At 67.0% G+C, this 54,720-nt stretch carries 59 protein-coding genes (2 of these 59 only partly in view); 38 read left to right on the top strand and 21 right to left on the bottom strand.

The window, feature by feature from the left end; translation table 11 throughout:
- The 13 genes from V9L20_RS07545 to fae (V9L20_RS07490) form a co-directional block, all read left to right on the top strand.
- On the top strand, positions 1-244 hold the end of the coding sequence (locus V9L20_RS07545) for a hypothetical protein (RefSeq protein ID WP_337296084.1). The gene continues 935 nt to the left of window position 1, outside the view; 244 of the gene's 1,179 nt are visible here — the last part of the coding sequence; the start codon falls outside the window, past its left edge; its stop codon occupies positions 242-244.
- The gene (locus tag V9L20_RS27310) at positions 211-426 is read left to right on the top strand and encodes a winged helix-turn-helix domain-containing protein (RefSeq protein WP_443098553.1); all 216 of its coding nucleotides are present in this window, start codon (positions 211-213) and stop codon (positions 424-426) included. The genes V9L20_RS07545 and V9L20_RS27310 overlap by 34 nt, the downstream gene beginning before the upstream one ends.
- A gap of 48 nt (positions 427-474) precedes the next feature.
- Positions 475-864, top strand: coding sequence for a hypothetical protein (locus V9L20_RS07540; RefSeq protein WP_258505711.1), 390 nt, complete (start codon positions 475-477; stop codon positions 862-864).
- Positions 861-1,211 carry a hypothetical protein gene (locus V9L20_RS07535; protein ID WP_258505712.1) on the top strand — a complete coding sequence of 117 codons (351 nt, stop codon included), beginning with the start codon at positions 861-863 and terminating at the stop codon, positions 1,209-1,211. Before V9L20_RS07540 ends, V9L20_RS07535 begins: the two co-directional genes overlap by 4 nt.
- Positions 1,208-1,414, top strand: coding sequence for a hypothetical protein (locus tag V9L20_RS07530; protein ID WP_258505713.1), 207 nt, complete (start codon positions 1,208-1,210; stop codon positions 1,412-1,414). Before V9L20_RS07535 ends, V9L20_RS07530 begins: the two co-directional genes overlap by 4 nt.
- Positions 1,415-1,532: 118 nt before the next feature.
- Positions 1,533-2,585, top strand: a complete 1,053-nt coding sequence (locus V9L20_RS07525; RefSeq protein WP_337296083.1) for a helix-turn-helix transcriptional regulator — start codon at positions 1,533-1,535, stop codon at positions 2,583-2,585.
- Between the two features lie 189 nt (positions 2,586-2,774).
- Positions 2,775-3,818: a beta-ribofuranosylaminobenzene 5'-phosphate synthase family protein gene (locus tag V9L20_RS07520; protein WP_337296082.1), complete on the top strand. Its 1,044-nt coding sequence runs from the start codon at positions 2,775-2,777 to the stop codon at positions 3,816-3,818.
- Between the two features lie 55 nt (positions 3,819-3,873).
- Positions 3,874-4,791: an NAD(P)-dependent methylenetetrahydromethanopterin dehydrogenase gene (locus V9L20_RS07515; protein WP_337296081.1), complete on the top strand. Its 918-nt coding sequence runs from the start codon at positions 3,874-3,876 to the stop codon at positions 4,789-4,791.
- On the top strand, positions 4,788-5,960 hold the full coding sequence (locus V9L20_RS07510; RefSeq protein WP_337296080.1) for an ATP-grasp domain-containing protein: 1,173 nt from the start codon (positions 4,788-4,790) through the stop codon (positions 5,958-5,960). Before V9L20_RS07515 ends, V9L20_RS07510 begins: the two co-directional genes overlap by 4 nt.
- Positions 5,957-6,964, top strand: coding sequence for a methenyltetrahydromethanopterin cyclohydrolase (gene mch, locus V9L20_RS07505; protein ID WP_337296079.1), 1,008 nt, complete (start codon positions 5,957-5,959; stop codon positions 6,962-6,964). Before V9L20_RS07510 ends, mch begins: the two co-directional genes overlap by 4 nt.
- 10 nt (positions 6,965-6,974) lie before the next feature.
- The gene (locus V9L20_RS07500; protein ID WP_337296078.1) at positions 6,975-7,931 is read left to right on the top strand and encodes an ATP-grasp domain-containing protein; all 957 of its coding nucleotides are present in this window, start codon (positions 6,975-6,977) and stop codon (positions 7,929-7,931) included.
- Complete coding sequence (locus V9L20_RS07495; RefSeq protein ID WP_337296077.1) at positions 7,931-8,869, top strand: triphosphoribosyl-dephospho-CoA synthase; 939 nt, start codon at positions 7,931-7,933, stop codon at positions 8,867-8,869. The genes V9L20_RS07500 and V9L20_RS07495 overlap by 1 nt, the downstream gene beginning before the upstream one ends.
- Positions 8,870-8,952: 83 nt before the next feature.
- Positions 8,953-9,465, top strand: coding sequence for a formaldehyde-activating enzyme (gene fae / locus V9L20_RS07490; protein WP_012748178.1), 513 nt, complete (start codon positions 8,953-8,955; stop codon positions 9,463-9,465).
- Between the two features lie 66 nt (positions 9,466-9,531).
- Here fae (V9L20_RS07490) and V9L20_RS07485 read toward each other — a convergent pair whose 3' ends face one another.
- Positions 9,532-9,963: a dihydroneopterin aldolase gene (locus V9L20_RS07485; RefSeq protein ID WP_258508358.1), complete on the bottom strand. Its 432-nt coding sequence runs from the start codon at positions 9,961-9,963 to the stop codon at positions 9,532-9,534.
- A gap of 299 nt (positions 9,964-10,262) precedes the next feature.
- Here V9L20_RS07485 and V9L20_RS07480 point away from each other — a divergent pair, with 299 nt between their 5' ends.
- From V9L20_RS07480 to V9L20_RS07460, 5 genes are all read left to right on the top strand, one after another.
- Entirely contained in the window at positions 10,263-12,308 is a 2,046-nt protein-coding gene (locus V9L20_RS07480) for a sigma-54-dependent Fis family transcriptional regulator (RefSeq protein ID WP_258505721.1), read from the top strand.
- Positions 12,309-12,386: 78 nt separating this feature from the next.
- Positions 12,387-12,980, top strand: coding sequence for a flavoprotein (locus tag V9L20_RS07475; protein WP_258508360.1), 594 nt, complete (start codon positions 12,387-12,389; stop codon positions 12,978-12,980).
- A complete protein-coding gene (locus V9L20_RS07470) occupies positions 12,959-14,434 on the top strand; it encodes a DUF6513 domain-containing protein (protein ID WP_337296075.1) in 1,476 nt (491 codons plus the stop codon). Before V9L20_RS07475 ends, V9L20_RS07470 begins: the two co-directional genes overlap by 22 nt.
- Positions 14,431-15,012 carry a DUF447 domain-containing protein gene (locus tag V9L20_RS07465; protein WP_337296074.1) on the top strand — a complete coding sequence of 194 codons (582 nt, stop codon included), beginning with the start codon at positions 14,431-14,433 and terminating at the stop codon, positions 15,010-15,012. Before V9L20_RS07470 ends, V9L20_RS07465 begins: the two co-directional genes overlap by 4 nt.
- 5 nt (positions 15,013-15,017) lie before the next feature.
- Entirely contained in the window at positions 15,018-15,710 is a 693-nt protein-coding gene (locus V9L20_RS07460; protein WP_337296133.1) for a (5-formylfuran-3-yl)methyl phosphate synthase, read from the top strand.
- A 36-nt stretch (positions 15,711-15,746) separates the two neighbouring features.
- On the opposite strand, the gene V9L20_RS07455 is transcribed toward V9L20_RS07460, so the two are convergent.
- The 3 genes from V9L20_RS07455 to V9L20_RS07445 are packed head-to-tail and all read right to left on the bottom strand — an operon-like array spanning position 15,747 to position 18,410.
- Positions 15,747-16,346 (bottom strand): amino acid kinase family protein, encoded by a 600-nt coding sequence (locus V9L20_RS07455; protein ID WP_157613421.1) that lies wholly within the window; start codon positions 16,344-16,346, stop codon positions 15,747-15,749.
- Positions 16,346-17,437 carry a hydantoinase/oxoprolinase family protein gene (locus V9L20_RS07450; RefSeq protein WP_337296073.1) on the bottom strand — a complete coding sequence of 364 codons (1,092 nt, stop codon included), beginning with the start codon at positions 17,435-17,437 and terminating at the stop codon, positions 16,346-16,348. Before V9L20_RS07450 ends, V9L20_RS07455 begins: the two co-directional genes overlap by 1 nt.
- Positions 17,424-18,410 (bottom strand): ATP-grasp domain-containing protein, encoded by a 987-nt coding sequence (locus V9L20_RS07445; protein ID WP_337296072.1) that lies wholly within the window; start codon positions 18,408-18,410, stop codon positions 17,424-17,426. Before V9L20_RS07445 ends, V9L20_RS07450 begins: the two co-directional genes overlap by 14 nt.
- A 41-nt stretch (positions 18,411-18,451) precedes the next feature.
- On the opposite strand from V9L20_RS07445, the gene V9L20_RS07440 reads away from it, so the two are divergent.
- From V9L20_RS07440 to V9L20_RS07405, 8 genes are all read left to right on the top strand, one after another.
- Positions 18,452-19,189 (top strand): HisA/HisF-related TIM barrel protein, encoded by a 738-nt coding sequence (locus tag V9L20_RS07440; protein WP_258505727.1) that lies wholly within the window; start codon positions 18,452-18,454, stop codon positions 19,187-19,189.
- Between the two features lie 254 nt (positions 19,190-19,443).
- Complete coding sequence (locus V9L20_RS07435; RefSeq protein WP_337296071.1) at positions 19,444-20,688, top strand: formylmethanofuran dehydrogenase; 1,245 nt, start codon at positions 19,444-19,446, stop codon at positions 20,686-20,688.
- Complete coding sequence (locus tag V9L20_RS07430; protein ID WP_337296070.1) at positions 20,685-22,367, top strand: formylmethanofuran dehydrogenase subunit A; 1,683 nt, start codon at positions 20,685-20,687, stop codon at positions 22,365-22,367. Before V9L20_RS07435 ends, V9L20_RS07430 begins: the two co-directional genes overlap by 4 nt.
- Before the next feature lie 16 nt (positions 22,368-22,383).
- Positions 22,384-23,346, top strand: a complete 963-nt coding sequence (gene fhcD / locus V9L20_RS07425; RefSeq protein WP_337296069.1) for a formylmethanofuran--tetrahydromethanopterin N-formyltransferase — start codon at positions 22,384-22,386, stop codon at positions 23,344-23,346.
- The gene (locus tag V9L20_RS07420) at positions 23,343-24,173 is read left to right on the top strand and encodes a formylmethanofuran dehydrogenase subunit C (RefSeq protein ID WP_337296068.1); all 831 of its coding nucleotides are present in this window, start codon (positions 23,343-23,345) and stop codon (positions 24,171-24,173) included. Before fhcD ends, V9L20_RS07420 begins: the two co-directional genes overlap by 4 nt.
- A gap of 51 nt (positions 24,174-24,224) precedes the next feature.
- Complete coding sequence (fae, locus tag V9L20_RS07415) at positions 24,225-24,758, top strand: formaldehyde-activating enzyme (protein WP_258505733.1); 534 nt, start codon at positions 24,225-24,227, stop codon at positions 24,756-24,758.
- Between the two features lie 2 nt (positions 24,759-24,760).
- Entirely contained in the window at positions 24,761-26,677 is a 1,917-nt protein-coding gene (gene pabB, locus V9L20_RS07410; RefSeq protein ID WP_337296067.1) for an aminodeoxychorismate synthase component I, read from the top strand.
- A gap of 32 nt (positions 26,678-26,709) precedes the next feature.
- Positions 26,710-27,366, top strand: coding sequence for an HAD family hydrolase (locus tag V9L20_RS07405; RefSeq protein ID WP_337296066.1), 657 nt, complete (start codon positions 26,710-26,712; stop codon positions 27,364-27,366).
- A 7-nt stretch (positions 27,367-27,373) separates the two neighbouring features.
- Here V9L20_RS07405 and V9L20_RS07400 read toward each other — a convergent pair whose 3' ends face one another.
- From V9L20_RS07400 to V9L20_RS07390, 3 genes are read right to left on the bottom strand one after another with little or no spacing between them, the layout of a single operon-like run.
- Positions 27,374-28,030 carry a response regulator gene (locus tag V9L20_RS07400; protein WP_258505736.1) on the bottom strand — a complete coding sequence of 219 codons (657 nt, stop codon included), beginning with the start codon at positions 28,028-28,030 and terminating at the stop codon, positions 27,374-27,376.
- Entirely contained in the window at positions 28,027-29,412 is a 1,386-nt protein-coding gene (locus tag V9L20_RS07395) for a histidine kinase (RefSeq protein ID WP_337296065.1), read from the bottom strand. Before V9L20_RS07395 ends, V9L20_RS07400 begins: the two co-directional genes overlap by 4 nt.
- Positions 29,409-30,410 (bottom strand): alpha/beta fold hydrolase, encoded by a 1,002-nt coding sequence (locus tag V9L20_RS07390; RefSeq protein WP_337296064.1) that lies wholly within the window; start codon positions 30,408-30,410, stop codon positions 29,409-29,411. The genes V9L20_RS07395 and V9L20_RS07390 overlap by 4 nt, the downstream gene beginning before the upstream one ends.
- A 162-nt stretch (positions 30,411-30,572) precedes the next feature.
- Here V9L20_RS07390 and pqqA point away from each other — a divergent pair, with 162 nt between their 5' ends.
- The 5 genes from pqqA (at position 30,573) to pqqE (ending at position 33,876) form a co-directional block, all read left to right on the top strand.
- Positions 30,573-30,647, top strand: coding sequence for a pyrroloquinoline quinone precursor peptide PqqA (pqqA, locus tag V9L20_RS07385; protein ID WP_010100094.1), 75 nt, complete (start codon positions 30,573-30,575; stop codon positions 30,645-30,647).
- Positions 30,648-30,720: 73 nt separating this feature from the next.
- Positions 30,721-31,641, top strand: a complete 921-nt coding sequence (gene pqqB / locus V9L20_RS07380; RefSeq protein WP_337296063.1) for a pyrroloquinoline quinone biosynthesis protein PqqB — start codon at positions 30,721-30,723, stop codon at positions 31,639-31,641.
- Between the two features lie 23 nt (positions 31,642-31,664).
- On the top strand, positions 31,665-32,429 hold the full coding sequence (gene pqqC, locus V9L20_RS07375; RefSeq protein ID WP_337296062.1) for a pyrroloquinoline-quinone synthase PqqC: 765 nt from the start codon (positions 31,665-31,667) through the stop codon (positions 32,427-32,429).
- The gene (gene pqqD / locus V9L20_RS07370) at positions 32,426-32,719 is read left to right on the top strand and encodes a pyrroloquinoline quinone biosynthesis peptide chaperone PqqD (protein WP_337296061.1); all 294 of its coding nucleotides are present in this window, start codon (positions 32,426-32,428) and stop codon (positions 32,717-32,719) included. The genes pqqC and pqqD overlap by 4 nt, the downstream gene beginning before the upstream one ends.
- Positions 32,716-33,876: a pyrroloquinoline quinone biosynthesis protein PqqE gene (pqqE, locus tag V9L20_RS07365; RefSeq protein WP_443098552.1), complete on the top strand. Its 1,161-nt coding sequence runs from the start codon at positions 32,716-32,718 to the stop codon at positions 33,874-33,876. The genes pqqD and pqqE overlap by 4 nt, the downstream gene beginning before the upstream one ends.
- Here pqqE and V9L20_RS07360 read toward each other — a convergent pair.
- The 13 genes from V9L20_RS07360 to V9L20_RS07300 all read right to left on the bottom strand — a co-directional run bounded on the left by V9L20_RS07360 (position 33,860) and on the right by V9L20_RS07300 (position 45,293).
- On the bottom strand, positions 33,860-34,858 hold the full coding sequence (locus tag V9L20_RS07360; protein ID WP_337296060.1) for an MxaL protein: 999 nt from the start codon (positions 34,856-34,858) through the stop codon (positions 33,860-33,862). The genes pqqE and V9L20_RS07360 overlap by 17 nt on opposite strands.
- Positions 34,855-35,406 carry an MxaK protein gene (locus V9L20_RS07355; protein WP_337296059.1) on the bottom strand — a complete coding sequence of 184 codons (552 nt, stop codon included), beginning with the start codon at positions 35,404-35,406 and terminating at the stop codon, positions 34,855-34,857. Before V9L20_RS07355 ends, V9L20_RS07360 begins: the two co-directional genes overlap by 4 nt.
- A complete protein-coding gene (locus V9L20_RS07350) occupies positions 35,403-36,404 on the bottom strand; it encodes a vWA domain-containing protein (RefSeq protein WP_337296058.1) in 1,002 nt (333 codons plus the stop codon). Before V9L20_RS07350 ends, V9L20_RS07355 begins: the two co-directional genes overlap by 4 nt.
- Before the next feature lie 13 nt (positions 36,405-36,417).
- Positions 36,418-37,287 carry a calcium incorporation protein MxaA gene (locus V9L20_RS07345; RefSeq protein ID WP_337296057.1) on the bottom strand — a complete coding sequence of 290 codons (870 nt, stop codon included), beginning with the start codon at positions 37,285-37,287 and terminating at the stop codon, positions 36,418-36,420.
- Complete coding sequence (locus V9L20_RS07340; protein WP_337296056.1) at positions 37,284-38,162, bottom strand: DUF58 domain-containing protein; 879 nt, start codon at positions 38,160-38,162, stop codon at positions 37,284-37,286. Before V9L20_RS07340 ends, V9L20_RS07345 begins: the two co-directional genes overlap by 4 nt.
- A 139-nt stretch (positions 38,163-38,301) precedes the next feature.
- Positions 38,302-39,321, bottom strand: coding sequence for an AAA family ATPase (locus V9L20_RS07335; RefSeq protein ID WP_337296055.1), 1,020 nt, complete (start codon positions 39,319-39,321; stop codon positions 38,302-38,304).
- Between the two features lie 26 nt (positions 39,322-39,347).
- Positions 39,348-39,893: an SRPBCC family protein gene (locus V9L20_RS07330; RefSeq protein ID WP_337296054.1), complete on the bottom strand. Its 546-nt coding sequence runs from the start codon at positions 39,891-39,893 to the stop codon at positions 39,348-39,350.
- A gap of 47 nt (positions 39,894-39,940) precedes the next feature.
- On the bottom strand, positions 39,941-40,924 hold the full coding sequence (locus V9L20_RS07325; protein ID WP_337296053.1) for a YncE family protein: 984 nt from the start codon (positions 40,922-40,924) through the stop codon (positions 39,941-39,943).
- A gap of 25 nt (positions 40,925-40,949) precedes the next feature.
- Positions 40,950-41,324: a hypothetical protein gene (locus V9L20_RS07320; protein WP_258505751.1), complete on the bottom strand. Its 375-nt coding sequence runs from the start codon at positions 41,322-41,324 to the stop codon at positions 40,950-40,952.
- A 31-nt stretch (positions 41,325-41,355) separates the two neighbouring features.
- Positions 41,356-42,051, bottom strand: a complete 696-nt coding sequence (locus V9L20_RS07315) for a hypothetical protein (protein WP_337296052.1) — start codon at positions 42,049-42,051, stop codon at positions 41,356-41,358.
- A gap of 11 nt (positions 42,052-42,062) precedes the next feature.
- The gene (locus V9L20_RS07310; RefSeq protein WP_337296051.1) at positions 42,063-42,959 is read right to left on the bottom strand and encodes a substrate-binding domain-containing protein; all 897 of its coding nucleotides are present in this window, start codon (positions 42,957-42,959) and stop codon (positions 42,063-42,065) included.
- Positions 42,956-43,360, bottom strand: a complete 405-nt coding sequence (locus tag V9L20_RS07305) for a c-type cytochrome (protein ID WP_258505755.1) — start codon at positions 43,358-43,360, stop codon at positions 42,956-42,958. The genes V9L20_RS07310 and V9L20_RS07305 overlap by 4 nt, the downstream gene beginning before the upstream one ends.
- A 103-nt stretch (positions 43,361-43,463) precedes the next feature.
- A complete protein-coding gene (locus V9L20_RS07300; RefSeq protein WP_258505756.1) occupies positions 43,464-45,293 on the bottom strand; it encodes a methanol/ethanol family PQQ-dependent dehydrogenase in 1,830 nt (609 codons plus the stop codon).
- Between the two features lie 515 nt (positions 45,294-45,808).
- Between V9L20_RS07300 and V9L20_RS07295 the strand changes: the two genes are divergently transcribed.
- The 6 genes from V9L20_RS07295 to V9L20_RS07270 are packed head-to-tail and all read left to right on the top strand — an operon-like array spanning position 45,809 to position 52,917.
- Positions 45,809-46,522: an ABC transporter ATP-binding protein gene (locus V9L20_RS07295; protein WP_337296050.1), complete on the top strand. Its 714-nt coding sequence runs from the start codon at positions 45,809-45,811 to the stop codon at positions 46,520-46,522.
- Positions 46,523-46,563: 41 nt separating this feature from the next.
- Positions 46,564-47,559 carry a PQQ-dependent catabolism-associated beta-propeller protein gene (locus V9L20_RS07290; protein WP_337296049.1) on the top strand — a complete coding sequence of 332 codons (996 nt, stop codon included), beginning with the start codon at positions 46,564-46,566 and terminating at the stop codon, positions 47,557-47,559.
- Positions 47,556-48,737, top strand: coding sequence for a branched-chain amino acid ABC transporter substrate-binding protein (locus tag V9L20_RS07285; RefSeq protein WP_443098551.1), 1,182 nt, complete (start codon positions 47,556-47,558; stop codon positions 48,735-48,737). The genes V9L20_RS07290 and V9L20_RS07285 overlap by 4 nt, the downstream gene beginning before the upstream one ends.
- Positions 48,719-49,606, top strand: coding sequence for an ABC transporter permease (locus V9L20_RS07280; protein WP_337296047.1), 888 nt, complete (start codon positions 48,719-48,721; stop codon positions 49,604-49,606). The genes V9L20_RS07285 and V9L20_RS07280 overlap by 19 nt, the downstream gene beginning before the upstream one ends.
- On the top strand, positions 49,603-50,598 hold the full coding sequence (locus V9L20_RS07275) for a tripartite tricarboxylate transporter substrate binding protein (RefSeq protein WP_337296046.1): 996 nt from the start codon (positions 49,603-49,605) through the stop codon (positions 50,596-50,598). The genes V9L20_RS07280 and V9L20_RS07275 overlap by 4 nt, the downstream gene beginning before the upstream one ends.
- Before the next feature lie 15 nt (positions 50,599-50,613).
- Positions 50,614-52,917, top strand: a complete 2,304-nt coding sequence (locus tag V9L20_RS07270; protein WP_337296045.1) for a TonB-dependent receptor — start codon at positions 50,614-50,616, stop codon at positions 52,915-52,917.
- An 18-nt stretch (positions 52,918-52,935) separates the two neighbouring features.
- Here V9L20_RS07270 and V9L20_RS07265 read toward each other — a convergent pair whose 3' ends face one another.
- Positions 52,936-53,913 carry a LysR family transcriptional regulator gene (locus V9L20_RS07265; protein ID WP_337296044.1) on the bottom strand — a complete coding sequence of 326 codons (978 nt, stop codon included), beginning with the start codon at positions 53,911-53,913 and terminating at the stop codon, positions 52,936-52,938.
- A 127-nt stretch (positions 53,914-54,040) separates the two neighbouring features.
- Here V9L20_RS07265 and V9L20_RS07260 point away from each other — a divergent pair, with 127 nt between their 5' ends.
- Positions 54,041-54,720: the beginning of a form I ribulose bisphosphate carboxylase large subunit gene (locus tag V9L20_RS07260; RefSeq protein WP_337296131.1), read on the top strand. It continues 778 nt past the right edge of the window; the window shows 680 of its 1,458 coding nt (coding positions 1-680); it begins with the start codon at positions 54,041-54,043; its stop codon lies beyond the right edge, outside the window.

Genomic DNA, 54,720 nt, shown 5'->3' with positions numbered 1-54,720 from the left:
AGCCGTCGACGGCGACAGCAATGCGGCCTTCGGCACCTCAGCGGGAAGTAAGGTGTTTGGCAATCGCAACATTGCCATCGGCAATGCAGCGGGGCAAAACGTCGGTACTGCCGCTGCGCCAGTCGACGATACCGCTTCGTCTTGCCCTTGGGCAAGGCGGATGTGGCGGGCGATGAGGTCAAGCTGCGACCGATCGAGTTCGACCTGGCGATGGAGCTTTTTCGCAATATCGACAGGCCGCTGACCCGCGAGTGGCTTTGGTCCACCGTGTGGGAGAGAGGGTTCGACCTGCAATCGAGATCGCTCGACACCAACATGTCGTGCCTTCGCAGAAAGCTCGGGTTGCACACGGGCAAGCATGGGTTGAGCTTGCAGTCGATCTGGGGCACGGGCTACCAGTTGAGCCAGGCGGCCAGGGCGCTCTAGCAGTCAGCCAAGCCGTTCGCGGCATGCATTGAAAGAGGGGAGGCAAATATGCTGAAAACTGAAGACGAGAAATTCAGCCGTCCGATGGATCTGCCGATCCTGATCGGCGAGGAATGCAAATATGTTCCGGTGATTGCCGCTTTTCGGTTCATGCCAAGCGACAACATCGACAACTGGCTCGTTTCCAACGGAAAGCCGCGCAGCGACCGCGACCTGGCGGCCGAGGTTCTGCTTGAAGTCCGGGGCTTGCCAAGTGCCGATGGACGCCTGCAAGGGCGCCACTACAGCGTGCTCCAGGTACTTGAATTCGAGCGTGCCGCGGCGCTGGTCGTTTCGATGTTCCTGTCGGAACTGCCGCGACCCGAAGGCCGGCCCAGGGCCGAACCCGAGCGGTTTCGCAGCCGTTCGAGCCGGCGCTACAGCACGGGTTTGCGGTGAACGCTGATGAAAGCGCGTCTGTAGCTGCCAGTGTGCGAAATGACCGATTTCCGGCTTCTTCCAATTCGTACGCGGTACGCGTTTTCGTTCGGGACAGCGTTGCTCTCCAGATCGAACGCCCATCCCAACGAAACGCCATGAAAAGTCTGGTCCACACTTCAAGAACCGCTCGCCGGCAAAAGCCTGCTGAAACCCGCTCGCTGTGGGCCAGCATCTCGCGCAGCCTTGCAAGGCTCAACGGAACGCGGCGCACGAACGAAGAGCGCGTGCTCGAACGAATGCAGCAATTGGAGCGGTTGGATCGGATGGATTTCGACCAGCGCGTGCGCGAAACGGGCGAGTGGTGAACCAGCTTTCGTCGCTTTGGCGCGGAAATATCGACGCGATTCCGTTCTTTCGCACCTGGCGAACAACCCTTGCGGGTGTGCTGATCGGCTTTCTGGCCGGCCAAGCCATAGCTCTGACGTGGCTCGCCAAGTCCCCGGCACCGCGAAATGCTGCGGCGCAATGCGTCAAGTTGGCTTCGCAAGAGGCGAAAAGCAACTGCTGAAGCCGCCAGACGGCTGGGAAGTCCCGCGCGGCTCTATAGATTAGATGCACGGGATCAGAAGATGCCCGGATTGCAAACTGTTAACAGTTGCCAAATAATCCCGCAGGCCCAAGCCACCATGGACGAAAAACCCTCCGCCATCTTGCGCATCGACACCGATGCGCTGTCGGTGCGCGACAAGTTTGCGTTCTGGGCCGAGGAGATGGGCACCAAGCGCGGCTTCACGAGCTACGACAGCCCCGAGCGCGACACCTTCCGGCAGGAACTGTCGGTCGTCAATTCGAATGGCGTGACTTTCATGCGGGCTCGTGGAAGCCCGCTCGACGTGTACCGCGGCGTGCCCAGCCGCATACAGGAAGCCGCCGAGTACCCTTTTCATCTTCTGGTGAAGCTGAACAACGGCTTCACCACCAGCGAGCAGCAGGGCCGCAGCGCCACCATCGGTGTCAACGACATGTTGATCATCGATTCGAACGAGCCCATGCGGCTGTGCTCGCATCACGGGACCGATGCCTGGATCATCGGCTTGTCGCAATCGCTTGTGGCGCGCTGGCTGCCCGATGCGAGCAACGCCGCGGCTGTTGCGCTCAAGGGCGACAAGGGGTGGACAAGCGTGCTGGCAGGTTACCTGCGCGCCATGAGCCTGGAGCATCTGAATGCCGCGGCCAGCGCGTTCGAGCGCGAGCTGGTCGGTGAGCATGTGCTGTCCATGCTGTCGATGGCGCTTTCGCAGAACAAGCTCGTGCACGACGCGGAAGCGGTGTCGGCGCGCGATCGTGCACTGCACGCCCGCATGCGCATGTGGATTCGCGATCACTATGCCGACCCGGAGGTCAGCGCGGCCAAGCTCGCGGCCGACTTCAACGTCTCGGTGCGCTACGTGCACAAGGCCTTCGCAAGCGCCGGACGCGGCATGACCTTTCTGGATGCGGTGCTGCACGAACGCATGGAGGCCGCCATGCGGATGCTGCGCACTTCCAGCATCTCTAACACCCAGATCTCGCAGGTGGCCTACAGCTGCGGCTTCACGGATCCTGCCTACTTCGGGCTGGTGTTTCGCAAGCACAGGGGCTGCTCGCCCGGTGCGTTCGCAAAGATGCACGGCCTGAGCTTCGAGCCGATTTCGCTGGCCGACGCTGCCACGCCGTCGGGCCTGGTGCTTCTCCGATAGCACCGTCGCCGCACTGCGGCAGCCATCCTCCTTGCCTTGGAAAAGGCGTGACACATTGTCACGCTCCTGGGACATCGCCCGCACTCACCGCACGCGAGCCCGCGTGCGCCGCCCTGTGGACGCGCAGACGGAACGGCCCTTGCTATGACATGCAAGTCCATGACTTCGTCCCGCCGCCCGAATCCACCCATGACCTCCGCCGACTTCGCCGTTGCTCCGCGACACGACCTGAGCTTTCGCACAGTGGGCGTGAGTGCTCCCGGGCGCCTGCACCTGGGCTTTCTCGACCCTTCTGGTTCACTGGGGCGCTCGTTCGGCAGCCTCGGGGTGGTCATCGACGGGTTCACCACCGAGGTCGAACTGACGGCATCCGACGCTGACCGCCTGACGGCCGACACGCCGGCCGCGGGGGCGGAGCTCGACCGGGCCGCAGCCCATCTCCAACGGCTGAAGCAGCGCAGCGGCTGCCACGCGCCGCTTTCGCTTCGATTGCGCCAGGTGTTGCCGGCACACGCGGGCTTTGGCTCGGGCACGCAGCTGGCGTCGGCCATCGGGCGAGCCTTTGCCAAGTGGCATGGTCTCGATCTGGGCACTGCCACATTGGCGCATTGGCTTGGCCGCGGGCTGCGCTCGGGCATCGGAATTGCGGGCTTCGACGCGGGCGGCCTGCTGCTCGACGGCGGCCCCGGTCCGGATGGCCTGCCCGCGCCGCTCTTGTCGCGCATTGCATTCCCGCCGGGATGGCGCATCGTCGTCGTGCAGGATCCCGCGCACCGCGGGCTTTCAGGCGGAGAAGAGAAAAAAGCCATCGCAGCCTTGCCGCCGTTGCCGCAAGCGGCCGCTGCAGAAATTTGCCACCAGGTCTTGATGCGCGTTCTGCCCGCCGCCGCCAGCGCGGAGTTCGCACCGTTTGCCGCCGGCATCAACCGCATGCAGCAGCTGCTTGGCGAGCACTTCGCGCCGGCGCAGGGCGGCATCTTCACCAGCCCGGCGGTCGCGCGGCTGATGCAATGGTTCGCGGACGCGAGCCGCTCGGGCGGCGCCGCCATCGGCCAAAGCTCCTGGGGGCCGACCGGCTTTGCCATCGTGCCCACGGAAGCACAGGCGCAACTGCTTGTGGATGCCGCGCGCGCATCTGAACGCGCCGCACCGCAGCTGGAACTGCACATTGTCTCGGGCCGCAACAGCGGCGCGGCGGTGCACGACCGCATCGTGCAGCCGCGCACCCGCTGAATTCATCGCTCTCGTCCCAACCCGACGCCACTTCTTCCACACCACGCAGGCCCTCATGGAACGTCCCCGCATTCTTCACATGTTCACCCCCGGTCCGCAGATGAGTCCTTTCGACATCAACATGGCGGCGGACGCGGGCTACCAGATCATCGTGCCTTACTGCGATGTGGCGATCGAGCGCATCACAGGGCTCACGCAAGACACCATCTTTTCGCGCGGTCCCAAGGGTGTTGCGCGAACGGGCATCTTCATTGGCGGGCGCGATGCCCAATTGGCCGCCGACATGCTCGAGCGCGCAAGAACCTCGATGGTCAAGCCCTTCGTCGTCTCAGTCATGGCCGACCCCAGCGGCGCCTACACAACCGCCGCGGCCATGGTGGCCTGCGTGGAGGCCGCCTTGAAGCGCCACCATGCCCAGGGCCTCGAGGGCCAGCGCGTGGTGATCCTTGGTGGTACCGGTCCGGTGGGGCGCGTGGCCGGCGTGATCGCGGCGCAGGCCGGCGCCGACGTTTACCTCTCCAGCCGCAACGGCATCGACGCGGCGCAAGAAGCGGCGGACGAAACCGGCCAGCGCTTCGGCGTGAAGCTGCACGGCCTCTCGGGCGGCGACCCCGATGCCGTGCGGCGCTCCATTGCAGATGCCGATGTGCTGCTGGCCTGCGCGGCCGCGGGCGTGCAGGTGGTGTCCAGCGAAGCGCTGGGCGCCGCCACGCGGCTCAAGGTTGCCGCCGATGTGAACGCCGTGCCGCCCGAAGGCATTGCGGGTGTCGGCGTGATGGACGACGCCAAGCCGATCGCGGGCACGCAGGCCGTCGGCATCGGCGCGCTGGCCGTGGGCAATGTCAAGTACCAGACGCAGCATCGGCTACTGGTGCAGATGTGCGAGGCCGAGAAGGCGCAGGTGCTGAGCTTTGCCGAAGCCTTTGCGGTGGCGCGCGCATTCCTGGTCGAGCAGGCCGCGAAGGCGTCTTGACAGCCACGCCTGCCCGCGAGATGCAGACCATTGCCGTTGCCGCCATCTCCGCGCGCGCCATGGCCGAGGCGGCGGCGAACGACGGCTTCAACGTCGTTGCGCTCGACCTTTTCGGCGACCTCGACACGCGCCGCACCGCATCGCGCTGGTTGCCGATCGGCACGCCCGGCAGTTTGCAGATCGATGCGGCGAGCACGCTGACCGCATTGCGCCAATTGGCCCAAGAAGGCGAGGGCGGCGACCCGGTGGTGGGTTGGATCGCAGGCAGCGGCTTCGAGGGCGAGCCTGGCTTGCTCGAACAGGGCGCGGCTGTGCTGCCCCTGATCGGTACCGCGCCCGATGCCGTGCGCCGCCTGCGAGACCCGGCCAGCTTCTTCGGATTTCTTCGCGCACGCGTGATGCCCTACCCGCAGGTGCTGCTGGACCCTCCCGAAGACCCCGCCGGATGGTTGATGAAAGACGCGCACGGCTGCGGCGGATGGCATGTTCGCCACGCGCCGTGGTCGGTGGAAGAGCCGCTGTCTTCGCATGACTACTTCCAGCGCGAGATGCCGGGCCAGCCGATGTCCGCCACCTTCATCGCCAATGGGCGCGAGGTCCATGTGCTCGGCTTCAATGAAATGACCGTGCGGCCCTTCGGCGCGCGGCCTTTCGTGTTCTGCGGTGCGGTCGGGCCGGTGCCTGTGCCGGAGAACATCGCAATGCGTGTGACCGAGATCGCACGCGCATTGGCCGCGGAGTTCGAACTGCGCGGCCTGTGCAGCATCGACTTCATGCGCGATGGCGACGCCATTGGCGTGCTCGAAGTGAACGCCAGGCCGCCGGCCAGCATGAGCCTTTACCGCTCGCCGGTCGGAACGCCTGGCCTCATGCACGCGCACCTGCGCGCCTGCCTGCATGGCGAGCTGCCAGCGATGTCTGCGCATGCGCAAGACATTGAAGGCATCGAAATCGTCTTCGCGCCGCGACCCATGCAACTCGATGAAGTCGCGGCGCGGCAACTCGCGGAATGGCCGGGCATCCGCGACATTCCCGGCGCAGGTCAGCGCTTCGATATCGACGCCCCCCTGTGCACCCTCACCGCATGCGGCACCAGCGCGGACGAGGTGCGCGCCCGCCTCACCGAAAGCCGCGAGCGGTTGTTCAAATCACTGGAGACATCGGCATGAGCAACACACCACCGCCCGCCTTTGCCGAGGGCCTGAGCGTCAACCGCATGGCACGGCCTTTGGTCGAACGCCTGCTGAACGATGCCGATGCGCTCGGGCTGCACGTGCGCCGCGACGAGAGCGGCGTGCACATCGTCGATGCCGGCATCGAGGCGCCGGGCAGCATCGAGGCCGGCCTGCGCGTCGGCGAAATCTGCATGGGTGGGCTGGGCCATGTGCACTTGCGCAGCGGCAACGATGCCGAGGGTTGGCCTACATGGCTCGACGTGCGCAGCTCGCAGCCCGTGCTTGCGTGCCTCGGCAGCCAGTACGCCGGCTGGAGCCTTTCGGCGACCAAGGAAGAAACCGGTGGCAAGAAGTTCTTCTCGCTCGGCTCCGGTCCCGCACGCGCACTGGCGGTCAAGGAAAAGCTCTTCGCCGAACTGGACTATCGCGATCACGCAGAGTGCGGCGTGCTGGTGCTGGAAGTCGATCGCGCACCGCCAAAGGTCGTGATCGACAAGCTGCTGCGCGATTGCAACCTGGCGGCCGACGCGCTCACGCTGATCCTCACGCCCACCACCAGCCTTGCAGGCACCACGCAGGTGGTGGCGCGCGTGCTCGAAGTGGCGCTGCACAAGTCGCACGAGCTTGGTTTCGCGCTCGCCAATATCGTCGATGGCGCAGGCACCGCACCGCTGCCTTCGCCCAGTGCCGATGGCGTCGAGGCGATGGGGCGCACCAACGATTCCATTCTCTACGGCGGCCGCGTGCACCTCACGGTTCGAGGCGACGATGAGGCAGCACGCGAACTGGCCCGTGCATTGCCGTCGCGCAATTCACGCGACCACGGCCGCTCGTTCGCCCACATCTTCAAGGAGGTCGAATACGACTTCTACAAGATCGACGGTGCGCTGTTTGCGCCCGCCGAAGTGTGGGTGAGCAACATCGACAGCGGCAACACATGGCATGGCGGCGCGCCCGACATGGCGCTGCTGCAGCGCCTGTGGCTGCAGCAAGCATGAGGGCCGCACGATGACCACGCGTATTGCCATCATGACGGATGAGATCGGCTGGCATACCCGCCAGTTGCAAGCCGCATTGCGCGCACGCGGCGCGGTGGGCCGCTGCGTCGACTTGGCCGACTGCAACATCGACACCACCGCAGCGTGGCACGGCCTGGTCATTCCCGGCTACGGCCGCGAACTGCCCGACGCGGTGCTGGTGCGCGGCATTGCCGGCGGAAGCTTCGAGCAGGTGACCAAGCGACTCGGCGTTCTGCATGCATTGCGCGAGCTCGGTGTGCCGGTCTATAACGATGCGCGCGCCATCGAGCGCTCGGTCGACAAGTCCATGACCAGCCTGCTGCTCCATGCCACGCGCATTCCCGCACCCGCCACATGGGGCACCGAGTCTGCCGCGCAGGCCAGGCGCATCGCCATGCGCGAAACGGCAGCGGGGCACGCGCTGGTGATCAAACCCTTGTTCGGCTCGCAAGGCAAAGACCTGCAGCTCGTGGGCGAGGTAGACGGCGTACATCACCCCATGCCCGACACCGACGCGCGCTATGCGGGCCTTGCCTACCTGCAGCGCTTTGTGCCGCCGATGGGCTCGCCCGGTTTCGACTGGCGCGTGCTCGTGGTCGGCGGGCGTGCCATTACTGCGATGCGGCGTGTCAGCACGCACTGGGTTCACAACGTGGCCCAGGGCGCGCGCTGCGAGCCCGCCCAGCTCGAACCGGCACTCGCGCAAATGGCCGAGGGCGCGGCCCATGCACTCGACATGGACTACGCGGGTGTAGACCTCATCGCCGCCGCCAGTGGCCCGAAGATCCAGGTACTGGAAGTCAACGGCGTGGCAGCCTGGCAGGGGCTGCAGCGCGTCACGGGCTTCAACATCGCACGCGCCATCGTCGACGACCTGCTCGACCGCAAGATGGCTCAGACCCGCAGCCGCGTGCAGGAGAGCCTGCCTCCGGAGCGCCGCGCCTGATGAACGCGCGGCAGGCGGCCACCGAACGGGCGCGTGCCTGCTTCCTGCGCGCCTGCTGGCTCGATGTTGCAGTGCGCAAACCGGGCAACGTCAGCCGCGATTCGCCTGGCCATCGCATGCAGGCGTCGATGTTCATCGAGAGCGCCAGAGCGGCGGCAGGCCCGCTGTTCGCGCCCGGGCTGCGTGTAGGGGAACGCATCGAAGCCGCTGTAGAGGCCACTTGGGCCGTCGCGGGCTGCAACACCAACCTTGGCATTCTCTTGCTGTGCGCACCCATTGCGCTGGCCGTGGAGCAGAACCCCGCCGCAGCAACCCCGGCTGCGTTGCGTGCCGCTGTGGAGTCCGTGCTGGCCACCCTCGACATCGACGATACCCGCGCAGCCTACCGGGCCATCGCGCGTGCGCACCCAGGTGGCCTTGGAAGCGCGCCGGAGGAAGACGTGCACGGCGCCCCAACGGTCGACCTGCGCGCAGCCATGGCGCTTGCGGCAGACCGCGATCTCATCGCGCGCCAGTACCGCGACGGCTTCGCGGACCTGTTCGCGCTGGGGTTCCAGGTGCCCGTGTATCAAGCGGGCCTCGGCAATGCGCCGACAGACGTGGAGGCACATCCCGATGCGGCCACTGTGGCTTCCGTCCAACGGCTTTACCTGGCTTGCCTGGGCGCCTTTCCCGATTCACACATTGTTCGAAAACACGGCGGGCGCGTGGCACAGACTGTCATGACGGCGGCGCAGGCCTGGCGCGAGCGCGCCGGCGACGGCGTGGTGCTCGATGCGGACCCCGAATTCGCGGCATGGGACGTTTCGCTCAAGGAGGCGGGCATCAACCCGGGAACCAGCGCCGATTTCACCGTGGCGGCGTTGCTGCTTTCGGGCTGGATCCGCTCGTGCGCGGCGCCCGCGCGCGGCCCCGCAGGCGGATGGCACGGATCGTGATAACCATGGCATTGCGCTGGTCGTTCTGACCGGTGTCGTAATGACCCTAACCACCTTGGACCTCTAAGAGGAGACCCGAAACCATGGCAAAAATAGATCGACTGATGGTGGGCGAATCGCTCGTCGGCGACGGCAACGAAGTAGCCCATATCGACCTGATCATCGGACCGCGCGGAAGCGCCGCCGAGACCGCCTTCGCCAACGCGTTGACGAACAACAAGGACGGCTTCACTTCGCTGCTCGCAGTGGTGGCGCCCAACCTGCTGACCAAGCCGGCCACCGTGATGTTCAACAAAGTGACCATCAAGGGCGCCAAACAGGCGGTGCAGATGTTCGGGCCGGCGCAGCGCGCCGTGGCACTGGCAGTGGCCGACAGCGTAGAAGACGGCACCATTCCCATGGCCGAGGCCGACAACCTGTTCATCTGCGTGGGCGTGTTCATCCACTGGCTTGCGGACGACGACAAGAAGATCCAGGACTACAACTATCAGGCTACGCGCGAAGCCATTCAACGCGCAGTGGCTGGCTCGCCGACCGCGGCTGAAGTGGTCGACAAGAAGGGCACCACGGCACACCCGTTCGCTGCGCACCTCTGATGAAAACCTGAAAGGAAGAAGCCGACGCGGAACCGGTCGGCTTCTTTTTCTTGCTCGGTACTTCGTTCAGTGTTTCGCAGGCACCATGCCGCTCGCGAGAAACTTCAGCACGGTTGCGCTGTGGGCCGGCTTCGAAGCACGGTGCGTTGCGGCGTGGCGCTCGATCTGCACACCTACCGCCTGCACATCGTCGAACTTGCGCGGCTTCACGACCTTGACGCGCACCCAGCTGGCATTGAACTCGTCGATCAGGATGTCGGCGATGGCCTCTGCAAAGGCCTCCAGCAGTTGCAGCCGGTGTTCCGCCATGAGGCGCAGCAGCCGCTCGCGGACCACGCCGTAGTCGATGGTGTCGCCGATGCGGTCAGTGTCGCAGGCGCGCGCGCGGGGCAGGCCTGCATGCACGTCGATCACCAACGGCTGCGCGTGGTGAAGTTCCGACTCGTGAATGCCGATGACCGTGTTGCCTTGAAAGCCCTCGATGAAGATCAGGTCCATGGGCGTTGCACCCGCGGAGGCATTGGAGGCATGAGGAACATTCGAGGCAAAGTGGCCGACGGAAGGGCTCTGGCTGGTGTTCAAGCGATGTCTCCAGTGGATTCGAATGTGTTTGAAAGTGTGTCTGCCGGCGAGCCGATGCCCCCAGGCAGGATTCATCAACGCAAAATGCAGGCCAGAGAGAGCGGATCCACTGCGGCGCTTTTCACTGCTTGGTGTTTCACCGGGTGTGCAGCGTGTCGGCAAGTACAACAATGGACCGACCAAGGAGACACGATGGAACGCGCTGGAGACATCCAATGACATTGACGCTGCGACAAGGCGACAGGCACGCCGACCGGGTGCTCGACGTGGTGAGGCGGGGCTTTCACGAAGAGGGCAACGACCTGGTCACCCGCTCCTGGAGCCGCTGCCTCAACCAGTACCAGCTCGATCCGGGCCGTCCGCGCGAACCGGTGGTCATTGCGTCTTCGGCCTTGCAGAGCCGGCGCAACCAGCATGCCGACGTCATCGAATGCGCACGCTACGAGATGACCACGCTCTACCAGCAGTTGGCAGATGCGGAATCCGCCGTGGTGCTGACCGACACCGACGGCGTCATCGTGCACATGGTGTCGTCGCCGGAGTTTGCCGCCGAAGCCGAACCCATGGGCCTGCGCGCAGGCGGCATGTGGGGCGAGGCTGAAGCCGGCACCAACGGCATGGGCACTTGCCTTGCGGCCGCGCACCCTATCTCCGTGCGGCGCGAAGAGCATTTCTTCAGCCACTTCACGCAGCTCACGTGTTCGGCCGTGCCGGTGTTCGATCCGTCCGGCGAGATCATCGCGGTGCTTGACGTGACCAGCCGCTCCAGCCTCATGCAGCAGCACGTGCTCGTGCTGCTTGGCATGACGGCGCGCATGATCGAGAACCGCCTCATCGACAAGCGCTTCTCGAACGCGCACCCGCTGCACTTCCACAGCCGGCCGGAGTTTGTCTACACGCTGCACGAAGGCAAGCTTGCCGTCGGTGACGACGGGCGCATTCTTGCGGCCAACCGCAGCGCCTTGTTCCAGCTTGGCGTGCAAACGATGGACGAGATCCGCACGCAGCGCATCGACGACCTGTTCCAGACGTCGCTCGAAGACATCGTGCAGCGCAGTCTTTCTTCTTCGTTCCACCCGGTAGTGGCGTACCGGGCCAACGCCGCGCTGCGCTTCTTTGCGGTGGCGCGTCGGCCCGCTTCCGATGCGGCCACGCCGGCGCGTGCCCGCGCTGCGGGTGCCATCACGGCGCCCATGGCGGCGGAGGCGGGTGCCGACGCCTTTCGGGCGCCGCTGCGGCCCGCCGCAACGCGTGCGCCCGGCATCCGCACGTTCAAGGATGCGCGGCTCGTGGCGCACCTGGACACCGCGCGCCGCGTGGTGGCGCGCCGAACCCCCGTGCTGCTGTGCGGCGAAACAGGTTCGGGCAAAGAGGTGTTCGCGCGCGCCATCCACGAGACCAGTCCGCATGCCGAAGGCGCGTTTGTCGCGGTCAACTGCGCGAGCCTGCCAGAGACGCTCATTGAATCGGAGCTCTTCGGCTACAAGGCCGGCGCCTTCACCGGTGCGCAGCGCAGCGGCCGGCGCGGCAAGATCCTGCAGGCCGATGGCGGCACGCTGTTCCTCGACGAAATTGCCGACATGCCGCTGGAGCTGCAGGCCCGCCTGCTGCGCGTGCTCGACGAGCGGCAGGTCACGCCGCTGGGCACCGAAGAAACGCACCCGGTCGACTTCCAGCTCGTGAGCGCGAGCCACCAGCACCTGCCAAGCCTGGTGCGGGAAGGCCGCTTCCGCGAAGACCTTTACTATCGCCTGGCCGGCATCGAGCTCGACCTGCCCGCGCTGCGTGACCGCACCGACAAGCGCGAGCTGATCCACGACGTGCTGAAGGACGAGGGCGGCAGCGACTGCAGGCTTGGCGAAGATGCCGAGCGCATGCTCATGGCCTATCCGTGGCCGGGCAACCTGCGCCAGCTGCGCCACGTGCTGCGCAGCGCGGCCGCGCTCGCAGACGGCAAGACCATCACGCGGGAGCACCTGCCTTCGCTTGTTGCAAGGGCTGCACCTTCGCCCGCACCGGCCTATGCATTACCTGCCGCCGCCATCGAGACGGCGGACGCGCAAGGCGAAGCCGCTGCTTCCGATGCGCCCCCGGCCGTCAAACTCAACCCGATCCAGGCCAACGAGCGGCAGGTGCTGCTGCAGATGCTCGAGCAGCACCGCTGGAACGTGAGCAACGTCGCCAAGGCGCTCGATGTCAGCCGCAACACCTTGTACCGAAAACTCCACAAGCTTCACATCGAGATATCTCCACCCGATTGAGCCGCAGGCTCGACAGACATGATGAACGGAGGCTCATCGGGTACCGACAAGATCGATCCGCGCGGCGCGGCCCTGGCAATGGAAGACGGCGAGCCGCCGTTGCCTGCAGCGCCGCCGCGCTCGCGGCTGGCCTGGTGCGTCACGGGCTCCGGCCACTTTCTCGAAGAATCATTGGCCCTTGCGCGGCGGCTGCCTTCGGTGGACCTGTTCCTTTCGGCCGCGGCGGAAGAAGTGCTGCCCATCTACAAGCTGCACATCGAGGCGCTGAAGTCGCGCTTTCGGGTGTTCCGCGACAAGACGGCCAGCGGCGTGCCCGTGGGCATGCTCTACGACGACATCTATCACACCGTGGTGGTGGCGCCGGCCACCAGCAACACAGTGGCCAAGTGCGCATTCGGCATCAGCGACTCGCTGCCGACCAACATGTTTGCCCAGGCCGGCAAGCTCGGCATTCCTGGCATCGTGTTTGCATGCGATACGGAACCGGTGGTGGTGACCAAGTCTCCGCATGACTGGGTCACGCTGCGTCCGAGGCGCATCGAACTGGACAACGTCGAGCGGCTGCGCGGCATCGATTTTTGCCAGGTGGTCTCTTCGCCCGCCGAACTCGAAGCCGTGCTCGATGCACGCATGAAGGAACTCTCTCTCGCATGGAACACATCGTCTTCCTGACCGGGCGCCTCGCCCAAGCCAGCCTCTCGCGGGTGCTGGCCGGCATAGAGGCGGCACCGTTCACATGGGAAGTGCGGGAGATCGGGTTGCAGGTGGCGGCGCTGATGACGGCCGACATGATCCGCCGCCGCGTTGCGGCACCGGTGATTACCGAGGCTGATGGCGAGGGCACCGCGCCACGCCGCGCCGACCGCATCATGGTGCCGGGCCGCTGCCGCGGCGATGTCGAGGCCTTGAGCCAATACTTCGGCGTCCCGGTGGAGCGCGGGCCGCAAGAGCTGAAAGATCTGCCGCGCCATTTCAACCGCAGCGCGCGCGCCGTCGACCTGAACGAGTACGAGGTCGCGATCTTTGCCGAGATCGTCGATGCACCGCGGCTCACCGTGGCGCAGATCGTCGAGCGAGCCCGGCAGCTTGCGGCCGATGGGGCCAACGTCATCGACCTGGGCTGCCTGCCCGAGACCCGCTTCGACCATCTGGCCGAAAGTGTGCAGGCGCTCAAGGCCGCGGGCTTTCAGGTGAGCGTCGATTCGAGCGACCCGAAAGAGCTGCTGCTCGGCGGCAAGGCCGGCGCCGACTACCTGCTGAGCCTGACGCTCGACAGCCTGTGGATTGCCGACGAAGTGGCCGCAACCCCGGTGCTCATACCGCGCGTGCCGGCCGACGAAGAATCGCTGTACGAAGCGGTGGCGCAAATGCAGCAGCGTGGCCGCCCCTTTCTGGCCGATTCGATTCTCGACCCGATACCCTTCGGCCTGACCGCCTCCATCGTGCGCTACCACCGGTTGCGCGAGCGTTTTCCCGATGCGCCGATCATGCTTGGCGTGGGCAACGTCACCGAGCTGACCGAGGCCGACACCAGCGGCATCAACGCGGTGCTGTTCGGCATTGCCGCCGAGCTGAACGTGGCGGCAGTGCTGACCACGCAGGTGAGCCAGCATGCGCGCCGCGCGGTGAGCGAGGCCGACTGGGCGCGCCGCATCATGCATGCGGCCGCCCGCAATGCCACGCTGCCCAAGGGCATGAGCGATGCGCTGATGACGGTGCACGCCAAGCATCCGTTCCCCGATACGCCGGAAGAAATCGGCGAGATTGCCTCGCAGGTGCGCGACCCCAACTTTCGGGTGCAGATATCGCCGCTGGGCCTGCACGTGTACAACCGCGACGGTTTGCGCCTGGGGCAGGGCGCCTTCGAACTGTGGCCGCAGCTCAAGCTGCAGGACGATGCTGACCACGCCTTCTACATGGGCGTGGAGCTTGCCCGCGCCGAGATCGCCTGGCAGCTTGGCAAGCGCTATGTGCAAGACCAGCCGCTCGACTGGGGCTGCGCCGCGCCGCGGCCTGCCGAAGACCTTGCGCGCTGGTGCGCACCGGGCACGACCATGAAGACATCGAAGAACATCGCGCAAGAGCCCGGCGCCGTGAGCACGGCCGCCGCGCCATCACCCACATGAACGACCAGATCTTCGAAGCCGTGGTCACCACCGTCGCGCCCGGCGGCAAGCCGCACGTGGCGCCAATGGGCATCCGCTACCGCGAAGACGGCATCCTGCTGATGCCGTTCAAGCCCTCGACCACGCACGACAACATCGTGGCCACTGGTCATGCGGTGCTCAACATCGTGTGCGACACCCGCGTGTTTGCGGGCTGCGTCACTGGCCGCAAGCTGTGGCCCACGCTGCCCGCCGAACGCATTGAAGGCGTACGGCTTGCCGCGGCACTGCGCCACGTAGAGCTTGAACTGGCCGAGCAGCGCGACGACGTGCAGCGGCCGGTGCTGCGGATGGTGGCGGTGCACGAGGCCACCCATGCGCCCTTCGTCGGCTTCAACCGCGCGCAGGCCGCGGTGATCGAAGGCGCCGTGCTGGTCAGCCGCCTGCACATGCTGCCCCCCGAGAAAGTGGAAACCGAAATGAACTACCTGCAGATTGCCATCGACAAGACCGCCGGCCCCGAAGAGCATGAGGCCTGGGAGTGGCTGCGCGCCGCCGTCGCGCAGCACCGCAACGGCACACCGGAGCGCGCATCGTGACCCGCATGCTGGTGAGCGTGCGCAGCGTGGATGAAGCCTTGATTGCCGCGCGCGGCGGCGCCGACTTTATCGACCTGAAGGAGCCGAGCGATGGCGCGCTGGGCGGCTTGCCCGTGGCAACCATCGGCGCCATCGTGAGTGCATTGCGTGCGCACGGCATCGGCCTGCCCGTGAGTGCGACGATCGGCGACTTGCCCATGCATGCGCTGGGCGGCATCCTCGCTCAAGTCGATGCGGTCGGTGCTTGCGGTGTCGACTACGTGAAAGTCGGCATCGAGCGCGGGACCGAGGCCTTTGCGGTGCTCGACGCGCTCTCCGCCTGCGACTGGCCGGTGGTGCCGGTCTTCGTTGCAGACCATGGCATCGACGCGGCGCTGGTCGCGCATGCATGCACGCTCGGGTTTCCGGCGCTCATGGCTGACACTGCCGACAAGCTGGCCGGCAGCTTGTTCGATGCCTTGCCGACGGCGGACCTGCGCGCCTTCGTCGGCCGTGTGCGCGCCTCGGGCCGGCTCGTCGGCCTGGCGGGCGCGCTGCGCATGGCGCACGTTCCCTTGCTGCAATCCCTGGCGCCTGACTTCGCGGGCTTTCGCAGTGCTGTTTGTGTTGCCGACCGCAAGACGGCGCTGTGCCCGGAGCGGCTTGCAGCCTTGGCCGCATCGTTGCATGGCGAGGCTGTGGAGCCTGCAGCGGCCTGAGCACCCGGCGTGGGCGGCCGTATCCGGCCGGCAGCTTCAGCGCGGAACGAAGGTGGCTTCGCCCAGCAGCAGCGCCCGCATGGTCTCCAACTGGTTCTTGTGCAGCAGCGTGATCGGAAAAGCCGCATCGCCGGAGCGGTCGGCAAACTGCTGGTCCACCACGCCGGCGTCGCCAAGCTCGCCCAGCGTCATCTGCGGATCGATGGCGCAAGACTTGACCAGCACCAGTTGCTCGGCATTGAGATGCTTTGCCAAGTCGAGCGCAATCGTGTCCGAGGTGGCCTCCCAGCCGGTGCGGGCGTCGGGCTTGTCGCGCCGCAGTTCAAGCGGCAGCCAGAGCGCGGTTTTTCCGCGCCGCAGCAGGTCGGGGATCTCGGTCTTGCGTGTTGCGAGCTGCAGCGCCGGGTTGAGCGCATGCAGCTGATAAGCCGTCTGCGCCATGGCCAGCACCGCCATGTTGTGGGCGGCCAGGTCGTTGAACTGCCAATGCGCCTGCACGCGCCGCACTTCGTCCGCAAAGGTGCCGCCGCCGCAGACCACCGTCACGCGGCCGCCGCCGATCTGCGTGAGCAGGTCGAGCCACTGCGGCAGCACCGGGTCCGAGCAAAGGCTGCCGCCGATCTTGACGACCCACATCAGTCGTGCTCCCTTTCGAAAAGCGCCGCCACCGCCACGCTGGGTGCGCACACCTGCGCCCAGGCGGTCGTGCCTGGGGTTGCATGGCGGGCCACGTTGGCGACGTCGCCGCCATAAGAAGCAAAGCGGTGCGGTGCGGAAGCGGCTGTTGCCACCGCCGCCGCAAGGTCCGGTACCAGGAACGCACCGCAGCCCGCACTCACGATCACGGCCTCGCGCGAAAGCGCATGCGCCGCCAGCACGCGGCGCAGCTGCGAACCGATGGCCTCGACCTGCGCGGCGCGCCATGCATGCGCAAGCTCCAGCCATTCTTCCGCGGAGGCATCGCGCTCGTCCAGGCCCACCATGCGCGCAAGCCGCTGGCGCGTCGCGGGCAGGCTCTTGGCCGCGTTGTCGGCGCTCGGGTACAGGTCGTGCGCCGGGTCGAGCTCGCCGCACAGCCGGTAGACGTCGGCCGTGGTGGCGAAGAACTCGTTCATCACGTGGCTTGCCCGGCCGCGCCATTCGATGCGCTGCGTGAGCGCACACACGGGCGTGCGCACCACGCCGTGGTAGGCAAGCTCTCCGCTCACCAGGCGTTCGGCGTCGGTGCGGCTGGTGGCCAGCACGCGCTCGTTGCCGAAGCCGATCAGGTCGGTGGTGGTGCTGCCGATGTCGACCAGCACGCCTTGCGAAAACACCAGCGCCGCATGCCGCGCGGTGGCCAGCCAGTTGGCCGACGCAATGTGCTCCCAGTGACGAGTGACCTGCGCGGGGTTGCACCAGCCGGCGTCTCCGGCAAAGAAATGCAAGGCGCCCGGCCGGGAGGGAAGCGCTGCCGCCAGCGCGGCCGCAATGCCCCGCACGCCGGCTTCGCGGTCGGGGAACAGGTCGACCATTTCGCCCGTCATGGTCACGGTGTGGCGTGCCGTCTCGAAAACCGGCCAGCGCGTTCGCGCAGCCTGCAGTGCGCGCGCCAGATGATCGAGGCCTTGCCAGAGCGGGCAACCCCATTGCGCCACGTCGACCACCTCGCCGCCTTGCAGCAGGCAGGCCTTCACATGCGCGCCGCCGATGTCCCACCCGATGGTGGTGCGTTCAGGCGTCGGCACGTGCAAGTTCCCGTTCGGCGAGTTCGCCGCGCCCGCGGTCCGCCAGCAGTTCGGCTGCAAGATTGCGGCCGAGCGCGGCCGAGAGGCCGACATAGGCACAGGTGACGCGCGGGTTCACCTCGATCACCACCGGCCCGCGCCGCGGATGCCACACCAGGTCGATACCCGCGAACCCGCGCAGCCCCGGGATGGCGCGGGCCACCTGCATGGCCAGTTCGGCCAGCGGCTGACGGCGCGGGTCGCCCCGGCCCACCGCATCGACGCTAACACCGTCGAACGACAGGCTTCCGTGCGAGTCGATCGAAATGCACTGGCGGTTGATGCTCAGCATTTCGGCATTCTGCTCCGTGCACAGCAGCGAAAGGCTCAGGGCTTCACCTTCGATCCAGGGCTCCAGCGTCAAGGTGGCGCCGGCCTGCGTGCGCCGCGCCTGGTCTTCGAGCGCGTTTGCGTGGCGCGCGTGCACGTGGGTGGCCACGCCGCCGACGCCGTCGTCGGGCTTGACCACCCAGCGTCGTATCTCGGGCGCATCGGCAAAGGCCAGGGGCGTCGGCAGGCCATGGGCCGCCAGGTGCGCGAGGGTGGCTTTCTTGCCCGCTGTCAGTTCAATGGCGCCGGCGCTGCAACCGAGCCAGCGCGCGTTGCCGACCGTGCGTTGGAACCTGGCCAGCAGCCCGTCCGTCTCGGGCGCGACCAGCCACACCACATCGTGCAGCACGCTTTGGCGCGCCACGAAGTCGAAGGCCGATTCGTTGGCGAGCGGCCGAAGCGGCACCGCTCCGGCGGGCAGGGTGTTCCCCGGTTCGCAGACTGCGGCGGAGACCGAACAATCGGCCACGCGCATCAAGTCGGCCACCATGGCGTCGCGCATCGAAAGGCCGAGCGGCAGCAGCTCATCGGCGGCCGCATCGTCGCTGTAGTCGCTCCAGCCGCCACCGCTGAGATACTCATAGACAAACACGCGTGTCGTCATTTCATCATCCACTTTCCGGGTACGTTCCCCATCACTTCCCAATGACTTCCGAACTGAACCTGATTCCCGTCGTCGACTTGCTGCAGGGCCAGGTGGTGAGGGCGGTGCGCGGCGATCGCAAGTCGTACCGGCCGATCGTTTCGGCGCTGTGCGCCAGCAGTGATCCGGTGACGGTGGCGCGCATCCTGTGCGAGCACTGCGCGGCGCGGCAGCTGTACGTGGCCGACCTCGATGCGCTGCAAGGCGGCGCGGCGCAGATCGCCGTGCTGACCGATGTGCTCGAGGCATTGCCCCATATCGAACTCTGGCTCGACGTGGGCCTGGCGGACGCCGCGGCTGGCGAGGCAGTGCGCAAGCAGCTGGCGCCTTTCGCGTCCCGCATCGTGCTCGTCTTCGGCAGCGAATCGCTGCGCTCGCGCGAAGCCCTTGAGCGCTGTTTCGAAAACGCGAACGGCGAGGCTGAAGCGGGCGTGCCCGGCGCCGCGCTCTCGCTCGACCGCCGCGACGGCCGGCGGCTCGACCAGGCCGGCTGCTGGGACGCGGTGGACCTGTGGCCGCGGCGGCTGATCGTGATGACGCTCGAGCGTGTCGGCTCCGGCGCCGGGCCCGACCTGGAAACCTTGCAAGAGGTGCGGCGGCTGGCGCCGGGGGCCATGGTCATCGGCGCCGGTGGAATCCGCAGCCCCCAGGACCTGGCGCTTGCCAGTGCCGCCGGTGCCGACGCCTGGCTGGTCGCCAGCGCATTGCACGACCTTCAGTTGCCGCGGGTGCACCGCTGATCCGGCGGGTCCGGCGCAACGAGGGTGGGTGAGGCATGCCATCAACCCGCCGCACACACGAACCGTGCCATCCCAGCGGGGGCTTGCAAGTACTGCCGATGGCCTCTGCCGGCACGCATTGACCGCCAAAATCGCAACACTGTGTCTCAAACGCGTGTGTCATGAAGGCCTTCTTGTAGCTGTCCGGCCAAGACGCCGCTGGGCAGGCCCCGCCCGGGCGGTGAATGGCACATGGCTTGCGTGGTCGCCAGCCCATGAGCGAACTCGATCCCGCCGCCGCGCAGCCCGGCCACCTTCCGTGGACCTGCCCGTTCTGCCCCCTGTTGTGCGATACCTTCGGCGTCGATGTCGGCCCGCCCGGCACGCCGCTGAAGCTTGTCGGCAGCGACTGCCCGCGGGCCAGCGCTGCGCTGGCCGAGTTCAACGGTGCCCCCGTCGCGTCGCAGCCACAGGTCGATGGCAGCGACTTCGACTTCGACACGGCCATTGCTGCCGCTGCCTCCGTGCTCGCAGCCAGCCATCAGCCCCTGTTCGGCGGCCTTGGGACCGATGTGGCGGGTGCCCGCGCGCTGTACGCGCTGGCCTGCGAAACCGGCGCCATCTGCGATGCCGCGCAGGGCCAGGCCATGATGCACGGCCTGCGTGCGCTGCAAGACCGCGGCGGCTTCACCACCACGCTGGCGGAAGCAAGAACGCGCGCCGAGCTGATCGTCTGCATGACGGGCGACCCCACGGCGCGATATCCGGAGTTCTTCCGCCGATGCGGCATAGGCGAGCGCGACGACGTGCAGACCGAAATGCTGCCCATGGCAGGCGACATGTTCGATACCGTGGGCTTGCTCGCGGCTTTGGTGGCGGGCCGCATCTGGCCAGACGACGCGCGCGTACCGGCCGAGCTGGTTGCCCTGTCCGTGCGGTTGCGGGCGGCGCGCTATTCGGTGCTGGTGTACGAGCCGGGCCGCCTGCCGGCACAGGGCGCGTTGATTGTCGAAGCCATCCAGCGCATCGTCGCCACGCTCAACCGGAGCACGCGCGCTGCGTCGCTTTCGCTGGGCGGTGGCGACGGTGCCGCCACAGTCAACCAGGTGTTCACCTGGCTTTCGGGCCTGCCGCTGCGCTCGCGTGCCGGGCCGCTCGGCCTGGAGCATGAGCCGTTGTGCTTCGATGCCGGCCGCCTGCTGGCCGACGACGCAGTCGACGCGCTGCTGTGGGTGTCGAGCTACGGCCCCGAGCCCGCACCGCCCCAGGCCGACATGCCGCGCATCGTGCTCGGGCACCCGGGCATGCGGCCGCAGGGTGGGGGGGCGAGTGCGCGCAAGCAGGTGTTCATTCCCGTCTCGACACCCGGCATCGGTTGTAGCGGCCATCTGTTTCGCACCGACGGCTCGGTGCTTTTGCCCCTGCGGCCGTTGTACGAAGACGGACTGCCCAGCGTGGACGATGTCGTCAGGCGCCTGACGCAAGCCGTGAAAGCGCTGAAGCGGGAGCGTGCGCAATGACGACGCTGCGCCTGCGCGGTGGCCGCGTGATCGACCCGACGAACGGCCGCGACGAGGTGTGCGACCTGTACGTGCGCGACGGCCGCATGGTCGATCTGGCGCCGCACGAGGCCGCCACCGAAGAGATCGACATCGGCGGCTGCATCGTCATGGCCGGCGGCATCGACATGCACACCCACATCGGCGGCGGCAAGGTCAACCTTGCGCGCATGCTGCTGCCCGAAGACCATCGCGCCAATGCCAACCCCCTGGCGCTGCCGGACAACCTGCTCGAGCTTGCATCGTGCGGCGGCTGCGCGCCCGGCACCCTGGCCACGGGCTACCGCTATGTGGAGATGGGCTACACGGCGGCCTTCGAGCCGGCCATGATGGCTTGCAACGCACGCCACACGCACATGGAAATGGGCGACACGCCCATCCTCGACCATGGCGCATACGTGATGCTCGGAAACGACGAGCTCTTCTTGCGCATGCTGGCCGAGGGCTGGGACTTCGAGCGCATTCGCGACTACGCGGGCTGGACCATTAACGCCAGCAAGGCGATGGGCGTGAAGGTGGTGAACCCGGGTGGCATCTCGGCCTTCAAGTTCAACCAGCGCAAGCTCGATGTCGACGAGAACCATGTGCACTGGCAGGTCACGCCCAGGCAGGTGGTGCACACGCTGGCGCGCGCGCTGCGCGAGCTTGGCGTGCCGCATCCGCTGCACATCCATGGCAGCAACCTGGGGGTGGCGGGAAACATCCAGTCCACGCTCGACACCATTGCCGCGCTCGACGGCTTGCCCGGGCACCTCACGCACATTCAGTTCCACGCCTACGGCACCGAGGGGCCGAAGAAGTTTTCTTCCGCCGCGCTGCAGCTTGCGGAGGTGGTGAACGCCAACAAGAACGTGAGCATCGACGTCGGCCAGATCATGTTCGGCCAGACCGTGACGGCATCGGGCGACACCATGCGCCAGCATGCGCAATCGGGCCTGGCCGATCCGCGCAAATGGATCGGCGCCGATATCGAATGCGAAGCCGGCTGCGGCGTGGTGCCGTTCCGCTACCGCGAGCAGAGCTATGTGAACGCGCTGCAGTGGGTCATCGGGCTAGAAATTTTCTTGCTCGTCGACGATCCGTGGCGCGTGGTGCTGACCACCGACCACCCCAACGGCGGGCCGTTTACCAGCTATCCGCATCTGATCCGCCTGCTGATGGACCGCAGCTTTCGCGAGGAACAGCTGGCCAAGCTGCACCCCGAGGTGGCGGCGCAGGCCGCGCTGCGCTCGATCACGCGCGAGCTGTCGCTCTACGAGATTGCCATCATGACGCGCGCCGGCCCCGCACGCCTGCTCGGCCTGCGCGACCGTGGCCACCTTGGCGTGGGCGCCGCGGCGGATATCGCGGTGTACCGCGAAAACGAGAACCGCGAGGCCATGTTCGCCACGCCCGAATACGTGTTCAAGGACGGCGTGCTGGTCTCGCGCGCCGGGCGAGTCACCGCGGTGCCCACGGGCGGCACGCACTTTGTGGCGCCGGAGTACGACCGCGGCATCGAGCAGCGGCTGCGCCGGCACCTGGCCGCGCACGGCTCGGTCAACTTCGACCACATTGCCATCGGCCACGACGAGCTTTGCCGCTGCTGCAACGGCGGGCGGCTGCTGCCAGCCGAGTGTTTCCAGGAGGCGTCGTCATGAGGAAGACGTGCGCGGCATGACAGACCCTTCATCCGTTCAGCGCAACGGCGTCGTCATCGACCAGACCTTCGCCGAGGCCTTTCCGATGAAGGCCACCCGCATCGTCATCACGGCGCACACGCTCGAGTGGGCGCGCCATGCGGCGGTGTCGGCCACGGGCTTTGCAACTTCGGTGATCGCCTGCGGCTGCGAGGCGGGCATCGAGCGCGAGCTGGGCCCACACGAAACACCCGACGGCCGGCCGGGCGTGAACGTACTGATCTTCTCGATGTCGGGCAAGGAGCTTGGCAAGCAGCTGGAGCGCCGGGTCGGCCAATGCGTGCTGACCTGCCCGACCACGGCGGTGTTTGCCGGCCTGCCGCGCACGGCTGGCGGCGACGTGGCCGCGCTCGGCAAGAACTTGCGCTTCTTCGGCGACGGCTGGCAGATTTCGAAGGTGATCGACGGTGTGCGCTATTGGCGCGTGCCGGTGATGGACGGCGAATTCGTGGCGCAGGAAGACACGCCCGTGGTCAAGGCCGTGGGCGGCGGCAACCTGCTGCTGCTTGCACTCGACACCGACGGCGCACTGGCCGCCGCCGAGGCCGCCGTGGCCGCGATGAAGCGGCTGCCCAATGTGGTCATGCCGTTTCCGGGTGGCGTGGTGCGGTCGGGCTCGAAGGTGGGGAGCCGCTACGCAAACCTGAACGCATCGACCAATGATGCGTTCTGTCCGAGCCTCGTCGGGCTGGTGCCTCACAGCGAGCTGGCAAGCAATGGCGGCACGCACGCAGCGCAGATCGGTTGCGTGATGGAGATCGTGATCGACGGCCTGACCGAAGCCGATGTGGCTGCCGCCATGCGCGTGGGCATGGAAGCGGCCATCGGCATTGGCCCGGCCGGTGGCTTGCTGCGCATTTCGGCGGGCAACTACGGCGGCAAGCTGGGCCCGTTTCACTTTCATCTGCACAAGCTGCTCGGCGCGGGAGATGCGCCATGAGCGGATGGAACCTCAGGCTGCGGCAAGTGCCTGCGTTGCGCGTGGACTTGCGCGGCATCACGCCGTCGGCGCTGGCGGAGCTCTCGGCTGCGCAAGTCGAACAGCTGCCCGTGGGCCATGGCAACGAGATGCTCCCGCTGGCCGAATTGTTCGCCATTGCGCCAGACAAGGAAGAGGGCGCGCTTCGCTTCGAAGGCAACCTCGAGCGCTTCGACCGCATCGGCTGGCAGATGGACGCCGGCCGCATCCGCATCGAAGGCCATGCCGGCCACTATGCGGGCGGCTGCATGCGCGGCGGCGAGCTGCGCATCGAAGGCCGCGCCGGCCTGTTGGCCGCCTGCGAAATGGCCGGCGGCACCATCGACGTGAAGGGCGACGTCGGCGACTTTGCCGCCAGCACCTTGCCCGGCAGCATGGATGGCATGCGCGGCGGCACCTTCGTCGTTCATGGCAACGCGGGCGAGCGTTTTGGCGACCGCATGCGCCGCGGCACCGCGCTGGTCCATGGCGGGGCGGGCGCCTTCCTGGGCTCGCGCATGGTGGCCGGCACGATTGCCGTGGGTGGCGGTGTCGGCGCGCATGCGGGCTATGGCATGCGCCGCGGCAGCATTGTTTTCGCGGAGGCGCGGGCAGCCTTGCCCGAAGGCACCCGGTCGGCGCCGACCTTCGTGCCGAACCGCGCCGCGACGCCGGTCTTCTGGTCGCTGCTGGCGCGTGACCTTGCACGCCATGGCGGGCTTTTCAGCGACTTGCCGATGCGCCGCATCGAACGCCACCTGGGCGACCTTTCCGCCGACGGCAAGGGCGAACTCATCGTGTGCCTGTGACCCGCTTCCTCACGTTTCTTCATAAACCCTCCTGCCAAATCTTCCTTTGATATGACGCATCCTTATATTTTTCACGCCGGCGAAGCCACCGTTCTTGCGAGGGAAGGGCAGTTCACCGACGCCATGCCCGAAATCCTGATCGGCGCGACCGACGGCCCGGTGGGCCATGCCTTCGCGGGCATGATGGCCCAGAGCAAGGGCCACACCGCCATGTTTGCGATTCGTGCCTGCAACCAGCTCGTGCGGCCCGCGACCATCATGGTGCCCAAGGTCACGCTGAAAGATTCGGCAAACATCGACCTGTTTGGCGGGGTGGTGCAAAGCGCAACGGCCGACGCGGTGGTCGACTGCCTGATCGATGGCATCATTCCCAGGAACCTGGCCAACACGCTGTGCATCATCAGCCTGGTGTGGATCGATCCGCGTTGCGCCAAGGACGAGAATCTCGACAAGAAAGACATGTACCGCACCAACTACGAAGCCACCAAGCTCGCCATCCGCCGCGCGCTGAGCAACGAGCCGTCGGTGGACGAGCTGATTGCCAACCGCCACCGCATCAAACACGACATGGACGACTGGAGCTGACCTTGCCCGCCTTCGCGCTTCTCGACGACTGCGGCTCCACGGCCGAGCGGCCCACCAGCCGGCTGCACACCGGGTTCGTCCGCGAACACCGGTGCACCGACGCGGCCCGGCTCGACGAGGTGTGGGCGCAGGTCGATGCCGACTTGCGCGAAGGCTTGCACGCGGTACTGCTGGCCGACTACGAATGGGGCGCCAAACTGCTTCACGCGGGGCAGGCGCGGCTTTCTCCGGCCGACGCTTCGGCATTGCGCGTGCTCATGTTCCGCGAATGCGCCCGGCTCTCGGCCGGCGAGGCGGGTGCCTGGCTGGCAAAGCTCGAACAGCACGAGGCTGGTGAACCGCATGCAGCTGGCCAGCCGCAGCCCGCCGGCGTGATGGACCTGCACCCCAGCATCGACGAAGCCGCCTTCACCGAGGCCATCGCTCGCATTCACGAGGCCATTGCCGCGGGCGAGACCTACCAAGTCAACTTCACCTACCGGCTGCATGGCCGAAGCTACGGCTCGCCCGTGGCCCTCTACCGGCGGCTGCGCGAGCGGCAGCCCGTGGCCTATGGCGCGCTGATCGCCTTGCCTGAGGGCACCGGCAAGGCCGGCGAGGGCGATGCGACCCACGTGCTCTCTTGCTCGCCGGAGCTATTTTTGCGCCACGACGCGGGCGTGCTTACCGCGCGCCCCATGAAAGGCACCGCCGCGCGCGCCGACGCACCCGAGGGCGACAGCGAAATGGCACGCCTGCTCTCGGTTGACACCAAGAACCGCGCCGAGAACGTGATGATCGTCGACCTGCTGCGCAACGACATCGGCCGCGTGGCGCAGGTCGGTTCGGTCACGGTGCCGACGCTCTTCGCCATCGAGCCCTACGCCACCGTGTTCCAGATGACCTCGACCGTGCAGGCGCAGCTGCGTGCCGGCGTCGGCATGTCCGAGCTGCTGCGCGCGGTGTTTCCGTGCGGCTCCATCACCGGCGCGCCCAAGCACCGCACCATGGAATGGATTGCGGAGCTCGAGAGCACGCCGCGGGGCCTTTACTGCGGCGCCATCGGCTGGATCGATGCGCCGGCGCAGGGCGCGTCGATCGGCGACTTCTGCCTCTCGGTGGCCATTCGCACGCTCACGCTCGGCGAGGAAGCCGAAGGCCTGCGGCCGCTGCGCCTGGGCGTCGGTGCGGGCATCGTGCAAGACAGCGTCGCGGCCGACGAGTTCGAAGAGTGTTTGCTCAAGGCGCGCTTTCTCACTGCGCTCGACCCCGGCTTCGAGCTTTTCGAAACCATGCTGGTTACACCGGGCGACGGCATCCGCTACCTCGACCGGCACCTGGGCCGGCTAGCGGGCAGCGCACGCGCGTTGGGCTTCAGGTTCAGCCGCGATGCCGCAATGGAAGCGCTGCGCGATGCGCTTCCCGCGCTTTCGCCCAGCCAGCCTTCACGCCTGCGCCTGGCGCTCGCGCACGACGGGCGCATCGGCATCACGCACTCGCCGTTGCCGCCTCTGCCTCCCGGCGCGGTAAAGCTCATCGTGGCCGACCAGCGCCTGCCCAATGCCAGCCCGTTGGGCGCGTTCAAGACGACCGTGCGCCAGCACTACGACGCCGGCGTGCGCGCCGCCGAACGCGCCGGTGCCTTCGACAGCCTGTTCTTCACCGAAGACGGCCGGCTTGTCGAAGGTGGGCGCAGCACGCTCTTCGCGCGCATCGACGGACGCTGGTGGACGCCGCCCGTCTCCGACGGCGCACTGCCCGGCGTGATGCGCGGCGTGCTCATCGAAGACTCCATCTGGGAGGCCGCGGAACGCAGCCTGTGTTTGCAAGACCTGCAAACGGCGCAGAAGCTCGTGGTGTGCAACGCCTTGCGCGGCGTGCTGCCGGCGCAGCTGCTCATGCAAGCGCAGCTCCAGCCGCACGAGGCGTCGGCCGCCTGACGCAGCAGCGGCTGGCGGCCGGTTTGCATGCAATGAAACTGGCACTCTTCGACCTCGACCACACGCTCATTCCGTTCGACAGCGGCATGGCGTGGACGCGCTTCCTTGTGGCGCGCGGCGTGCTGCCGGCGGATGCCGAAACGGTCTACCTCGGCTATTGCCAGCAGTATGTGGACGGCACGCTCGACATCCGCGAGCTGCACCGCGTGAGCGTCGCGCCGTTGGCAAGCTTCGGCATGGCAACGCTGCGAAAGTGGGCGGCCGAATTCGAAGCCGAGATAGAACCGCGGGTGCCCGGCCAGATGCGTGCGCTGGTGCGAAAGCACCAGGACGCCGGCCACGTCTGCGCCATCGTCACCGCCACCACCCGCTTCATCGCCGAACCCTTCGGCCATGTGTTCGGCGTTGCCGACGTGCTGGCCACGCGCTCACTCGTGATTGACGACACGCTGGACGGCGGCATCGACGGCGATCCGTGCTTCGGCGTTCACAAGCTGGCGCATGTGAATGAGTGGCTCGCGCTGCGCGGCACGCGGCTCGATGCGCTGGAGCAGTCGTGGTTCTATTCCGATTCGGCGAGCGATCTGCCGTTGCTGGAGGCGGTGTCGGATCCGGTGGTGGTTGCGCCGGACCAGCGGTTGCGTGCCCATGCGCTGAAAGCCGGCTGGCCGGTTCTCGATCGCAATTGAGTCGACGCTAAACCTGAATCAACCCCCACCGCAGCGCAACCCACGTCAGCTCCGCCTGATTGGTGGCGCCGAGCTTCTGTTTCACCCGATACAGGTGCGAACCCACCGTGCTGAGCGAAAGATTCAGCGTGCTCGCAATCTGCGCCACCGTCATGCCGCGCGCAAGCTGGATGAAGACCGAGAACTCGCGCTCGCTGAGCAGGTCGGCGGGGTTGGCTTCGCCCTCGATCTGCGCCGTGGCCAATGCTTGCGCGGTGTTCGCGTCGATGTAGCGCTCGCCGCGCGCCACGGCCTTCACGGCGGCAATCAGCGCTTCGGGCGCGCTGCGTTTGGCCAGGTAGCCCAGCGCACCCGCGCGCAGCACGCGGCGCGGATGAATGGTGTCCTCGTGCGCCGAGAGCGCAAGCACGCGCGCCTTCGGGTCGTGGGCCAACAGGCGCCGCAAGGCTTCCAGGCCGCCCATGCCGGGCATCGAAAGGTCCATCACCACCAGGTCGGGCCGCACCTGCGGGTAGTCCTGGCAGGCCTGTTCGCCGGTGTCGGCTTCGGCCGCCACTTCGATCTGCGCGTCGGCCAGCAGCATGCGAAAGCCCATGCGCACCAGCGCATGGTCGTCCACCAGCATCACTCGAATCGGCTGGGCCGCCTGAACTGCCTGGGTCATGTGTCTGTGTTCTCCGCTTCGCCTGCCCGCATGGGCAGCCGCACCGTCAGTCGGGCGCCGCTGGGCTCGGCGGGTTCAAGGCGCAATTCGCCGCCCAGGCTGTCGATGCGCTCTGCGAGCCATCGCAGGCCATAGTGCCCTGTGCTGGTTTCCCTTGCAGCCTCAGGGCCGGGCAGGCCGCGACCGTCGTCGGTGAGCGTGAGCTTGACCGATTGCTCTTCGCCCTGCAAGGCCAGCACGATGCGATGCGCCTCGCCGTGGCGCAGGGCGTTGGTAATGCCTTCCTGCGCGGCGCGGTACAGCACCAGCGCGGTGTCGGTGTCGAGCCGCAGGCGGTCGAGCTCCAGCTCCTGATGCCATTCGACCTGCACGTCGCCATGGCTGTTGCGCGTGCGCTCCACCAAGTCTTCGAGTGCCGCCACCAGGCCGAACTTGTCGAGCACCAGCGGCGTCAGGCGGGGAATCATGCCGTGCATGGCGGTGTAGAGCCGGCCCGATTCTTCGGCGATCAGGCGTGCGGCCTGCTCGGCCTGTGGATCGAGCGCCTGCACGCGTTGCGCAATCGAAAGCGCCATGCTGCGCATTGCGGTGACCGATTGCCCCAGTTCGTCGTGCAACTCACGCGCGATGAGGCGGCGCTCCTGTTCGATCTTCTGGTCGACCCAGCGGCCGAGCTCGCGGCTTTCCGAAAGGCGGCCTTCGGCCCGCACGGCCCGCCGCTCGGTTTCGATGTGCTGCTGCAGCATGCCGACCATGCGGTTGAACGCAGCGCCGATGGCCGCGGCTTCGGTGCCGGGCAGGGCACGCAGCGAGACATCGAAGCGCCCGCTTTCGAGCTGGTTGAGGGCATGGACGATGTCGGCGAATGGCCGGGTTGCACGCCCCACGAGCCAGAACACGCCCGCATTGACGACCGCCAGCAGGCCCAGCGCGCTGAGCATCAAAAGAACGAAGTCGTCCCATGCGTCGAGCACCGCGCGCGATGCGTTCGAAAGCACCATCAACCGCCCGCCCGGAAAGGCGATGGAGAGTTGCGACGGCGGTGGCGAGACCAGGCCGGCGAACCAGTCCGGCGCATCACGCCCGGCCTTGTAGACCGAGGTCGGCGAGCTGTACAGCACGCGGTCGTCGTTGTCGAGCAGCGTGATGTCGTTGGACCGGACGCGCCCCACACCTTGCAGAAACGACAGCATGGCCGGCGTGCCCTGCGCCGCGTAGAGCCAGGCGGTGCGGTTGAGCAACTGCGCGGCCACGCGATTGGCAGCCACGACTTCTTCATGCACCGACTCGCGCATGGCGCGCACCTGCAGCGCGAGCATGGCCGCAACGAACAGCAGCGTCAGCAGGCTGACGATCAGGTTGATTTTCAGGCGCAGCGTCATGGCACGGGGCTGTCGCCGAAGTGGCCATGCAGCGCATAGCTGTCGAGCGCGGCGACCATGGCCGACACCATTGCCGGATGTGAAGGGTCGTGGCCCGCGCCATCGACCCAGCGCAGCTGGCTGTGCGCGATGTGCTCGTGCACCGCCTGCGCGCCTTCGGGGCGGCAGATGCGGTCGTCGCGCGAATGCAGCAACAGGGTAGGCACCTGGGGGAGCGCGTCAAGCCGTTCGAGAAGGGGAGGCGAATCGAGCCAGCAGCGATGCAGCAGGTAATGGCTCTGCACGCGGTAGCGGTCGACCAGCGCGTCGAGCGTCTCGCGGTCGGCTTGCACCCCGGTATTCGAAACGGGTTCGCCGCCGGCCAACGTTCTCTCCCATTGCCACCAGGCAAGGGCAAGCCGACGGGGCAGGTCCGTATCGCTGTCGGCGGGCGGCTCTTGAAGGCCGGCAGCCAGATGGCCCAGCATGTCGTGGTGCTCATCCGTCGGCACCGCGGATGCAAACCGCGCCCATGCGTCAGGCGCACGGCGCGCGGTGTCCTGGAAGAAATCCTCGATGTATTCGGCGCTGGGCAAGAACACCGCGCGCAGCAGCAAAGCCGCGACTGCCTGCGGCTCGAATGCTGCATGCGCGAGCGCCAGCGTGGCGCCCCACGAACCACCGACAACCAGCCAGCGCGGCACTTCGAGCTGCTCGCGCACAAGGCGCAAGTCATCGAGCAGATCCTCCGTGCGGTTGTGCGCCGTCGCACCGCGCGGACAGCTCCGGCCCGCACCACGCTGGTCGATGCCGATCACCCGATACCGCGCGGGGTCGAAGAAGCGGCGCAGCAGCGGCGAAGTGCCCGAGCCGGGCCCGCCATGCAGCACCACGGCGCAGATACCGGTCGGATCACCACTTTCTTCTACATGCAGCACGTGGCCGTGCGGCACCTGCATTGCGTGGGTGCGCCAAGGCTGGGTTTCTGGGTACAGGCCGGTAGAAAGCACGAGGGCCATGGTACGCGGTGGCTTCGTGGCCGCTATTCATGAAAATCATGAAGTCCCATTCATGATTTCACGGCTAGGTTGCGGCGATGCATCGGTTCAATATGCGTTCTGGAGCGCTCGAAGTTCCCGCAGCTGCCACGTGGCGCTGTGCCATCTTGCAGGAGACACAATATGAAATGGGAAACCCCGACGGCAACTGATCTTCGCTTCGGCTTCGAGATCACGATGTACGTCAGCGCACGCTGATTGCGCGCCTCTTCACAACCCGCCCCGGCTCGCCCGGGGCGGGTTGTTTCGAACCCCCTTTCTTCCTCATTCGATGCGCATCACCGTTCTGGGCTCGGCCGCCGGCGGCGGCTTTCCACAATGGAACTGCAACTGCCCCAACTGCGCCGGTGTGCGGGCGGGAACGGTGCGCGCAAAGCCGCGCACGCAGTCCTCGATCTTCGTGCGGCCCGACGACAGCGCCGACGGCGTGCTGTTCAACGCGTCGCCCGACATCCTCGAACAGATCCGCAGCAGCCCGGTGCTGCAGCCGGCACGCGCAATGCGCGACACCGCCATTGCCGGCGTCGTGCTGATCGACGGACAGGTCGACCATGCCACCGGCCTTTTCATGCTCCGCGAGCGCGGCACGCCGCTGCCGCTGTGGTGCACCGACCCGGTCGCCGAAGACCTGAGTCAGGGTAATCCCGTGCTGCGCGTGCTCTCGCATTACTGCGGCGTGGCGCGCCACCCGATTGCGCTCGACGGCAATGCCTTCGAGGTGCCGGGCGTGCCCGACCTGAGCTTTCGCGCCATGGCGCTCACCGGCAAGGCTGCGCCATATTCACCGCACCGCGAACAGCAGGTGCCGGGCGACAACATCGGCGTGACCCTGTTCGACCGCAAGAGCGGCAAGAGCCTGTTCTATGCCCCGGGCCTGGGCGCGATCACGCCGCCCGTGTTCGACGCCATGGCAACGGCCGACGCGGTCATGGTCGACGGCACCTTCTGGACCGATGACGAAATGGTGCGCCTTGGCGTCAGCGGCAAGCGCGCGCGCGAGATCGGCCACCTGCCGCAGTCGGGCGAGGGCGGAATGATCGAATGGCTCACACGGCTGCCCGCGGCCACGCGGCGCATGCTCATTCACATCAACAACACCAACCCCATCCTCGACGAAGACTCCGACGAGCACGCACTGCTGCGGCGCGCGGGCATCGAGCCCTGCGAGGACGGGATGACGATTCAACTCTGAAGCCAAGCGCTGGGCCCACCACCATGCACGCCGACAGAATCCAGGATCCGTTTCGACCGGCCGCGGGCGGCGAAAAGAACGCGCCGGCATGGACGCGCGAGGAATTCGAAGCCAAGCTGCGCGAGCGCGGCCGCAGCTATCACATCCACCACCCGTTCAACGTCATGCTGAACAGCGGCCGCGCTACGCCCGAGCAGATCCGCGGCTGGGTGGCCAACCGCTTCTACTACCAGATCGCGATCCCCATCAAGGACGGCGCGGTGATCTCGAACTGCCCCGATCCCGCGGTGCGGCGCGGTTGGGTGCAGCGCATCCTCGACCACGACGGCTTCGAGCTCGGCGGCATCAAGGACGAAGGCGGCATCGAGGCCTGGCTGCGCCTGGCCGAAGCCGTGGGCCTGTCGCGCGAAGAGGTGACCGACCTGCGCCATGTGGTGCCGGCCATGCGCTTTGCAGTCGATGCCTACGTGAACTTTGCGCGCCGCGCGCCCTGGCAAGAGGCGGTGTGTTCGTCGCTCACCGAGCTTTTCGCACCCGAAATCCACAAGCAGCGCCTGGCCACCTGGCCGGAGCACTACAGCTGGATCGAGCCGGGCGGCCTGAGCTACTTTCGCAACCGCGTGAGCCAGGCACGGCGCGACGTGGAGCAGGGCCTGGCCATCACGCTCGACCACTTCGACACCCGTGCGCTGCAAGAGCGCGCACTGGACGTGCTGCAGTTCAAGCTCGACATTCTCTGGGCCATGAACGATGCGATGGCCACGCGCTACGGGATCAGCAGCACATGACAGCAACCAAAGCCATGCTCACCGCCGAAAGCAAACCCCGTGTCGGCCCCGGCTTTCGCCTGCAATGGGAGCCGGCGCAAGACTGCCACGTGCTGCTGTACCCCGAGGGCATGGTGCGGCTGAACGGCAGCGCGGGCGAGATCATGAAGCGCTGCGATGGCGAGCGCAGCGTGGCACAGATCGTGGCCGACCTGGAACAAGCCTTCGACACCACCGGGCTCGAACCCGAGGTGCGCGGCTTCGTCGAAATGGCGGCGCAGCAGAACTGGCTGCGCTGGGAACCCGCATGACGCCCATGACGAACGCCGCACCACGCCCCGGACCACCGCTCTGGCTGCTGGCCGAGTTGACCTACCGTTGCCCGCTGCATTGCGTTTTCTGCTTCAACCCTGTCGACTTTGCCAAACAGGAGGACGAACTCGGCACCGACGACTGGCTGCGCGTGCTGCGCGAAGGCCGCGAGCTCGGCGCCGTGCAGTGCGGCCTTTCGGGCGGCGAACCGCTGCTGCGCGACGATCTCGAAGTCATCATCGCCGAGGCCGCGCGCCTGGGCTACTACACCAACCTGCTGACCTCGGGCGTCGGTCTCACGGCGCAGCGCGCCGCCGCGCTCAAGGCCGCTGGCCTGGACCATGTGCAGCTGTCGTTCCAGGATTCGACGCGCGAGATGAACGACTTTCTCTCGCACACCAAGACCTTCGAGCTGAAGAACCGGGTGGCGAAGATCATCAAGGACCAGGGCTGGCCGATGGTGCTGAACGTGGTGATCCACCGCATGAACATCGACCACATCGACCGCATCATCGAAATGGCGCACGAGATGGGGGCCGAGTACCTGGAGCTTGCCAACACGCAGTACTACTCGTGGGCCTTCGTCAACCGCGACCAATTGCTGCCCACGCATGAGCAGCTGCGCCATGCGGAGGAGGTGACCGACGCCTGGCGCAAGCGGCTGGGTGAGAGCATGCGCATCTTCTTCGTGGCACCCGACTACCACGAGGGCAAGGCCAAGAAATGCGTCAACGGCTGGGGCAGCATGTTCCTCACCGTGACGCCCGATGGCACCGCGCTGCCTTGCCACACCGCCAAGATGCTGCCCGGCCTCGAGTTTCCGAACGTGAAGGCGCAGGGCCTTCGCGAGATCTGGTTCGACTCCGAAGGCTTCAATCGCTACCGCGGCACCGGCTGGATGAAAGAGCCTTGCGCCAGCTGCGACCAGCGCGAGCAGGACCTGGGGGGCTGCCGTTGCCAGGCCTACCTGCTCGCACAGGACGCGGCCGCGGCCGACCCGGTTTGCGCGAAGAGCCCGGACCATCACCGCGTGGTCGAGGCGGTGGAGCGTGCCGCCGCGCGCGATCCTTCGGCGCCGGTCGAGTATCCGCTGGTGTTTCGCGATCCGGCCAATTCGCGCCGGCTTTCCGCAGCGCTCGTCACGCCGGACGCGTGAGGCCGCGCGGCGGCAACCGTTCAGCCGCTTTCTTGTTTCGCGCCTTCGGTCGCCGCTCGCGCACCCAGCCGAAATCCGGTGCGAACCGCCACGCGAGCAACAGCAGCGCGAGCAGGGCAGGAATCCAGCGCAGGTCCGCATCCGCAGGCAGGTATTGCGCATAGCGGCGGTCGAGCATCGCCGTTTTCAATGCATCGGGTGTCTGCAGGCGCCGGTAGTTCACACCCACCAGTTCGGCCAGCGATCGCAGGTGGTCTTGCCGCAGTTCGGAAAGATGCTCATGGTTCAGCGTGCCGCCGATGGCCGAGCCTTGCACTACCTCGTCCGCCCGCCAGTAGCCGGCGGGCTCGCCGGTGCTGCCGGTCTTGGGAATGGGCACCGGCACATCGCCGCCCACACCGATCAGCCAGCCCTTCACATCGCCGGGCTTGATGTCCGTCATCGGCGGCGTTTCGTTGATGCGCAAGGGCGGCGATTCCTGCCCGTCGCTGATGAAGACAAAGCTGGTGTCGGGCCCCACGCTGCGGGCGCCGCGCACCGCCCAGGTCACGCCCTTGCTCACATTGCTGGCATTGGCCCAGCGCATGCGCCCGTCGATGCGTTCGAGCGAGGCCAGCAGTTCTTCGTAGTGGCTGCAGACCTCCACAGGCGCAAGAATCACCAATGAGCGGTAGTCCGAAAAAATGCTCCAGCCCACCCTGGAGCCGCACGGCAGTCCGCCCAGCACGTCACGCATCGCGGCTCTCGCCAGCGCCAAGCGGCTGACGGCCACATGGTTCAGTTCGACATCTTCGACATTCATGCTCTGCGTGATGTCGAAGCTGACCTGCCAGTTGAACACCGGGCGCTGCAGCTGCACGCGCGGCGGCCAGACGGCCAGCGCCAGCAGCACAAAGGCGAGCAGCAGCGGCCCGTTGCCCGTGCTGCCGCCGAAGCGCCGCAAAGCAGACAGCCATCGCGCGGGCAGCAAGCGCAGTCTCACGGCAGGTCTCCGGCGACGAAGCCCGGCACCCGGACCCGGCGCTGTTCATGCGCCGGCTGCTGCTCGGCCGAAAAGGCTTCCTGGTCTTCGGGCGCGAGGCGCAGCGCACGCTCCAGGTTGTAGCGCGCGTCCCAGTCCTGCGGCGCGGCGCGCAGCAGGTCGCGCAGCCGCTGCTTGCCCAGTTCGAACAGCGGCAGCGCGCCGGCTTCTTGCGCCATGCCCTGGCGCAGGTACATGTTGCCCAGGTTGAACAGCGCCTGCCGTGCGACAGGGTCGCGTTCTCCGCTCTGGATCAGCGCCGCATAGCCCTTCAGCGCGGCATCGTGCGCGCCGGCTTTCGAAAGCGCCAGGGCCTGCGCCAGCTGCAGTTCGCGCGGTACCGAAAGCGGGGCCGGCGCTGCGTCCTTGCCCGCGGGCGTGGCGGCGATGCGGGCGATCTCGGCGTTCAGGCCGGCCGTGCGGTGCAGGCGCAGCCCACGCTCGCAGGCGACGCCCACGCAGCACAGGCTCAGCACGCCAAACACCAGGTGAACCGTGCGCCGCTTCATGTGCTTCTTCGCCAGCTTTGCAGTTGCACCGAGCGGCACGCGAGCAGGCCCGCGCAGCACAGCATGGCCGCAAGATAGAAGGCCGCGCCGTGGTCGCGCCGCGGCACCCGCTCGTGAATGGTCAGCGGAAAATTCTGCTGCCGGTCGATCTCGGCCATGGCGGCCGCCATGGCATTGGAGTCGTCCACCTGGTAGAGCCGGTAGGGCGTGGCCAGCGTCTTGAAGAACTTGTGCAGCGCCAGTTCCTCGCCAAGGCCGTAGGCAGATACCGTCTCGGTGTTGAGGTTGGGCGAGTTCGGGCCGCTGCGCACATAGATCCAGTAGAGGCCGATCTTCTCGCGCGCGAGCCCGGCGTGAATGCGCTCGCGCGTCGCCTCGTCGAGCTGTGCGCCGCCGTCCGAAACGATCAGGATCACGCGGCTGCCCGAATAGCTGCGGCCTTCGAATTCCTCGATGGCGGCAAGCAGCGCCACGCCCATGCGTGTTTCGGGCAGGCCGCGGCCGATGGCGGTGGCTGCGAGCGCGGCCTGCACGGTGTCGGTCTTCTGCGTGAACGGCACCACCGCGACCGGCACCGTGCTGAAGGTCATGAAGGCGAAGCGGTTGTCGGGCCGCTTGGCGACGAACTCGCTCAGCAGGTCTCGCACCACCTTGGCCTTGGGTTCCTGCGACATGCGGCCGGCAGTCTGCAGGCCGTTGGTGTGCACCGTCGCGTCCATGCTGCTGCTGCGGTCCATGAGAATGAGCACCTCGGCGCCGCGCCCGGCACGCTCGACCACCGCGCCCGATTGGCCCGGTCCGGCAAGGCCCAGAACGGTGAAGGCCATGGCGCCGACCGCGAATGCGCGCCACATGAAGCCGACAAGGCGGCCGACCCGATCCGCCGGCAGCCATGCCACGTAGGAAAAGCCCAGCGTGTCGCTGCGCCTGCGCAAGAGCGGCAGCAGCGCGAGCGGCAGCAGGGCGAGCATCCAGGGCTGGGCGAGGTCGAAGCGCATGGCTCTGCTCCCGTCAATGCCTGTGGCGCTTTTCCGCATCGCGCAGTGCCCGGCACAGCGGCCGGAGCGGGTATGCGCCCTCGGGCTGCGCTGCCGAGGCAACGCTCTCGGCAAAGAAGAAGCGCCGGGTCGATTCGCGATAGAACTCTTCCAGCCGCGGCTGCAATGGGCGCAGGTACGGCGCCTCTGTCATGAGCTGCGGCAGGCTGGCGTGGTGCACCACGCGGCCGGCGCTCCGGTTGAGCGCGCGATGCAGCACGCGCCAGGCTTCCGGGCTCGCAGGGTCGCCGATCCGCTTCAGTTCGCGCCAGGCGTTTGCGAACGGAAGCTGCTGCGCTTCGCGCCGGTTGCGCCACCCCCACCAGCCGAGCCAGGCCACAAGCACGGCCAGCAGCGCAAGAACCGAGAACTTCAGCTGTTGCCCGAGCGCGTAGGTGGGAAGCGGGGCCACGGCGCGGTCCGGTTGCAGCGGTTGCAGATTGCCCTGCCCAGACACTTCGAGCGGCGTCAGCGGGCCAATGCTGATCGGCCATGCGGGCAGCGCGAGCGGCTCGCCCGACGAAGTCGCAATGCTGAGCGCCGGCAGCGAAACGGCGGTGAGCGCGCGCGGCGCGTTGATCACCTGGTAGTCGATGGCCAGCCAGCGTCGCCCCTCGGTATCGGTCTCGATGCGCGAAGGCCTGCGCTCCAGCCACAGGTCGATGCGAGCGGCGCTGGGCAGTGCGCCGGGCTGCAGCGGCCGGCTGGCCTGCTCGAGCAGCACGCGCTGCGTGAGAACGTCGCCGATCACATGTCCGAAGGCGCGCGGCTGCTCCACCGTGGCGGCGCTTGCCGTGCCGGCCGCGATGGCGAGCACCAGCAGGGCGGCCAGGCGCCGGTTCATGCCGTCGTCTCCATGAAGTACCGCGTGAGCGCCTCGGCGTCGAAGCGCCCGTGCAAGTGAAAGGGCGGCATGCCGTGCGCGTTGAACAACTCAGTGAGCTCCGCCCGCCGCGCTGCGACGGCATGGCGCCACCGCGTGCGCAGCGAATCGCGCATCCACAGGCTGCGCCGGCTTCCGGTTTCGGCATCGCTCAGGGCCACCAGGGCGGCGCGCGCATCCGGCGGTTCGGTTTCGGCCGGGTCCCAAACCACCAACGGAACGACACAGGCCGGCGCGAATTGCGGAAGCAGTTCGCCGAGCGCCGCAACCGGCCAGTGAAAATCGGAAGCGAGAAACACCAGCCCGCCGCGGCCGACCAGTCGCTCGGTGGCACGCCGCAGGCCCGCCAATGCGCTGTCGTCGGATGGCGCCGCGCCCGGTGTTGCGCGGCATTCGCGCAGAATCTTCGCCATCAGGCTGCCGTTGCCGCGGCTGTGGCGCGCGGGCACGAACAGGTCTTCGCGCTCCCGCTGGTCGAAGGCGAGCAGGCCGACCGTGTCGCCGGCCCGAAAGGCGCTGTAGCCCAGCGCCTCGACCAGGTCGGCCACCACATCGAGCTTGCGCCGCTCGGCGCCGAAATGCATCGACGCCGACACGTCCACCACCACGTGCACGGGAATGGCGACGCGGAGCCGATGGATGCGCACCAGCCAGTCGCCGCGGCCGTCGCGCACGCTGGCGCGCAGGTCGATGCGGCGCGGATCGGGGTGGTCGAACAAGCGCCGGTGCGCGGCAAACTCCTGCCCGCTGCCCTGGCTCAGGCCGCGCTGCGCACCCGGCCGCCAGCCGCCGAAACGGCGCGGCAGCTGGTAGTGGAATTCGTCGACGCGGTCCACGGTCAGTTTTCCAACGTGATAGCACCGGCCAGCGCAGCGAAGCCCATTCGGGAGCACCCGCGGAACCGGCTTTGCCGGGCCGCTGGGTGCGCCCCCCAGTGGGGGGAGGCGCCGAAGGCGCTTCGGGGGGCGTTCATGGTTATGGCGCTGCGATCTTGTCCATGATCTGCGTCACCAGCGCTTCCGACAGCTCGGCGCGCCGCAACTCGTACACCGGCGTAAAGAACACGCGGTGCCCAAGCACAGAAGGCAGCACCGCCGCAAGATCGGCGGGCTCCAGGTGCGAGCGGCCTTCGAGCCACGCCACCGTGCGCGCCGCGCGCAGCAGCGCGCTCATGCCGCGCGGGCTTGCGCCGGCCAGGATCAGCCGGTCCATGTCGACGTTGTCCAGGCGTATGCCGAACTTCTGCGGCGCTTCGGTGGCTTCCCAGACATCGAGCACATAACGCTCGATGGTCTCGCTGGCGCGCACGCTGCGCTGCACCTCCGCGGCAATGGCGTTGAGCCGGTCCCAGGGCAGGATGGCGGGCGCCACCTTGTCGATGAGCCCTTCGGTGTCGTGGTAGGCCGTGTCGAATACCAGCGACTGGCGAATGGCGCGGTCGCTCGGCTTGGGCATGTTCAGTTCGAACATGAAGCGGTCGCGTGCTGCGGAGGCCAGCTCGAAGGTCTCTTCGCGCTCGACCTTGTTGCGGTCGGCAAACACCGTCATGTGCGGAAAGCTGTACTCGCGGTCGAAGGCCGACACGGTGCGCTCGGCCATGGCGCGCAGCAGCAGCGACTGCACCTGCGGCCGGGCCCGGTTGATCTCGTTGAAGAAGAAGGTGACCAGCCGCTCGCCGTGGCGCAGCAGCGGCCCGGGGTCGATGCGCGGCCGGCCCTGCGCATCGACGTAGGTGTGATAGACAAGGTCGCCCGGCATCAGGTCGACCGTGCCCTCGACGCGTTCGAAGTCGCCGCCGATGGCGCGCGAGAAGGCGCGCAGCACCGTGGTCTTGCCGACGCCCACGTCGCCCTCGAGCAGCACGTGGCCGCGCGCGAACAGCGCCACGTTGATGAGGCGGATCGTTTCCGCCTGCCCGATCACCGCCTTGGCGACTTCGCTTTCCACGCGCAGCGCAAGGTGGCGCCAGTCTTCGAGTTGTTCCTGGGAGCCCATGGTGGTGCCATCGAAGCCCGCCGGGGCTACTTCGACTCCATCATCTTCTTCAGGTGTGCGAGCCCGCCCTTGTAGACGCCGGTCACGGCCTTGAGCGCGGCTTCGTCGTTCTGCTCCGGCGGCGGGTTGTTGTTGGGAAAGCCGCGGTAGAAGGCGCCGCGCCATTCGACGACCGACTTGCCGCCGTCCGCCACCACGGAGAGGGTGGAGGTGTAGTTGGTGACCGGCAGCGCGCCGCCGTCCTTGGCGCGGTAGCTGTACTTCTTTTGCGCGTCGTCGTAGCTTTCGAGCGTCTCGACCAGCGTGCCTCCGTCCTTGAGCTTGACGGTGCGAACCGAGCCTTCGGCGTTGCCCTTGTCGGCCGGGCTGTCGGCCACCGCGGGGTGCCACTCCTTCAGCGCGTTGAAGTTCTTGACCTTGGCCCATACCGCATCGGCGGGCGCCTCGATGGTGACTTTCTCGCTCACCTTCTGGCGCGTCGGCCCGTGGGCCAAGCTGGAGGCCGATGCGGCGAGCAGGGTGGATGCGAGCAGGACGGAGAGAGTTCTTCGGCTGATAGGTTGAGTCGGCATGGAAAACGTCCGTGATGAAGGGGAAGAGAAAGGTCGTCGGAAAAGATTCAAGGCTCCATGGGCGCGCCGATGAAGGCGCCGAACCCGCGGCTGTTCTGCCCCGTGGCGATGGTGGCGAGCTTCTGCCCGCTGGCGGCGTCCAGCACCTGCACGTTGTCGTCCATCCAGTTCACGACATACACGCGGTCGCCATGCGCGGCAACGCCCTCGGGGTAAGCAAAGCCGGGCAGGGTGCGCAGTACCTTCAGCGAGGCGGCGTCGATCACACTCACGGTGTCTTCGTGCTGGTTGGTCACATACAGAAGCGCGCCGCCCTGCGCCAGCGCGGCGCCGTAGGGCGCCTTGCCCACTTTCACGGTGGCAATGACGTCGGGCCGGCGCGTGTCGCGCACATCGACCACCGTAACGTCGTTGCTCTGCACGTTGAGTGCATAGAGCCGCGCGCGCGGGGCGTCGTGCAGCAGCGCGAACGGATGGCTGCCGACGCGCACGCGCGCAGCCACCCGGCGCGTGGCGGTGTCGACCACGGCCACGCTGTCGTCGTCGCGCTCGGCCACGAACACCGTGGCGCCGTCGGAATGCGCGGCCACGCCCGCCGGCGCACGGCCGACGGCAATCGAGGCCAATGGCTTCGAGGCTTTGTCAGCCAGTGCATCGAACACCAGCAGACGGCTGCTGTACCAGTCAGCCGCGTACAGGTGCTTTCCGTCCCCGGAGATGTCGATGCCCACCGGCCCGTCGCCCGCGGGCAGCGTGTTCACCACCTTCTGCTGGCGCATGTCGATGACCGAGATGGTCTTGCTGTCGGGGTTGGAGACGAAGGTGCGGCCCGCGCGGCTGGACGCGACCACGCCGGCCGGCGACTTGCCCACCGGAATGCTCGCCACCACCCGTTGCGTCGCAAGGTCGATCACCGAGACGTCATGGCTGCCCTGGTTGGTGATGTAGGCGAACGGCGCGGCCCCGGCCGAGGTGCAGAAGAGCAGCAGGGCGGCAAGCATCAGGCGCGCAGGGGGTGCGGTGGCCGTCATGGCAGCTTGCCCTGGGTGATGTGACTCAGCGTGCGGTCGGCGGGCCGATGAAGCAGCCCTTGGTCACCTTGGCCTGCAGCGCCTTGTAGCGCTTGATGTCGGCCTGCAGCTTTTCCGAATCGCGGATGTAGCCGCCGCGCTCGCCGCCGATGGTGGTGGCCTTGGCCGCGGTGCTCAGCTGCACGTAGTCTTCGTATTTGATTTCCTTGGCGAGCGCGTCGAGCGCGCAAGAGCATTTGTTCGTCATCTCGAAGTTGCCCGCGTCCGGATGGGCGGCAATGCACTCCTGCACGTACAGCACGCGATCCACCGTGGGAAAGTCGTTGTTCGTGCGCGGAGCGCCGTGCACGCCCATCGGCAGGGCCAGCAGGCAAAGAATGCGGAGAATGTTTTTTGTCATGGCTTTCGCTGGAAATTCGAAAAAGGCGACCTTAGCGTGCCGGCGCCCTGGCGCCGTCGATGAGCAGTTCTTCGACGAGCAGGGGCTGCGCCGCAGCGCTCTCGCCCGGTATGGAGGTGCGAATGCCGTACACGCCGCCCGGCACGGCATCGGACAGCGTGAAGCGGTAGCTCTTCTTCGCAAACCTTTCGTACTTCGGCCGGTTCGGGTCGTCCAGGAAGGGGCTGAACGCAATCTCCTTGCCCTTGACCGTGCGGCCCTGGTAGCGCAGCGACACGTCGCGCACATCGGCGGTCTGGTAGATCGCCATGCGGATGCGCTTGCGAAAGTGGTAGTCGGAGCCGCGCGTGAGCCGCTTCATCTCGCGAACATCGTGTTCCAGAAAATAGAGGATCACGGGGTTGCCCTCGGCCGCAGGCACGTCGGGCACCTGGACCTTGCGCGCGTCGCTCAGGAACACGCCCTTGGCGTCGCAGCAGCGGCCGTCGGCCTTGGCGCTCAGCGCCACGGTCACGCTGTCGTCGAAGTTCTGCTCGAAGGTGCCGGTCTTGCCGAAGGTGTAGCGCAGCAGCATGGGCGCCTGCAGGCCCTTGAGCTGCGGCGTCATGAAAAGCAGCCGCTCGGCCTGCGAGAAGTCGCGCTTGTCGGTCTCGGCATGCGGACCGATCGGGGCAAGGAGCAGGGCGCAGAGCAGGGCGCGCAGCGGGAAGGCAATGGCGAAGCGCATGAAAGACCCGATCAGTTGTTGGGCGCTCCGAAAGATGCATCGACCAGCGGAACGCCGTACTCCTTCAGGATGGCCTGGATCTCGGGCGCCTTGGATTCGATCAGCCCCTCGATCTGCTGCTTCCATTCGCGCTCGCCGTAGCGCACGCCCATGGCCATTTGGTAGTCGAGCTTGAGGCCCTTCTCGGACTTCAGCGGCACCACGACGAGATTCGGCGTCTTGACGCGCTTGGCGAAGAAGCCCGCAATCGGCCCCCACACGACCACGGCGTCGAGCTTGCCTTCGGCCAGGTCCCGCTCGACGATCTCGCCCGGGTACTGGGCGGGGTCTGCGCTCATCAGCTTGTAGGGAATGCCCTGCTCCAGCAGGCCGTGCCGGTTGAGCCATTGCGATGCCGGCGAGCGGTCATAGATGCCGATGCGCAGCGACTTGAGCTTGGCCGGATCGAGCTTCAGGAAGTCTTCCGCCGAGGCCACGTTGTCCATGCCCTTGCCCTTGGGAAACACCAGCGCGTAGGTCGAGCGGTAGTACGGCTTGGTGACCGAAACCTCGTCGAGCCCGACGGGCACGCCCATCACGATGTCGCAAGGATAGTCTTGCCCCGGCAGCTTGTAGCGCAGCGTGTTGCGAAAGAAGGCCAGCCGCTGCGGAAACGAGTAGTAGGTTACCGGCAGCCCCAGCGCCTTGCCGAACAGCTCGGCAATGCGGTTCTCGATGCCTTCTGCCTTGGCGTTGGAGAAGGGCATGTTGTTGGGGTCCTGGCACACGCGCAGCGCCTTGCGCGGCGGCGTTTCCTGGGCCACGGCCCCGGCCGGAACCAGCGCGCAGCAGCATGCCACGCCCGCCAGCACCGCCCCAAGGCGTGCGCCGAAAGCAACGGGCCTGCCAGCGCGCGGCCGGGCGGTCATTTGTTTTCTTCCACGCGGGCGCGCGTGATGGCGCCGTCGGACCGGCCCTTCAGGTAGGCATAGAGCTGGTTGATGTTTTCCATCACCGCCGGGTTGTTGCCGAAGCTCTGCATGCCCTTGTCCAGCCGTCCGTCACGCACGACCTTGATGAATTCTTCCTTCTTCAGGGTCTTCAGGCTGGTGATGAGGGAAGGTCCCACCATGCCTTCCTGGTTGGGTCCGTGGCAGCGGTCGCAGGCCGCGGAGCGCCAGGTACGGAAGCCCTTCATGGTCTCAGGGTCGACCTTATAGCCATCGGTCACCTTGTAGGGCGCCGGGTCCGGCGCTGCAACGGCCAGGGTGCAGGCCACGCCTGCAATCAGAAAAAGGGAAGACAGCAACGCTGACGTACGGAATTTCATGGCTCCAGGGTCTCCGATATTGTGGGAAATACAAGGGAGAGCCCTCTCGTGAGTGCGCTCTCCCGGCCCCGCGTTTCATCTGTCTCGCGGGGTTGCGGTCTCGTCAGTTCTTCGGCAGCGCAAACACCGTCAGCGAACCACCGAGCTCGGTGTACTGGCTCAGCTCCTTGTAGCCGCCGACTGCGCCCAGGCCTTCGGTGCTCTTCTCGGGGTCGATGCCCGCCGCCATGCCGATGCCGGCCCAGCCGCCAATGCCCGAGAACACGCCGATGTACTGCTTGCCCTTGTGCTCATAGGTGAACACATTGCCGATGATGCCGGACGGCGTCTTGAACTTGAAGAGCTCCTTGTTGATGTCCTTGGCGTCCACGCACTTCAGGTAGCCCTCCAGCGTGCCGTAGCAGGAGATACCGCCGGCGGTGTTCAGCGAGCCGCTCCACACCGAGAACTTCTCGGCCTTGGTCTGCACGATCTTGCCGGTGCCTGCGTCCCATGTGATGAAGTTGCCCATGCCGCCATGGCTGCCCGGCGTGGGGTACATCGACAACGTGGCGCCCACGTACGGCTGGCCCGCGGTGTATTCGACCTTGAACGGCTCGTAGTCCATGCAGACGTGGTTCGTCGGCACATAGAAGAGCTTGGTGTTGGGGTCGAAGGAGGCGGGTTGCTGGTCCTTGCTGCCGAGCGCCGCGGGGCAGATGCCCTTGGTGTTCACGTCCGCGCCGTTCTGCGCCGTGGAGTACTTGGCAACCACCTGCGGGCGGCCCGTCTTCATGTCGACATGGGTGGCCCAGTTCACCTTGGGGTCGTACTTCTCGGCCACCAGCAGCGCGCCGGTCACGCGGTCCAGCGTGTAGGCGAAGCCGTTGCGGTCGAAGTGCACCAGCGCCTTGGTCGGCTTGCCCTTGACGTTGATGTCCGCCAGGATCATTTCATTGATGCCGTCGAAGTCCCACTCGTCGAAAGGCGTCATCTGGTAGACCCAGTTGACCTTGCCGGTGTCCACGTCGCGCGAGAAGATGCTCATCGACCACTTGTTGTCGCCGGGCCGCTGCGAGGGGTTCCAGGTCGACGGGTTTCCGGTGCCGTAGTACACGGCATTGGTCGCCTTGTCGTAGCTGTACCAGCCCCAGGTGGTGCCGCCGCCGATCTTCCACTGGTCGCCCTTCCAGGTCTTCAGCGAAGAGTCCTTGCCCACCGGCGCGAGCTTGCCGTCGGTCCAGGTCATGGTCTTGGCCGGGTCCATCAGCATTTCTTCGTCGGGGCCCGTGCTGAAGCCCTTCCACGCCAGCTTGCCGTCCTTGATGTTGTAGGCGGCCAGGAAGCCGCGCACCCCGAACTCGCCGCCGCTGATGCCGGTAATGACCTTGTCCTTGAAGACGTGAGGGGCGTTGGTGTTGGTGGCGCCGACCTTCGGATCGCCGTTCTTCACCGTCCACGCCACCTTGCCGGTCTTCGCGTCGAGCGCCACCAGCGTGGTGTCCGCCTGTTGCAGGAAGACCTTGCCCTCGGCATAGGCGAGGCCCCGGTTCACGGTGTCGCAGCACATGACGGCAATGACCGACTGGTCTTGCTTGGGCTCGTACTTCCAGAGGATCTTCTGGGTTTCGATGTCGAGTGCGTACACCTTGTTGGGAAACGGCGAGTGCAGGTACATCGTGCCGTCGACCACCAGGGGCGAGCCCTCGTGTCCGCGCAGCACGCCGGTGGAGAACGTCCACGCGACCTGCATCTTGCCCACGTTGCTCTTGGTGATCTGATTCAACTTGCTGTAGCGCTGGTTGAACATATCGCCCGCTTGCGTGGCCCAGTTCTTGGAGTTGGCGATGTTTTTCTCCACGTCGGCATTGGCTAGCGCCAAAGCCGGGAGAGCCAACACCGCGACGCCGATATGCCGTACGAGACGGCCGGCGATCTGCCTGGAAAACTTCATATATGTCTCCTCACATTTCAGTGGGTTTGGAACACGGATCTGGCAGCAGCCAGCAGATCTTTCGATCGCTTTGGCGAATGCTGCGGTCCGCAACATCCATGCCTGCCGTTTTCAGCCGTGCCTGGCCCGCACCGCTTCGAGCGCCTGTTGCAAAGGCCGGCGGCTTCACTCGCGGGGATGCCCGCGCATGTGTCAGCGCGCAGCGTGCGACGGCGTGCCGCAAGGCACAGCGGACCTAGGGAAATCCCGGGCCGTTCGAAGCATTGCGCAGCGCAGCACAACACGCATGCGCTTGCGTGCGCCTTGTGTGCGCATCCAAATTTGACGCAAAGTGTCTCGTGCAAAGTACGCATGCCCGGCGTGGATGAGCAGCAGGGGCCGCTTGCGCGGGCAAATGAATAGGGACGCATCACAGTGAAAACCCTTGCCGGCCAGAGGCACAGAATTTGCGGCTTGAGCAGCAAACGGCCCATACCATCGAAGCCCGAACAGCTCGACAAATCTCACCGATCTACATGCTGCGAACCATCGACTTAACCAAGCGCTATGGAACGCGCACGGCGCTGCGGTCGTTGTCGCTGCAATTGCCCGCGGGCCAGTTCGTGGCGCTGCTCGGCCCCAACGGCGCGGGCAAGTCGACCCTGTTCCAGGTGTTGACGGGCATGTTCGCGGCCGACGAAGGCGAGGTCGAGGTCGCCGGCCATTCGCTGCGCCGCTCGGCCACTGCTGCACTGCGGCACATCGGCGTGGTGTTCCAGCAGATGTCGCTCGACCTGGACCTGAGCATCAGGCGCAACCTGCTGTTCCAGGCCGACCTGCACGGCCTGCCGCGGCGGCTTGCGCAAGAGCGCATTGCATCGGCCTGCGATCGCCTGAACATCGACGCCGACCTCGACCGCAAGGTGCGCGAGCTGTCGGGCGGCAACCGGCGCAAGGTCGAGCTTGCGCGCGCGGGGCTGCACCGGCCCGCCGTTCTGCTGATGGACGAAGCCACCGTGGGGCTCGACCCGAGATCGCGGCAGGACCTGCTGGCGGCCTTGCGCGCGGACGTGCGCGAACGCGGCGTGTGCGTGCTGTGGGCAACGCATCGGGTCGAAGAGGCCGAGGAGGCCGACCGCGTGCTGGTGCTGCACAAGGGAGCGCTGCTGGCGGACGGCACGCCGGCGCAGGTCACCCAACTGCTTGGCGGCGCCACGCTGGAGGCGGGCTTCATCGCACGCACGGCCTGAAACAAGAAGAATTCGAGTCAAAGAAAAAATGGAGACATCGCATGCCGCAACTTTCTTTCCTTCAGGGTCCTGGCGCGCTGCTTCGCGCGGCCGCTAGCGCGCTCGCACTGGCCGCGAGCGGCGCCGCGCTGGCGCAAGGAACAGCCTACGTTTCGAGCGAGAAGGACAACGCGTTGACCATGATCGATTTGGCAACGCTGACCGTGAAGGGCACCATTGCCACTTGCAAGCGCGCCCGCCACATCCAGCTGACGCCCGAGCGGCAGATCATGGTGGCCTGCACCGACTCCAACCAGGCCGACCTGATCGATCCCGCCAGCGGTAAGTCGGTGCGGCGCATTGCGCTGGGCGACGAGCCCGAGGCCTTCGACCTCTCGCCGGACGGCAAGGTCATCTATGTTTCGAACGAAGACGCGGGCGAAGCCAGCTTCATCGACACGGCCAGCGGCAAGAAGCTGCGCTCGGTGAAGGTGGGTGCGGAACCGGAGGGTGTGAAGGTAAGCGCCGATGGCAAGACCCTGTACGTGACCTCCGAGGTGGCCAGCCTTGTGCACGTGATCGATACCGCCACCGGCAAGGTGGTGAAGAACATCAAGGCCGGCAAGCGCCCGCGGCGCATGGCGATCACGCCTGACGGCAAAGAGCTGTGGATCACCAACGAGCTGGGCGCCAGCGTCAGCATCGTCTCGACCGCCACGAACGAAGTGATCGACACGCTGAAGTTCGAAGTGAAGGGCGCGCGCGCCGAAGACATCACGCCTGTGGGCATCCAGATGACGAGCGACGGCAAGCGGGCCTTCGTGGGCCTTGGCCGCGCCAACCACGTGGCCTTTGTCGATGTGCCCAGCCGCAAGGTGGGCTCGCTGGTGCTGGTGGGAAAGCGGGCCTGGAACGTCACGCTCGACAAGGCGCAGGCGCGGCTCTACGTGGTCAACGGCCTGAGCGACGACGTGACCGTGGTCGACGTGGCCGGCGCCAAGGCCATCAAGAGCGTTCCGGTAGGGCGCGTGCCCTATGGGCTCGTGATCGTCGAATGAGGATGCGCGCACCGGCTTCCTGTTTCGCGGGCGCGTGGTTGATGGCCGTGGCGCTCGTGGCGCCGGTGGCGGTGGGCGCGGCCGTGCTCAAGGCCACGCTGATCACGCCCGACGACGACCCTCGCATGGAACGCTCGCGGCTCGAGCGGGCCTACCTCGGTCATCCTGGCGGCTCGCTTTCCGACGGGCTTGAGGTGGCGCTCGAGGAAGCGAAGTTCGAGCTCGAGGCCGCGGGAACCGAGGTGGCGCTTTCCACTGCGCCGGCCGCTTCCATAGCGGCGGCACGCGCCGCGGCGGTGGCGGCCGAGAAAGCCGGCGCTGCGGTGCTGCTGACCGACCTGCCCGCCGACTGGACGCTGGCCGTGGCCGATGCCGTGAAGCTGCCGGTGCTGAACCTGGGCGACGCATCCGATCGCCTGCGCCAGCAGGATTGCCGCGCCCGCCTGTTCCACCTGATGCCCAGCGAGCGCATGCGCAGCGATGCGCTGGCGCAGACGCTGGTGTCGCGCAAATGGAGCAAGCTGCTTTTGCTGGTGGGCGGCAGCCCGCAAGATGCGCTGCGCGCGGCCACCGCGCAGGCGTCGATCAAGCGCTACGGTCTGCAGGTGGTGGCCACCAAGCCGTTCAAGCTTTCGGCCGACCCGCGCGAGCGCGACCTGGCCAATCCGCTGCTGCTCACGGCCGGCAACAGCTACGACGCGGTGTGGGTGGTCGACAGCGACGGCGAGTTTGCCCGCACGCTGCCTTACCGCACCGTGCTGCCGCGCCCGGTCGTGGGCGACGGCGGGCTGGTGGCGCTGGCCTGGCATGCGCAGTTCGAGCGCTACGGCGCGCCGCAGGTCTCGCGGCGCTTTGCCAAGGCCGCCAAGCGGCCGATGACGGCGCACGACTGGTCCGCCTGGATGGCGGGCAAGACCCTGACGGCCGTCGCCATTGCGGCGCCCAAGGGCCCGAACGCGGCCTGGGCCCAGGCCATCGGCAAGAGCGCGCTCGACGGCTCCAAGGGCACCGGCCTGAGCTTTCGCGCCTGGGACGGCCAGCTGCGCCAGCCCATGCTGCTGACCGACGGCCAGGGCGTGATTGCGCAGGCGCCGGCCGAAGGCGTGCTGCATGCCCGCAACGTGCTCGACACGCTGGGGGCCGATGCGCCGGAGAAGCTATGTCCGAACGCGCGCTGAAAACCGAAACGCCCGCGGGCGGCCACGCCGAGCCGGCCGCCCGGCAGGGCCTGGGCCACGCGCTGCAGGCGATGCGCGCCATCGTGCTGCGCGAGCTCTACAAGTTCTCGCAGCAGACCGGGCGGCTGGTGTCGGCGCTGGTGCGGCCGCTGCTGTGGCTGGCGGTTTTTGCGGCGGGCTTTCGCAACGTGTTCGGCGTGGCGATCGTCGAGCCCTACGACACCTACATTCCGTACGACGTCTACATCGTGCCGGGGCTGGTCGGCATGGTGCTGCTGTTCAACGGCATGCAGTCGTCATTGGCCATGGTGTACGACCGCGAGATGGGGCTGATGCGCCTGCTGCTGACGGCACCGCTGCCGCGGCCCTGGCTGCTGTTTTCCAAGCTGTGCGCCACCGCGCTGCTGTCGGTGCTGCAGGCGCTGGTGTTCGTGATCGTGGCGGCGCTCATCGGTACCGAGCTGCCGCTGCTGTCGCTTTCCGGCCTGCACGCATTGGTGGCGCTGGCGGCCGGCGCGCTCATGCTGGGCGCGCTCGGGCTGCTGCTGTCGGTGCATATCAAGCAGCTCGAGAATTTTGCGGGCACGATGAACTTCGTCATCTTTCCGATGTACTTCCTGTCGACCGCGCTCTATCCGCTGTGGAAGCTGCAGGAGTCCGGGGCCGAATGGGTGTACCAGCTGGCGCGCTTCAACCCGTTTACCTACGCCGTGGAGTGGATCCGCTTCGCGCTCTATGGCAAGGACCCGGGCCTCGCACCCTACGTGGTGCTGGGCTGCCTCGTCGTCTTCTTCGGCTTTGCCTGCTGGGGCTACGACCCGCAGCGCGGCTTCGGCGGCCTGACCAAGCGCGGAGGAGGCGGGCCATGAGCGGGCAGGGCGGCTCCACCCGGCGCCGCTGGCTGCGCGATGCAGCCGCGTTGGCGCTGGGCGCGCTGCCCCTGGCGCGCGCCGGCGCTTCGACCGAGCCCTTTCCCTCGCGCCCCATCACGCTGTGGGTGCCGTGGCCCGCTGGCGGAGCCACCGACATTTCGCTGCGGCTCCTTGCCGAGCTGGCCTCCGTGCCGCTGGGCCAGACGGTGCTGACCGAGAACCGCGGCGGCGCCGGCGGCACGCTGGCCATGCCGGTGCTGCAGCAGGCGCGGCCCGACGGCTACACCATCGCGCAGATGCCGCAGCCGGTCTTTCGCGCACCGCACACGCAAAAGGTGCTGTGGGACCCGATCCGCGACGTGACGCCGGTGATCCAGGTGTCCAGCGTCACCTTCGGCATGCTGGTGGCGGCGGGCAGCCCGGTGCGTTCGCTCGAAGACCTCTTTGCTTTCGCGCGTGCGCGCCCCGGCGAACTGACCATTGCCACCAATGGCATCGGCACCACGCCGCACATGGTGCTGGAAGAATTGTTCGCGGCGCGCGGCCTGCGCTACATCCACGTGCCATACAAAGGCACGGCCGAGCAGCTGAACGCGATTGCGGGCGGCCAGGTGATGGCGGGCGTCAACTCCACGGGCTTTGGGCCGGCGGTGGATGCGGGCACGCTGCGGCTGCTGGCGATTTTTTCAGGCGAGCGGTCGAAGCGCTGGCCGCAGGTGCCCGTGCTGCGCGAACTCGGCTTCGACATCGTGGCCAAGTCGCCCTATGGGCTGGCCGGGCCGCGCGGCATGCCGCCGGCCGTGGTGAAGGTGCTGCATGACGCCTTCAGGAAGGCCATGTTCGACCAGCGCTTCAAGGACGAACTGGCCAAGTACGACCAGGAAGTCGACTACCTGGGGCCGGAAGCGTATGCGCAGTCTTGCCGGGAAATCTTCGCGCAGGAGCGCGCCATGGTGGAAAAGCTGGGGCTTACGCGCACCGGCACTTGAAGAGGAGGAGCATTTGTGAGCCGACCGAGCAAGCAGCCAAGAAAGAACACCCGCCGGCTGATCGGCCTTGCCGTGGCCGCCGCAGCCTGCCCGATGCCGGGCCAGGCGCAAGAGGCCGCGGCGCAGCCGGGCAGCCTGCCGGCCGTCGAAGTGGTCAGCACCACGCCCGTGCCGGGCATCGAGGTGCCCAAGGACCAGATCCCGTCGAACGTGCAGACGGCCGATGACCGGAGCCTGCGCCGCGCGCAGAGCCTGAATCTGCCCGACTTCATGTCCACGCAGCTGCCGAGCGTGAACGTGAACGAGATCCGGGGCAACCCGTACCAGGTGGATGTGAACTACCGCGGTTTCACCGCGAGCCCGGTGCTGGGCACGCCGCAAGGCCTGTCGGTGTACCAGGACGGCGTGCGTGTGAACGAGCCCTTCGGCGACGTGGTGAACTGGGACCTGATTCCGAGGGCGGCCATCTCGAGCATCACGCTGCTGCCGGGCTCCAACCCGCTGTTCGGGCTGAACACGCTTGGCGGTGCGCTGTCGCTGCAGACCAAGCGGGGAGACACGCACCCAGGCACCGAGCTGGAGTTGCAGGCCGGCTCCTTCGGCCGCGTGAGCACCGAACTCACGCACGGCCGGAAGCTGGGCGAGGGCGGGCACCTGTTTCTCGCGCTCGGGGGCCTCAACGAAGACGGCTGGCGCAACTATTCGCCTTCGCGCGTGCGGCAGCTCTTTGCCAAGGTGGGGCAAGACAGCGGAAAGCTCTCGTGGGACCTGAGCTTTACCCACGGCGACAACCGCATGATCGGCAACGGCCTGCTGCCCGAGTCGATGCTTGCGCAGAACCGCAGGCAGGTGTACACGCGACCAGACCGCACCGACAACCGCTTGTCGATGCTGACGCTCAACGCCAGCTACCGACTGAGCGACGTGCAGACGATTTCCATGACGGCCTACACGCGGCGCTCGCGCTACAGCACGCTCAACGGCGACCTCAACGACGATTTCGAACCGCCCGAGGTCGAAGAATCGGGCGTGGAGAACCGCACCTACACGCGGCAGCGCGGCGAGGGCGTGGCGCTGCAGTCGACCTACACGGCCGGCATTCACCAGCTGACCTTCGGCGCCTCGGTGGACCGCGCGCGCACGCACTTCCTGCAGACCGAAGCGGAAGGCTTTCTTGACGGCACGCGCGCCGTAGTGCCGCAGGAAGAAGCCGAGCCCGACGCGCTGCTCGCGGGCAAGAGCCGCACCACGAGCCTCTATATTTCAGACCTGATCACGCTCCGGCCGAACCTGCAGCTCAGCCTTTCGGGCCGCTACAACGACACCCGCGTGTCCACCCGCGACGACGGGCGCGCCTTGCTCGGGCTTTCGACCCAGCTCGACGGCGAAGGCCGCTACAAGAAGTTCAACCCCGCCATCGGCCTGACGTGGCAGGCCACGCCGCGGCTCACGGCCTATGCCGGCTGGAGCCAGGGCAGCCGCGCGCCAAGCCCCATCGAGCTGGGTTGCTCCGACCCCGCCAACGCCTGCGTGCTGCCCAATGCGCTGCAGGCCGATCCGCCGCTCAAGCAGGTGGTTTCGCAGACCTTCGAAACCGGGTTGCGCGGCACGCTCGACCATGGGCTGCGGTGGAGCGCATCGGTGTTCCGCACCGTCAACAAGGACGACCTGCTGTTCGTCAGCAGCGGGCTCTCGCGCGGCTATTTCAGCAACTTCGGCCGCACCTTGCGCCAAGGCGTGGAGCTCGGCCTTTCGCAGCAGAGCGATCGCCTCGACTGGTCGCTGTCGTACAGCTACCTGCGCGCAAGGTACGACTCGCCGGCGTGCCTGGTGTCCGAATCGAACAGCAGCGCAGAGACCAACCCCGCCTGCACCGGCGAAGGCGAGATCGCGGTGCGCCCCGGAGACCGCTTGCCGGGCCTGCCGGCGCACTCGCTCAAGCTCAACGTCGACTGGCGAATCACGCCCACCTGGAGCCTGGGCGCGCAATACCGCGTGTATTCACGCCAGACCGTGCGCGGCAACGAGAACGGCCTGCACATGCCCGACGGGGCGGATTTCAGCGGCAGCGGCCGCATCGGCGGCTATGCGTTGCTCGACCTCACCACGCGCTGGAAGCTCGGGCGCAACGTGGAGCTTTTTGCCAAGGTGGCCAACGTGTTCAACCGCCGCTACGCCACCGCGGGACAGTTGGGCCACAACGGCTTTGACGCAAGCGGCGTGGTGGCGTCTCCGGACGCGTGGCGCAACTCGCAGTTCGTGGCACCGGGCGCGCCGCGGGCGGTGTGGGTCGGCATGCGGGTGCAGCTCGGCGTCTGAGCCCGCGGCAGCAAAGGCTCAGGCGGCGCGCCGTGCGCTGCGCTTCTTTGCCGGGGCGCGCGCCGCAGGCAGCGAACCCAGCTGCTGCTGGATCTGCGCCTGGCCATGCATGCGCAGGTATTCCTCGAACGCCAGCGCCACCTGCGGCAGTTGCCTCGACGCGAGGTGCATCACGTACCAGTCGCGCACCACCGGGTTGCCGGGCACGGGCAGCACGCCCAGCAGTCCCGCGTTCATCTCGAGCACGCAGGTGTGCATCGACAAGAAGGCAATGCCGAAGCCCGCGGCGCACATCTGCTTGATGGCCTCGTTGCTCGACAGCTCGGAGCCGATGCGCAGCGGCAGCCCCTGGTCCTTGAAGAAACGCTCGACCGTGGTGCGCGTGCCCGAGCCGCGCTCACGCACCAGCATGCGCGTGTCCGACAGCATGGCAAGCGTGGGCTTGGCCGCGGACATCAGCGGATGGCTCGGCGCCGCGAGAAAGGCCATCGGGTGCTTGGCGAAGGCGCTGGAGTTTGTCTTCAGCTCGGCAGGGGGGCGGCCCATGATGGCGATGTCGATCTCCTGCCCCGCGAGCATGCGCACGATCTCGTCGCGGTTGCCCACCTGCAGCTTCACCTTCACCTTCGGATGCTCTTTGGCGAAGTTCACCAATATGGGCGGCAGCAGGTATTCGGCCGTGGTGATGGCGCCCACGCGCAGCGTGCCCGAGAACACGCCCTGCAGCATGGCCATTTCGTCGCCCGCCTCGCGCCACAGGTCGAGGATGCGGCCCGCATAACCCGCCAGCAATTCGCCCGCTTCGGTCAGCCGGATGCCGCGGCCCGTGCGCTGCAAGAGCGGCGTGCCGGCCGATTCTTCGAGCGTGCCGATCTGGATCGACACCGCCGGTTGCGTCAGGTGCATTTCATCGGCCGCAAGCGACACGCTGCCGAGCCGCGCCACGGCATGAAAGGTGGCTAGCTGGCGAAAGCTCGCGTGCTTGGAAAGAGGCATGCGGTGATATTAGGTCTAGCAAATGTGAATGTCAAAAGATTTAATTTTTCTTAATCTTTCATGCGGCCTACATTCACTTCACCGACAGCACCAAACCCTTCTTTTCGAGAGGCACTCCATGGGCAACATGAACGAAGCAATCCAGATCACCGACGCCAAGAAGCGCTATTCGGCCGGTGTGCTGAAGTACGCGCAAATGGGCTACTGGGACGGCGACTACGTGCCCAAGGACACCGACATCCTGGCGCTCTTTCGCATCACCCCGCAAGACGGCGTGGACGCCGTCGAAGCCGCCGCGGCCGTGGCCGGCGAATCGTCGACCGCCACCTGGACGGTGGTGTGGACCGACCGCCTCACCGCGTGCGACATGTACCGCGCCAAGGCCTACAAGGTGGAGCCGGTGCCCAACAACCCCGGCCAGTATTTCTGCTACGTGGCCTATGACCTCTCGCTGTTCGAAGAGGGCTCCATCACCAACGTGACCGCCTCCATCATCGGCAACGTCTTCAGCTTCAAGCCGCTGAAGGCGGCGCGGCTGGAGGACATGAAGTTTCCGGTGGCCTACGTCAAGACCTTTGCCGGCCCGCCGACGGGCATCGTCGTGGAGCGCGAGCGGCTCGACAAGTTCGGCCGGCCCTTGCTGGGCGCCACCACCAAGCCCAAGCTCGGGCTCTCGGGCCGCAACTATGGCCGCGTGGTGTATGAGGGCCTGCGCGGTGGGTTGGACTTCATGAAGGACGACGAGAACATCAACTCGCAGCCGTTCATGCACTGGCGCGACCGCTTTCTCTTTGTGATGGATGCGGT

The organism is Variovorax sp. CCNWLW225 (genome assembly GCF_037204045.1).
Taxonomy (GTDB): Bacteria; Pseudomonadota; Gammaproteobacteria; order Burkholderiales; family Burkholderiaceae_C; genus Variovorax.
Note: the sequence above shows the minus strand (reverse complement) of the source record. Positions and strands in the feature narration are given on the sequence as shown.

What these genes read in the sequence shown, in the direction of transcription:
- pqqD (WP_337296061.1), top strand. Translation starts at nt 32,426, where the DNA reads ATGACAGCAACCAAAGCCATGCTCACCGCCGAAAGCAAACCCCGTGTC.
- V9L20_RS07335 (WP_337296055.1), bottom strand. Translation starts at nt 39,321, where the DNA reads ATGGGCTCCCAGGAACAACTCGAAGACTGGCGCCACCTTGCGCTGCGC.
- V9L20_RS07465 (WP_337296074.1), top strand. Translation starts at nt 14,431, where the DNA reads ATGAACGACCAGATCTTCGAAGCCGTGGTCACCACCGTCGCGCCCGGC.
- V9L20_RS07440 (WP_258505727.1), top strand. Translation starts at nt 18,452, where the DNA reads ATGACTTCCGAACTGAACCTGATTCCCGTCGTCGACTTGCTGCAGGGC.
- fae (WP_258505733.1), top strand. Translation starts at nt 24,225, where the DNA reads ATGACGCATCCTTATATTTTTCACGCCGGCGAAGCCACCGTTCTTGCG.
- V9L20_RS07470 (WP_337296075.1), top strand. Translation starts at nt 12,959, where the DNA reads ATGGAACACATCGTCTTCCTGACCGGGCGCCTCGCCCAAGCCAGCCTC.
- fhcD (WP_337296069.1), top strand. Translation starts at nt 22,384, where the DNA reads ATGACAGACCCTTCATCCGTTCAGCGCAACGGCGTCGTCATCGACCAG.
- V9L20_RS07435 (WP_337296071.1), top strand. Translation starts at nt 19,444, where the DNA reads ATGAGCGAACTCGATCCCGCCGCCGCGCAGCCCGGCCACCTTCCGTGG.
- V9L20_RS07475 (WP_258508360.1), top strand. Translation starts at nt 12,387, where the DNA reads ATGGAAGACGGCGAGCCGCCGTTGCCTGCAGCGCCGCCGCGCTCGCGG.
- V9L20_RS07280 (WP_337296047.1), top strand. Translation starts at nt 48,719, where the DNA reads ATGTCCGAACGCGCGCTGAAAACCGAAACGCCCGCGGGCGGCCACGCC.
- V9L20_RS07455 (WP_157613421.1), bottom strand. Translation starts at nt 16,346, where the DNA reads ATGTGGGTCGTCAAGATCGGCGGCAGCCTTTGCTCGGACCCGGTGCTG.
- V9L20_RS07495 (WP_337296077.1), top strand. Translation starts at nt 7,931, where the DNA reads ATGAACGCGCGGCAGGCGGCCACCGAACGGGCGCGTGCCTGCTTCCTG.
- pqqE (WP_443098552.1), top strand. Translation starts at nt 32,716, where the DNA reads ATGACGCCCATGACGAACGCCGCACCACGCCCCGGACCACCGCTCTGG.
- V9L20_RS07310 (WP_337296051.1), bottom strand. Translation starts at nt 42,959, where the DNA reads ATGACCGCCCGGCCGCGCGCTGGCAGGCCCGTTGCTTTCGGCGCACGC.
- V9L20_RS07330 (WP_337296054.1), bottom strand. Translation starts at nt 39,893, where the DNA reads ATGCCGACTCAACCTATCAGCCGAAGAACTCTCTCCGTCCTGCTCGCA.
- mch (WP_337296079.1), top strand. Translation starts at nt 5,957, where the DNA reads ATGAGCAACACACCACCGCCCGCCTTTGCCGAGGGCCTGAGCGTCAAC.
- V9L20_RS07265 (WP_337296044.1), bottom strand. Translation starts at nt 53,913, where the DNA reads ATGCCTCTTTCCAAGCACGCGAGCTTTCGCCAGCTAGCCACCTTTCAT.
- V9L20_RS07420 (WP_337296068.1), top strand. Translation starts at nt 23,343, where the DNA reads ATGAGCGGATGGAACCTCAGGCTGCGGCAAGTGCCTGCGTTGCGCGTG.
- V9L20_RS07275 (WP_337296046.1), top strand. Translation starts at nt 49,603, where the DNA reads ATGAGCGGGCAGGGCGGCTCCACCCGGCGCCGCTGGCTGCGCGATGCA.
- fae (WP_012748178.1), top strand. Translation starts at nt 8,953, where the DNA reads ATGGCAAAAATAGATCGACTGATGGTGGGCGAATCGCTCGTCGGCGAC.
- V9L20_RS07325 (WP_337296053.1), bottom strand. Translation starts at nt 40,924, where the DNA reads ATGACGGCCACCGCACCCCCTGCGCGCCTGATGCTTGCCGCCCTGCTG.
- V9L20_RS07525 (WP_337296083.1), top strand. Translation starts at nt 1,533, where the DNA reads ATGGACGAAAAACCCTCCGCCATCTTGCGCATCGACACCGATGCGCTG.
- V9L20_RS07290 (WP_337296049.1), top strand. Translation starts at nt 46,564, where the DNA reads ATGCCGCAACTTTCTTTCCTTCAGGGTCCTGGCGCGCTGCTTCGCGCG.
- V9L20_RS07520 (WP_337296082.1), top strand. Translation starts at nt 2,775, where the DNA reads ATGACCTCCGCCGACTTCGCCGTTGCTCCGCGACACGACCTGAGCTTT.
- V9L20_RS07480 (WP_258505721.1), top strand. Translation starts at nt 10,263, where the DNA reads ATGACATTGACGCTGCGACAAGGCGACAGGCACGCCGACCGGGTGCTC.
- V9L20_RS07500 (WP_337296078.1), top strand. Translation starts at nt 6,975, where the DNA reads ATGACCACGCGTATTGCCATCATGACGGATGAGATCGGCTGGCATACC.
- V9L20_RS07445 (WP_337296072.1), bottom strand. Translation starts at nt 18,410, where the DNA reads ATGACGACACGCGTGTTTGTCTATGAGTATCTCAGCGGTGGCGGCTGG.
- V9L20_RS07515 (WP_337296081.1), top strand. Translation starts at nt 3,874, where the DNA reads ATGGAACGTCCCCGCATTCTTCACATGTTCACCCCCGGTCCGCAGATG.
- V9L20_RS07430 (WP_337296070.1), top strand. Translation starts at nt 20,685, where the DNA reads ATGACGACGCTGCGCCTGCGCGGTGGCCGCGTGATCGACCCGACGAAC.
- V9L20_RS07295 (WP_337296050.1), top strand. Translation starts at nt 45,809, where the DNA reads ATGCTGCGAACCATCGACTTAACCAAGCGCTATGGAACGCGCACGGCG.
- V9L20_RS07405 (WP_337296066.1), top strand. Translation starts at nt 26,710, where the DNA reads ATGAAACTGGCACTCTTCGACCTCGACCACACGCTCATTCCGTTCGAC.
- V9L20_RS07305 (WP_258505755.1), bottom strand. Translation starts at nt 43,360, where the DNA reads ATGAAATTCCGTACGTCAGCGTTGCTGTCTTCCCTTTTTCTGATTGCA.
- V9L20_RS07540 (WP_258505711.1), top strand. Translation starts at nt 475, where the DNA reads ATGCTGAAAACTGAAGACGAGAAATTCAGCCGTCCGATGGATCTGCCG.
- V9L20_RS07345 (WP_337296057.1), bottom strand. Translation starts at nt 37,287, where the DNA reads ATGAACCGGCGCCTGGCCGCCCTGCTGGTGCTCGCCATCGCGGCCGGC.
- pqqC (WP_337296062.1), top strand. Translation starts at nt 31,665, where the DNA reads ATGCACGCCGACAGAATCCAGGATCCGTTTCGACCGGCCGCGGGCGGC.
- V9L20_RS07355 (WP_337296059.1), bottom strand. Translation starts at nt 35,406, where the DNA reads ATGAAGCGGCGCACGGTTCACCTGGTGTTTGGCGTGCTGAGCCTGTGC.
- V9L20_RS07485 (WP_258508358.1), bottom strand. Translation starts at nt 9,963, where the DNA reads ATGGACCTGATCTTCATCGAGGGCTTTCAAGGCAACACGGTCATCGGC.
- V9L20_RS07400 (WP_258505736.1), bottom strand. Translation starts at nt 28,030, where the DNA reads ATGACCCAGGCAGTTCAGGCGGCCCAGCCGATTCGAGTGATGCTGGTG.
- V9L20_RS07460 (WP_337296133.1), top strand. Translation starts at nt 15,018, where the DNA reads ATGCTGGTGAGCGTGCGCAGCGTGGATGAAGCCTTGATTGCCGCGCGC.
- V9L20_RS07300 (WP_258505756.1), bottom strand. Translation starts at nt 45,293, where the DNA reads ATGAAGTTTTCCAGGCAGATCGCCGGCCGTCTCGTACGGCATATCGGC.
- V9L20_RS07285 (WP_443098551.1), top strand. Translation starts at nt 47,556, where the DNA reads ATGAGGATGCGCGCACCGGCTTCCTGTTTCGCGGGCGCGTGGTTGATG.
- V9L20_RS27310 (WP_443098553.1), top strand. Translation starts at nt 211, where the DNA reads ATGGAGCTTTTTCGCAATATCGACAGGCCGCTGACCCGCGAGTGGCTT.
- V9L20_RS07350 (WP_337296058.1), bottom strand. Translation starts at nt 36,404, where the DNA reads ATGCGCTTCGACCTCGCCCAGCCCTGGATGCTCGCCCTGCTGCCGCTC.
- pqqB (WP_337296063.1), top strand. Translation starts at nt 30,721, where the DNA reads ATGCGCATCACCGTTCTGGGCTCGGCCGCCGGCGGCGGCTTTCCACAA.
- V9L20_RS07395 (WP_337296065.1), bottom strand. Translation starts at nt 29,412, where the DNA reads ATGACGCTGCGCCTGAAAATCAACCTGATCGTCAGCCTGCTGACGCTG.
- V9L20_RS07390 (WP_337296064.1), bottom strand. Translation starts at nt 30,410, where the DNA reads ATGGCCCTCGTGCTTTCTACCGGCCTGTACCCAGAAACCCAGCCTTGG.
- V9L20_RS07320 (WP_258505751.1), bottom strand. Translation starts at nt 41,324, where the DNA reads ATGACAAAAAACATTCTCCGCATTCTTTGCCTGCTGGCCCTGCCGATG.
- V9L20_RS07315 (WP_337296052.1), bottom strand. Translation starts at nt 42,051, where the DNA reads ATGCGCTTCGCCATTGCCTTCCCGCTGCGCGCCCTGCTCTGCGCCCTG.